General features: G+C 64.0%; 52 protein-coding genes and 1 pseudogene (1 of these 53 running past the window's edge). 33 read left to right on the forward strand and 20 right to left on the reverse strand.

Going from position 1 to position 56,981, the window contains the following annotated elements:
• The coding region (locus tag BLU39_RS09405; protein ID WP_139178213.1) for a carbohydrate porin at window positions 1–542 on the reverse strand (542 nt) is incomplete at its 3' end.
• Window positions 543–852: 310 nt separating this feature from the next.
• On the opposite strand from BLU39_RS09405, the gene BLU39_RS09410 reads away from it, so the two are divergent.
• The 9 genes from BLU39_RS09410 to BLU39_RS09445 all read left to right on the forward strand — a co-directional run bounded on the left by BLU39_RS09410 (window position 853) and on the right by BLU39_RS09445 (window position 10,186).
• The gene (locus BLU39_RS09410) at window positions 853–2,163 is read left to right on the forward strand and encodes an ABC transporter substrate-binding protein (protein WP_092712279.1); all 1,311 of its coding nucleotides are present in this window, start codon (window positions 853–855) and stop codon (window positions 2,161–2,163) included.
• Window positions 2,164–2,277: 114 nt separating this feature from the next.
• Entirely contained in the window at window positions 2,278–3,138 is an 861-nt protein-coding gene (locus BLU39_RS09415; protein WP_092712282.1) for a carbohydrate ABC transporter permease, read from the forward strand.
• 10 nt (window positions 3,139–3,148) lie between these two features.
• Window positions 3,149–3,967, forward strand: a complete 819-nt coding sequence (locus BLU39_RS09420; RefSeq protein WP_092712284.1) for a carbohydrate ABC transporter permease — start codon at window positions 3,149–3,151, stop codon at window positions 3,965–3,967.
• Window positions 3,968–3,989: 22 nt separating this feature from the next.
• Window positions 3,990–5,036 carry an ABC transporter ATP-binding protein gene (locus BLU39_RS09425; RefSeq protein ID WP_092712286.1) on the forward strand — a complete coding sequence of 349 codons (1,047 nt, stop codon included), beginning with the start codon at window positions 3,990–3,992 and terminating at the stop codon, window positions 5,034–5,036.
• Window position 5,037: 1 nt separating this feature from the next.
• The gene (locus BLU39_RS09430; RefSeq protein WP_092712289.1) at window positions 5,038–6,513 is read left to right on the forward strand and encodes a mannitol dehydrogenase family protein; all 1,476 of its coding nucleotides are present in this window, start codon (window positions 5,038–5,040) and stop codon (window positions 6,511–6,513) included.
• A gap of 15 nt (window positions 6,514–6,528) precedes the next feature.
• On the forward strand, window positions 6,529–6,741 hold the full coding sequence (locus tag BLU39_RS28900) for a hypothetical protein (RefSeq protein WP_254788942.1): 213 nt from the start codon (window positions 6,529–6,531) through the stop codon (window positions 6,739–6,741).
• The gene (locus BLU39_RS09435) at window positions 6,653–7,081 is read left to right on the forward strand and encodes a helix-turn-helix domain-containing protein (RefSeq protein WP_254788943.1); all 429 of its coding nucleotides are present in this window, start codon (window positions 6,653–6,655) and stop codon (window positions 7,079–7,081) included. Before BLU39_RS28900 ends, BLU39_RS09435 begins: the two co-directional genes overlap by 89 nt.
• A gap of 55 nt (window positions 7,082–7,136) precedes the next feature.
• Window positions 7,137–8,063: a helix-turn-helix domain-containing protein gene (locus BLU39_RS09440; protein ID WP_092712291.1), complete on the forward strand. Its 927-nt coding sequence runs from the start codon at window positions 7,137–7,139 to the stop codon at window positions 8,061–8,063.
• Window positions 8,064–8,134: 71 nt separating this feature from the next.
• Window positions 8,135–10,186, forward strand: a complete 2,052-nt coding sequence (locus BLU39_RS09445) for an esterase-like activity of phytase family protein (protein WP_092712293.1) — start codon at window positions 8,135–8,137, stop codon at window positions 10,184–10,186.
• Between the two features lie 173 nt (window positions 10,187–10,359).
• On the opposite strand, the gene BLU39_RS09450 is transcribed toward BLU39_RS09445, so the two are convergent.
• Both BLU39_RS09450 and BLU39_RS09455 read right to left on the reverse strand, forming a co-directional pair.
• Entirely contained in the window at window positions 10,360–12,402 is a 2,043-nt protein-coding gene (locus BLU39_RS09450) for a S9 family peptidase (protein ID WP_175539269.1), read from the reverse strand.
• A gap of 160 nt (window positions 12,403–12,562) precedes the next feature.
• On the reverse strand, window positions 12,563–13,270 hold the full coding sequence (locus BLU39_RS09455; RefSeq protein ID WP_092712297.1) for a glutathione S-transferase family protein: 708 nt from the start codon (window positions 13,268–13,270) through the stop codon (window positions 12,563–12,565).
• A gap of 114 nt (window positions 13,271–13,384) precedes the next feature.
• Between BLU39_RS09455 and BLU39_RS09460 the strand changes: the two genes are divergently transcribed.
• The 4 genes from BLU39_RS09460 (at window position 13,385) to BLU39_RS09475 (ending at window position 17,770) form a co-directional block, all read left to right on the forward strand.
• A complete protein-coding gene (locus BLU39_RS09460; RefSeq protein ID WP_092712299.1) occupies window positions 13,385–13,738 on the forward strand; it encodes a winged helix-turn-helix transcriptional regulator in 354 nt (117 codons plus the stop codon).
• Between the two features lie 73 nt (window positions 13,739–13,811).
• Window positions 13,812–14,402: a hypothetical protein gene (locus BLU39_RS09465; protein WP_092712301.1), complete on the forward strand. Its 591-nt coding sequence runs from the start codon at window positions 13,812–13,814 to the stop codon at window positions 14,400–14,402.
• A gap of 335 nt (window positions 14,403–14,737) precedes the next feature.
• On the forward strand, window positions 14,738–15,979 hold the full coding sequence (locus BLU39_RS09470; protein WP_092712304.1) for an HD-GYP domain-containing protein: 1,242 nt from the start codon (window positions 14,738–14,740) through the stop codon (window positions 15,977–15,979).
• A gap of 144 nt (window positions 15,980–16,123) precedes the next feature.
• Window positions 16,124–17,770, forward strand: a complete 1,647-nt coding sequence (locus BLU39_RS09475) for a methyl-accepting chemotaxis protein (protein ID WP_092712306.1) — start codon at window positions 16,124–16,126, stop codon at window positions 17,768–17,770.
• Here BLU39_RS09475 and BLU39_RS09480 read toward each other — a convergent pair.
• The 3 genes from BLU39_RS09480 to BLU39_RS09490 all read right to left on the reverse strand — a co-directional run bounded on the left by BLU39_RS09480 (window position 17,742) and on the right by BLU39_RS09490 (window position 20,589).
• Window positions 17,742–18,590 (reverse strand): DUF2071 domain-containing protein, encoded by an 849-nt coding sequence (locus BLU39_RS09480; RefSeq protein WP_092712308.1) that lies wholly within the window; start codon window positions 18,588–18,590, stop codon window positions 17,742–17,744. The genes BLU39_RS09475 and BLU39_RS09480 overlap by 29 nt on opposite strands.
• Window positions 18,591–18,652: 62 nt before the next feature.
• Window positions 18,653–19,435, reverse strand: a complete 783-nt coding sequence (locus BLU39_RS09485; RefSeq protein ID WP_092712310.1) for a 3-hydroxybutyrate dehydrogenase — start codon at window positions 19,433–19,435, stop codon at window positions 18,653–18,655.
• 92 nt (window positions 19,436–19,527) lie between these two features.
• Window positions 19,528–20,589, reverse strand: coding sequence for an AraC family transcriptional regulator (locus tag BLU39_RS09490; protein ID WP_092712311.1), 1,062 nt, complete (start codon window positions 20,587–20,589; stop codon window positions 19,528–19,530).
• 139 nt (window positions 20,590–20,728) lie between these two features.
• Here BLU39_RS09490 and BLU39_RS09495 point away from each other — a divergent pair, with 139 nt between their 5' ends.
• From BLU39_RS09495 to BLU39_RS09515, 5 genes are all read left to right on the forward strand, one after another.
• The gene (locus tag BLU39_RS09495; RefSeq protein ID WP_092712313.1) at window positions 20,729–22,339 is read left to right on the forward strand and encodes an FAD-binding oxidoreductase; all 1,611 of its coding nucleotides are present in this window, start codon (window positions 20,729–20,731) and stop codon (window positions 22,337–22,339) included.
• Window positions 22,336–23,904 carry a glycerol-3-phosphate dehydrogenase/oxidase gene (locus BLU39_RS09500; protein ID WP_092712315.1) on the forward strand — a complete coding sequence of 523 codons (1,569 nt, stop codon included), beginning with the start codon at window positions 22,336–22,338 and terminating at the stop codon, window positions 23,902–23,904. The genes BLU39_RS09495 and BLU39_RS09500 overlap by 4 nt, the downstream gene beginning before the upstream one ends.
• Window positions 23,828–24,247 (forward strand): hypothetical protein, encoded by a 420-nt coding sequence (locus BLU39_RS09505; RefSeq protein ID WP_092712317.1) that lies wholly within the window; start codon window positions 23,828–23,830, stop codon window positions 24,245–24,247. The genes BLU39_RS09500 and BLU39_RS09505 overlap by 77 nt, the downstream gene beginning before the upstream one ends.
• Window positions 24,248–24,250: 3 nt before the next feature.
• A complete protein-coding gene (locus BLU39_RS09510; protein ID WP_092712319.1) occupies window positions 24,251–25,828 on the forward strand; it encodes an FGGY-family carbohydrate kinase in 1,578 nt (525 codons plus the stop codon).
• 249 nt (window positions 25,829–26,077) lie between these two features.
• Window positions 26,078–28,351, forward strand: a complete 2,274-nt coding sequence (locus BLU39_RS09515) for a TonB-dependent hemoglobin/transferrin/lactoferrin family receptor (protein WP_175539254.1) — start codon at window positions 26,078–26,080, stop codon at window positions 28,349–28,351.
• A gap of 202 nt (window positions 28,352–28,553) precedes the next feature.
• On the opposite strand, the gene BLU39_RS09520 is transcribed toward BLU39_RS09515, so the two are convergent.
• From BLU39_RS09520 to BLU39_RS09530, 3 genes are all read right to left on the reverse strand, one after another.
• Window positions 28,554–29,912: a diguanylate cyclase gene (locus tag BLU39_RS09520; protein ID WP_092712323.1), complete on the reverse strand. Its 1,359-nt coding sequence runs from the start codon at window positions 29,910–29,912 to the stop codon at window positions 28,554–28,556.
• A gap of 288 nt (window positions 29,913–30,200) precedes the next feature.
• Window positions 30,201–31,394 (reverse strand): aminotransferase-like domain-containing protein, encoded by a 1,194-nt coding sequence (locus BLU39_RS09525; RefSeq protein WP_092712325.1) that lies wholly within the window; start codon window positions 31,392–31,394, stop codon window positions 30,201–30,203.
• Between the two features lie 176 nt (window positions 31,395–31,570).
• Window positions 31,571–32,482: a DMT family transporter gene (locus BLU39_RS09530; protein ID WP_092712327.1), complete on the reverse strand. Its 912-nt coding sequence runs from the start codon at window positions 32,480–32,482 to the stop codon at window positions 31,571–31,573.
• A 137-nt stretch (window positions 32,483–32,619) separates the two neighbouring features.
• Here BLU39_RS09530 and BLU39_RS09535 point away from each other — a divergent pair, with 137 nt between their 5' ends.
• The 3 genes from BLU39_RS09535 (at window position 32,620) to BLU39_RS09545 (ending at window position 36,854) form a co-directional block, all read left to right on the forward strand.
• Window positions 32,620–34,053, forward strand: coding sequence for an aminotransferase-like domain-containing protein (locus BLU39_RS09535; protein WP_092712329.1), 1,434 nt, complete (start codon window positions 32,620–32,622; stop codon window positions 34,051–34,053).
• Between the two features lie 88 nt (window positions 34,054–34,141).
• The gene (htpG, locus tag BLU39_RS09540) at window positions 34,142–36,061 is read left to right on the forward strand and encodes a molecular chaperone HtpG (protein ID WP_092712331.1); all 1,920 of its coding nucleotides are present in this window, start codon (window positions 34,142–34,144) and stop codon (window positions 36,059–36,061) included.
• A 229-nt stretch (window positions 36,062–36,290) separates the two neighbouring features.
• Window positions 36,291–36,854, forward strand: a complete 564-nt coding sequence (locus BLU39_RS09545) for a TetR/AcrR family transcriptional regulator (protein ID WP_092712989.1) — start codon at window positions 36,291–36,293, stop codon at window positions 36,852–36,854.
• Window positions 36,855–36,869: 15 nt separating this feature from the next.
• Here BLU39_RS09545 and BLU39_RS09550 read toward each other — a convergent pair whose 3' ends face one another.
• Window positions 36,870–37,286, reverse strand: coding sequence for a hypothetical protein (locus tag BLU39_RS09550; protein WP_092712333.1), 417 nt, complete (start codon window positions 37,284–37,286; stop codon window positions 36,870–36,872).
• A gap of 80 nt (window positions 37,287–37,366) precedes the next feature.
• Here BLU39_RS09550 and BLU39_RS09555 point away from each other — a divergent pair, with 80 nt between their 5' ends.
• On the forward strand, window positions 37,367–37,996 hold the full coding sequence (locus BLU39_RS09555; protein WP_092712335.1) for a TetR/AcrR family transcriptional regulator: 630 nt from the start codon (window positions 37,367–37,369) through the stop codon (window positions 37,994–37,996).
• Here the strand turns inward: BLU39_RS09555 and BLU39_RS09560 are convergent.
• The 4 genes and pseudogenes from BLU39_RS09560 to BLU39_RS09570 form a co-directional block, all read right to left on the reverse strand.
• On the reverse strand, window positions 37,993–38,694 hold the full coding sequence (locus tag BLU39_RS09560; protein WP_092712337.1) for a DsbA family oxidoreductase: 702 nt from the start codon (window positions 38,692–38,694) through the stop codon (window positions 37,993–37,995). The two genes, BLU39_RS09555 and BLU39_RS09560, sit on opposite strands and share 4 nt — an antisense overlap.
• Before the next feature lie 61 nt (window positions 38,695–38,755).
• Entirely contained in the window at window positions 38,756–39,088 is a 333-nt protein-coding gene (locus tag BLU39_RS09565; protein ID WP_092712339.1) for a carboxymuconolactone decarboxylase family protein, read from the reverse strand.
• Between the two features lie 57 nt (window positions 39,089–39,145).
• Window positions 39,146–39,691, reverse strand: coding sequence for an OsmC family protein (locus BLU39_RS29160; protein ID WP_175539270.1), 546 nt, complete (start codon window positions 39,689–39,691; stop codon window positions 39,146–39,148).
• Window positions 39,692–39,712: 21 nt separating this feature from the next.
• A pseudogene (locus BLU39_RS09570) lies at window positions 39,713–40,807 on the reverse strand (alkene reductase); the annotation flags it as partial.
• Window positions 40,808–40,973: 166 nt separating this feature from the next.
• On the opposite strand from BLU39_RS09570, the gene BLU39_RS09575 reads away from it, so the two are divergent.
• On the forward strand, window positions 40,974–41,339 hold the full coding sequence (locus tag BLU39_RS09575; RefSeq protein ID WP_092712343.1) for a hypothetical protein: 366 nt from the start codon (window positions 40,974–40,976) through the stop codon (window positions 41,337–41,339).
• Here the strand turns inward: BLU39_RS09575 and BLU39_RS09580 are convergent.
• On the reverse strand, window positions 41,316–42,047 hold the full coding sequence (locus tag BLU39_RS09580) for an alpha/beta fold hydrolase (protein ID WP_092712345.1): 732 nt from the start codon (window positions 42,045–42,047) through the stop codon (window positions 41,316–41,318). The two genes, BLU39_RS09575 and BLU39_RS09580, sit on opposite strands and share 24 nt — an antisense overlap.
• Before the next feature lie 134 nt (window positions 42,048–42,181).
• Here BLU39_RS09580 and BLU39_RS09585 point away from each other — a divergent pair, with 134 nt between their 5' ends.
• Window positions 42,182–43,219, forward strand: a complete 1,038-nt coding sequence (locus BLU39_RS09585; RefSeq protein WP_092712347.1) for a hypothetical protein — start codon at window positions 42,182–42,184, stop codon at window positions 43,217–43,219.
• A 2-nt stretch (window positions 43,220–43,221) separates the two neighbouring features.
• Here BLU39_RS09585 and BLU39_RS09590 read toward each other — a convergent pair whose 3' ends face one another.
• The 5 genes from BLU39_RS09590 to kynU form a co-directional block, all read right to left on the reverse strand.
• A complete protein-coding gene (locus tag BLU39_RS09590; RefSeq protein ID WP_092712349.1) occupies window positions 43,222–44,247 on the reverse strand; it encodes a hypothetical protein in 1,026 nt (341 codons plus the stop codon).
• A gap of 2 nt (window positions 44,248–44,249) precedes the next feature.
• Complete coding sequence (locus BLU39_RS09595; protein WP_139178215.1) at window positions 44,250–46,304, reverse strand: toxin-antitoxin system YwqK family antitoxin; 2,055 nt, start codon at window positions 46,302–46,304, stop codon at window positions 44,250–44,252.
• Window positions 46,305–46,412: 108 nt separating this feature from the next.
• The gene (locus BLU39_RS09600; RefSeq protein ID WP_092712354.1) at window positions 46,413–46,958 is read right to left on the reverse strand and encodes an RBBP9/YdeN family alpha/beta hydrolase; all 546 of its coding nucleotides are present in this window, start codon (window positions 46,956–46,958) and stop codon (window positions 46,413–46,415) included.
• Between the two features lie 17 nt (window positions 46,959–46,975).
• On the reverse strand, window positions 46,976–47,863 hold the full coding sequence (gene kynA, locus BLU39_RS09605) for a tryptophan 2,3-dioxygenase (RefSeq protein WP_092712356.1): 888 nt from the start codon (window positions 47,861–47,863) through the stop codon (window positions 46,976–46,978).
• Window positions 47,864–47,871: 8 nt separating this feature from the next.
• Entirely contained in the window at window positions 47,872–49,131 is a 1,260-nt protein-coding gene (kynU, locus tag BLU39_RS09610) for a kynureninase (RefSeq protein WP_092712358.1), read from the reverse strand.
• A 606-nt stretch (window positions 49,132–49,737) separates the two neighbouring features.
• On the opposite strand from kynU, the gene flhD reads away from it, so the two are divergent.
• The 9 genes from flhD to BLU39_RS09655 all read left to right on the forward strand — a co-directional run.
• Complete coding sequence (gene flhD / locus BLU39_RS09615; protein ID WP_010396649.1) at window positions 49,738–50,055, forward strand: flagellar transcriptional regulator FlhD; 318 nt, start codon at window positions 49,738–49,740, stop codon at window positions 50,053–50,055.
• A 39-nt stretch (window positions 50,056–50,094) separates the two neighbouring features.
• Window positions 50,095–50,655 (forward strand): flagellar transcriptional regulator FlhC, encoded by a 561-nt coding sequence (gene flhC / locus BLU39_RS09620; protein ID WP_092712360.1) that lies wholly within the window; start codon window positions 50,095–50,097, stop codon window positions 50,653–50,655.
• 105 nt (window positions 50,656–50,760) lie between these two features.
• Window positions 50,761–51,522, forward strand: a complete 762-nt coding sequence (locus BLU39_RS09625) for a class I SAM-dependent methyltransferase (RefSeq protein WP_092712363.1) — start codon at window positions 50,761–50,763, stop codon at window positions 51,520–51,522.
• Between the two features lie 219 nt (window positions 51,523–51,741).
• On the forward strand, window positions 51,742–52,602 hold the full coding sequence (motA, locus tag BLU39_RS09630) for a flagellar motor stator protein MotA (RefSeq protein ID WP_077401985.1): 861 nt from the start codon (window positions 51,742–51,744) through the stop codon (window positions 52,600–52,602).
• 58 nt (window positions 52,603–52,660) lie between these two features.
• Window positions 52,661–53,638 (forward strand): flagellar motor protein MotB, encoded by a 978-nt coding sequence (gene motB / locus BLU39_RS09635; protein ID WP_092712366.1) that lies wholly within the window; start codon window positions 52,661–52,663, stop codon window positions 53,636–53,638.
• A 45-nt stretch (window positions 53,639–53,683) separates the two neighbouring features.
• Window positions 53,684–54,232 (forward strand): chemotaxis protein, encoded by a 549-nt coding sequence (locus BLU39_RS09640; RefSeq protein ID WP_092712368.1) that lies wholly within the window; start codon window positions 53,684–53,686, stop codon window positions 54,230–54,232.
• Window positions 54,233–54,315: 83 nt separating this feature from the next.
• A complete protein-coding gene (locus tag BLU39_RS09645; RefSeq protein ID WP_034758362.1) occupies window positions 54,316–54,681 on the forward strand; it encodes a response regulator in 366 nt (121 codons plus the stop codon).
• 43 nt (window positions 54,682–54,724) lie between these two features.
• On the forward strand, window positions 54,725–56,926 hold the full coding sequence (cheA, locus tag BLU39_RS09650) for a chemotaxis protein CheA (protein ID WP_092712370.1): 2,202 nt from the start codon (window positions 54,725–54,727) through the stop codon (window positions 56,924–56,926).
• Between the two features lie 30 nt (window positions 56,927–56,956).
• Window positions 56,957–56,981, forward strand: partial view of a chemotaxis protein CheW gene (locus BLU39_RS09655; RefSeq protein WP_034758356.1) — the beginning only. Its footprint extends 482 nt past the window's final position; 25 of the gene's 507 nt are visible here — the first part of the coding sequence; it begins with the start codon at window positions 56,957–56,959; its stop codon lies beyond the right edge, outside the window.

A 56,981-nucleotide genomic window follows, 5' to 3' on the forward strand; every position in this document is an offset into this window, starting at 1 on the left:
TTGATGTCGTTGTCCTTGAAGAAGGCGTACGAGAATTTACCCGGGCCCGCAGGAATGCGGTCCAGACCGGCACCCGTGCCGTTCATGTTGATGTATTGCAAGTCCAGCATGTGGATGTCAGGACGGTAGTAGAAACGCTTGCCGATCCAGGCCGTGCCGCCGTTCAGGAAGTCGAGTCCCTGCGCTTCGACATAGGCTTTGACGATGCCCAGCTTGTTGTCGCCGAAATCGGAGTTGGGCGCGTAAGCGTTGACCCAGACCGTGGCCAGGTAGTTCACGCCGCCGGAATTGGCGATCGACTTGGTGTAGCCGAATTCCGTGTAGGCATCGCACTCATTGCCCAGACGATATTTCATGGTATTGCCGCCCAGGCCGAAGCAGCCTTGCGAACCGCCGTCGCCCGAGGTATTGCTGCCGGCGCCAGCGCGCAGGTAGCCGTGGAAGCCTTCGGAGTCGGATGGGTACATGGGGTCGGCCATGGCGGAAGCGCTGGCGATGGCCAGGAGCAGGGCAGGTAAAGTTTTCAATGCAGTGCGATTCATGCGGTCTCCAGAAGAATGTTGGTGGCAGCGGTGACGCCCCGGAAGGTGGCCACCGCACACGGTCTAATGCCGAAAACCAAGTCTAGCAGCGCTTTTTTAACCACCCTGATACAAAACGTGCAAGTACTGATACTTTCTTTCAGAGTGTTGTTTTTGCCACATATCGATACTCTTGCGCATGGCGGGCTTGCAAAAGAGTATCGAATTGCGGTTTTGGAGTATCAGAAAGTATCAAAGGCCGGTGCTACATTGTGGTCGCGGTGCCAAGTAATCGGGCATCGCCAACGACAAAAAACACTGGAGACACACAATGAAACGTTCCGCCATTGCCGCGCTGTGCGCCGGCGCTTTCTGCTTCGCTACGTCCGCTTTCGCCGCCACCGATCTGGTCATCGCCACCGTCAACAACGGCCACATGATCGAAATGCAAAAACTCGGCAAGTTCTTCGAACAAGCCAATCCCGACATCAAACTCAAGTGGGTGACCCTGGAAGAGGGCGTCTTGCGCCAGCGCATGACCACCGATATCGCCACCAAGGGCGGCCAGTTCGACGTGATGACCATCGGCCTGTATGAAACGCCCATCTGGGGCAAGAAAAACTGGCTGATCCCCATCAAGCCGGACGCCAAGTACGATATCGACGATCTGCTGCCCGCCATCCGCGAAGGCCTGTCCGGCGACGGCAAGCTGTACGCGTCGCCGTTCTATGGCGAAAGCTCGATGATCATGTACCGCAGCGACCTCGTCAAAAAAGCGGGCATGATGATCGACGACCGTCCAAGCTGGAACCAGCTGCGCGACGTGGCCGCCAAGATCCACGATCCGGCCAATGGCGTGTACGGCATCTGCCTGCGCGGCAAGCCGGGCTGGGGCGACAACATGGCCCTGATCACCACCATGGCCAATTCCTACGGCGGCCAGCTGTTCGACATGCAATGGAAGCCGCAATTTACCAGCAAGCCGTGGAAGGACGCGGTCAACATGTACGTCGACCTGATGAAGAAATACGGTCCGCCGGGCGCGGCCGCCAACAGCTTCAATGAAAACCTGGCGCTGTTCAACCAGGGCAAGTGCGGCATCTGGATCGACGCGACGATTGCCGCGTCCTTCATCACGGACCCCAAGCAAAGCAAGGTGGCCGACAAGGTGGCGTTTGCCCAGTCGCCCGTGGGCGTGACGGAGCGGGGCGCCAACTGGCTGTGGATCTGGTCGCTGGCGATACCATCGAGTTCCAGGCACCCGAACGAGGCGCAGCGCTTCATCAACTGGGCCACGTCGCCCGATTACGTGAAACTGGTAGCCAAGGAAACGAGCTGGGCCAACGTGCCGACGGGTACGCGCAAGTCGACGTATGCGAGCCCCGAGTTCCAGAAAGTGGCGAAATTTGCCGCCGCCGAAGGCAAGGCCCTGGCCACCACGCGCGCCGTGCAAAGCACCTTGCCGCCATCGCCGTACGTGGGCGTGCAGTTCGCATCGATTCCCGAATTCCAGGTGATCGGCGTGGCGGCCGGCCAGCAGATGGCGGCAGCATTGCTGGGCAAGGTGACGGTGGACCAGGCGCTGGAGTTGTCGCAGCAGACGGCGGAAAGAGAAATGCGCAAAGGTGGGTACTACAAGTAGGCCTGTTGCATTGTTTGCGTACCCCAACGGCGTAATCTGGGGTCGGACCATGAGGGGCCGACCCCGGCACTTTAGCTTTGCGGGTTATCGGTTCACCTGCCCCAAGAGAACACTATGAAACGCATTATCCCCCGGACTTTGCTGACGCCGGCCGTGGTCGCCGTCTCCGTCATTTCCGTGATCCCGCTGCTGATCACCCTGTATTACGCGTTCGTGCGCTATTCCATGCTCGATCCGAGCGGCCATCCTTTTCATGGCCTGGCCAATTTCCACTTCTTCTTTACCGATGCCTCTTTCCTGCCGGCATTGCAAAATACGTTCACCCTGCTGTTTTCCGTCATGCTGGTCACGGTGGTGCTGGGTACGGCGCTGGGACTGCTGATCAATGAAGCGTTCCCGGGGCGCGCCGTCGTGCGCGTGTTGCTGATTTCGCCGTTTCTCGTCATGCCGGCCGTGAATGCCCTGATGTGGAAGAACATGCTGCTCAACCCGATCTACGGCCTGTTCGCGCAGATCAGCATCTTCTTTGGCGCCACGCCCGTCGACTGGCTGTCGGCCCACCCTTTGTTTTCCATCATCATGATGGTCTCGTGGCAATGGCTGCCGTTTGCCTGCCTGATCTTCATGACGGCCCTGCAATCGATGGACCGGGAACAGCTGGAAGCGGCGCGCATGGATGGCGCGACCTATCTGCAGCAGTTGCGCTACCTCTATATTCCCCACCTGGGCCGCGCCGTCTCGGTGGTGCTGATGATCGAGATGATCTTTTTGCTGTCGATCTTCGCGGAAATCTTTACCACGACGGGCGGCGGTCCCGGCTTTGACACGACCACCATCACCTTCATGATCTACCAGCAGGCACTGCTGTCGTACGACGTGGGAGCGGCCTCGGCCGGCGCCCTGTTCGCCGTGCTCATCGCCAACATCGCCGCCTTCTTCCTGATGCGCGTCATCGGCAAGAATCTGTCGAAATAAGGAGACCATCATGCATGGCAAATTCAATCTGTATGGCCGCACGGCCGCCGCCTGGCTGTGCGCGCTGCTGCTGTTCTTCCCCATCTTCTGGCTGGGCCTGATGGCCTTCAAGACGGAAGGGCAAGCCATTTCCACGCCGCCGCTGCTGTTCTTCACGCCCACGCTCGACAGCTTCCGCGAAGTGCTGGCGCGCGACAATTACTTCGGCTACGCGTGGAACTCGCTGTTTACCAGCGTGCTCTCCACCGCCATCGGCCTGGTGATCGCCATCCCGGCCGCGTATTCGATGGCGTTTTTCCCGACGGGCGGCACCATCGGCTTGCTGAAATTCATGCTCAGCTCGCGCTACATGCCCGGCGTGGGCGCCCTGATGCCGATCTATATCTGCTACCAGTACTTCGGCCTGCTCGACACCCGCATCGGCCTGACCATCATGTTCATGCTGATGAATTTGCCCATCATGATCTGGCTGCTGTACACGAGCATGAAAGAGCTGCCGCGCGAAATCCTCGAAGCGTCGCGCATGGATGGCGCCACCGTGTGGGATGAATTCCGCCACGTCGTGCTGCCCTTGTCCGTGGGCGGCATCGCCTCCACGGCGCTGGTCTGCATGGTGTGGTCGTGGAATGAATCGTTCTGGTCGCTGAACCTGGGCGCGTCCAACGCGGGCACCCTGGCCTGGCTCATCGCCTCGTATTCCAGTCCGGAAGGCCTGTTCTGGGCCAAATTGTCGGCCGCGTCGCTGATGGCGATTGCGCCCATCATGGCGCTGGGCTGGTTCTGCCAGAAGCAACTCGTGCAGGGCATGACCTTTGGCGCAGTCAAATAAACCACAGAATAGAGACACAATCATGGCTTACCTTCAACTGAGCAATATCGAGAAATTCTTTGGCGAGCACCGCGCCATCAAGGGCATCGACCTGGAAATCCGGCAGGGCGAGTTCGTCGTCTTCGTCGGGCCGTCCGGCTGCGGAAAATCCACCTTGCTGCGCCTGATCGCGGGCCTGGAGCCGATCGACGGCGGCAAGCTGTCGCTGGACGGGCGCGACATCACGGCCCTGCCATCGTCCAAGCGCGACCTGGCGATGGTGTTCCAGTCGTATGCGCTGTACCCGCACATGACGGTGTTCCAGAACATGTCGTTCGCGCTGAAACTGGCCGGCGTCGATCCCGCCATCATCCGCGAGAAGGTCGACAAGGCGGCCGCCATCCTCGACCTGGGGAAATACCTGGAGCGCACGCCGAAGGAGCTGTCGGGCGGCCAGCGCCAGCGGGTGGCCATCGGCCGCGCCATCGTGCGCGACCCGAAGGTGTTCCTGTTCGACGAACCGCTGTCGAACCTGGACGCGGCACTGCGCGTGCAGACGCGCATCGAGATCGCCAAGCTGCACCGCGAACTGGGCGCCACCACGATCTACGTCACGCATGACCAGGTGGAAGCGATGACCCTGGCCGACCGGGTCGTCGTGCTGCGCGACGGGCAGATCGAGCAGCATGGCTCGCCATTGGAACTGTATGACCGTCCCGCCAACCGCTTTGTCGCGCAATTCATCGGCACGCCCAGCATGAACGTGGTGCCGGCCGACGCGGCGCCGCAGCTGCTGGCGCAGGCGGGCAGCGCGGCGCAGGCGGACGGCTTTGTCGGCATCCGCCCCGAACATGTGCACCTGGGCGCGGCGCAGCCGGGCAGCGTGCCCGTCACCGTCGACCTGGTGGAATCCTTGGGCGTGGAAACCCTGACCTATGTGCGCTTGCCGAACAATGTGCAGGTGGTCTCGCGCGGCGCCGAGCGCAGCAGCCTGCAGCCGGGCCAGCAGACGCATTTGACGTTCGAGCCGGGCTTCGTCCATTATTTTGACCGCGCCGGCAAGACCTATGCCGCCGCCAAGGGAGTTTGAAATGAGCGCCATTGAACTGAAACAGGCCAACCTGGCCAAGCTGCCGGCCACCGTGACCGTGCCCGCGTACGCGCGCAAGACACTCGTGCCCAGCATCGTGCATATCGGCGTGGGCGGCTTTTTCCGCGCCCACCAGGCCGTCTACCTCGACGATTTGCTGGCCTTGCCCGGCAACGCGGAATGGGGATACTGCGGCGTGGGCTTGCTGGCGCACGATGCGGCCATGCGCGACGCCATGCGGGCGCAGGATGGCTTGTACATGGTGGTCGAGCGCAGCGCGGCGGGCGACTCTGCGCGCATCATCGGCTGCGTGGGCGACTACCTGTATGCGCCCGACGACCCGCAAGCCGTGCTGGAAAAGCTGGCCGATCCTGGCACGCGCATCGTCGCGCTGACCATCACCGAGGGCGGCTATTATGTGAACCAGGGCACGGGCGAATTTGACGCGCAACACCCCGACATCGTGCATGAACTGGCGCACCCGCAGGCGCCGCGCTGCTCGTTCGGCTACCTGGCCGCCGCGCTGGCCCTGCGCCGCGAGCGGGGCCTGGCGCCGTTTACCATCATGTCCTGCGATAACCTGCAAAACAATGGCGATGTGACGCGCAAGATGCTGCTGGCCTTTGTGGCCCTGCGCGACCTTGAGCTGGCGCGCTGGCTGGCCACCGATGGCAGCTTCCCCAACAGCATGGTCGACCGCATCACGCCGGCCACCACCGACGAACACCGGGCGCTCGTGCGCGACAGCTTCGGCATCATCGACGCCTGGCCCGTCGTGTGCGAGCCGTTCCGCCAATGGGTCATCGAAGACGCATTCCCGCAGGGCCGGCCGGCCTGGGAAAAGGTGGGCGCGCAGATGACGCACGACGTGCTGCCGTATGAAAAGATGAAGCTGCGCCTGCTGAACGCCAGCCACCAGGCCCTGTGCTACATCGGCATGCAGCTCGGTTACACGTTCGCGCACGAAGCGATGAACGATCCTGGCATCCGCGCGCTCGTGCGGCGCATGATGGATGACGAGGTGACGCCGCTGCTGGACGAAGTGGAAGGCATAGCCCTGGACAGCTATAAAGATACCCTGATCGAGCGCTTCTCCAATCCGGCCGTGCGCGACCAGCTGGCGCGCATCGGCACGGAGGGTTCCGCGCGCATCCCGAAATTCGTGCTGCCGTCCGTGCGCGAAGCGCTGGCGCAGGGCGGCGCCATCAAGCTGCTGGCCTTTACCGTGGCGTGCTGGTTCCGCTACCTGGAAGGCCACGACGAAGCTGGGCGCGAACTGCCTTTGAACGACCCGTACGCGGCGCGCCTGCGCGCGCTGGCGCTGCAGGGCGGGGCGGATGCCACGACGCTGCTGTCCCTGCGCGAACTGTTTGGCGACCTCTCCGACGCACCAGCATTCACGCAGGCGGTGGGCGAGGCGCTGGCCAGCCTGTATGGGCTGGGCGCGCGGGCGGCGCTGGAACAGATCGTCGCTTGAGGGGGAGGGCGGATCATGCCACGCAAAGCCGATGCTTGCCTGCCGCAGATGGAACTGGAACAGCAGCGCGACGCCACGCCCGGCTTCGAGCCGAAAGGCAGTTTCGGCTTCATCCGCTACCTCGAGCATGGCTTTCCGAATGCGCTGGTGCGCTGGCAGGCCGCTGCTGGCGCAGACCAGCGACTACCAGTTGCTGTCGACGGTGCCCATGCAGTCGAGCGACGATGACGCGGCGCTGGCGCGCATCAGTTCGGCCATCAACATCATCGTGCATAATTACAGCAGCCAGTTCTCGCTGAAGCAGCTGGCCGAGCAGGTGGACATGCCCGAGCGGACGTTTTCGCGCTTCTTCCGCCACGCCACGGGCAACAGCTTCACGGACTTCGTCAACCGCCTGCGCATCAACAAGGCCTGCCAGCTGCTGATGGAGACGGAGCGTTACGTCAGCAACATCTGCTACGAGGCGGGATTCAATAACGTGGCCAATTTCAACCGGCGCTTCCTGGAATTGACGGGCATGACGCCGAAGGAATTTCGCCAGCAGGCGCTGGGCCGCTTTGGCGAGTGACGCTTTTTGAGGTACATTGGATGGCACAGGCGGGGACAGCCTGGGAGAGACGAGCATGGAATACCGATGGCAGAAGGACGGCGAGCGCAAGGCGCCCGAACTGGAACGCGAAAGCTACGACGGCATCATCAATTACCTGGAACATGGCTATCCCAGCTCGCGCGTGCGCTGGCACTGCCATGAAGAGTACGAGCTGCACCTGATCGTCGCCACCAGCGGGCGCTTGTTCGTGGGCGACTATATCGGCGAGTTCTCGCCGGGCCACCTGGTGCTGACGGGGCCGCGCCTGCCGCACAACTGGATATCCAACGTCATGCCGGAAGGGGGCGTGGCCCTGCGCGACATGATCGTGCAATTCGCCCACGCGCCGCTGGCCGGCGCCGCGCGCGTGATCCCCGAATTGCGCGAGCTGCTGCCGCTGCTCGAACGCTCCAGCTATGGCGTGGAGTTTTTCGACATGGGCTACGAGGCCGAGCAGCACCTGGCGCGCATCCGCGCCACGCACGGCGCCGAGCGCTTCGCCGAATTCGTGCAATTAATGAGCAAGCTGGCGCGCACGGCCAACTACCGGCTGCTGTCGAGCGCCTCCCTGCGTTCCTACGACGATGACGCCACCCTGGCCAAGGTCAATGCCGTCCTCAACTACATCACGGACAATTACCGCGAGCCGATTTCGGCGGAAATGCTGGCCGAGCAGGTGGGCATGTCGCTGAGTAAATTCTCGCGCTTCTTCCGCAAGGCGACGGGCAACAGCTTCACGGATTTCATGAACCGCCTGCGCATCAACAAGGCTTGCCAGCTGCTGATGGATACGGATCAATATGTATCGAATGTCTGCTACGACGTGGGATTCCAGAACGTGGCCAATTTCAACCGCCGCTTTTTGCAGGTGAAGGGCGTCACGCCGAAGGAATTCCGGCGCCAGGCCGATGGACGCTTTGGCGGCATCGGCGGGCCTGTTGCGGATACGCCACCGCCGTGATGCCTGTCATGGGCTTGTCACTTTGAACAGTTATCCTCCACGGCTTCAATCCCACCCTAGCCGAGGAATGCATGAAGACTGCCGTAACGTCCACCCCGAAACTGACCTTGCTGGCCATCGCCGCCGGCCTGGCCCTGGCCGCCTGTGGCGGCAGCGACAGCCACAATGAACCGGCCAAGCCCGTGGCGCAGACGGGCGTGTTCCTCGACGGCGCGGTGGAAGGACTCGATTACGTGGCCGGCAGCGCGGCCAAGGCCAGCACCAATGCCAAGGGCGAATTCATTTGCAACCCGGGCGACACGGTCGCCTTCAGCGTGGGCGGCCTGGCCCTGGGCTCGGCCCCGTGCGGCCCCGTCGTCACGCCGCTGGCGCTGGCCGCCAGCACCAACGTGGCGGACGACAAGGTCGTCAACCGCCTGCTGGCGCTGCAATTGCTGGACGAGGACAGCGATCCGTCGAACGGCATCAAGCTGACGGCGGAAGTGAAGGCCGCGCTGGCCGGCAAGACGCTCGATTTCGCCACCGCACCGGCCGTCTTCAACGCGGCCCTGTCCGCGCATCTGGCGGCCGTGGGCGCGAAATTCGCCGGCCGCACGGTCGATGCGGAGCGCCGCGCCCTCGTGCGCGAGCATTTTGAAGACACCCTCGCCTCGAAAGCGGGCGCGCCCGTCAACGAGGCACTGACGCAAGCCAATCCGGTCGGCGAAGTGAAAGTGACCGTGACGCGCTACCAGATCCAGGCGGACAGCAAGTTCTACGTGCCGTACGAAGGCGCCAACGCCAAGATCAAGGGCGAATTCCCGAACGGCTTTTTGCCATCGTACGGTTCGGGCCTGGCCTACAAGGGCAAGAACGCTGCGGGCGACCTGGAATTCTATGGCTTGACGGATCGCGGCCCGAACGGCGACGGCCCATTGCTCCCCGATCCATCGGGCAAGGGTACGATCGGCAGCAAGATCTTCCCGTCGCCGAGCTTCACGCCTTCGTTCGGCGTGCTCACGGTGGGCAAGAACGGCGCCGTGTTGACATCGAGCACGCCGATCAAGGTATCGGCTACCGTCAACAGTTCGGGCTTGCCCGTGCCCGTGGGCGCCGTCGGCAATTCGGCCGAGATTCCCGTCATGGATGCGATGAAGTTCGACGCAAGCGGCAAGGCCGTCTTCAACGCGGGCGGTCTCGATTCGGAAGCCATCGTCGTCGATGCCAAGCGCAATGCGCTGTGGGTGTCCGATGAATACGGCCCGTTCATCGTCAAGATCGATGCGGCCACGGGCATCATCCAGGCCAGGTACGAGCCGGGCAAGGGCTTGCCGGCGCTGTTCGCCAAGCGCCGCGCCAACCGCGGCATGGAAGGCATGACCCTGGACACGAGCAACGACAAGCTGTACGCCTTCCTGCAAAGCCCCCTGTCCGACGGCACGGCGCCGTATTCGGTGACGAAGAAGAATGAACAGGTCGAGCGCTTCGCCCGCTTCACGCGCTGGATCGAATTCGATCCGACGACGGGCACCAGCGGCAAGATGTTTGCGTACCCGCTCAATGCGGCCGACTACCAGGATGGCCGCACGGGCAACGCCAAGCTGGGCGACATGGTGGCGCTGGGCGGCGGCAAGTTCCTCGTCATCGAGCAGGGCGCCGCGCCGTCGGGCAAGGTGTTCAACAAACTGATGCTGGTCGAATTGAAGGGTGCCACCGATATTGCGGCCGCCGCCTTCAACGCGACCACGTCGGACCTGGAAAAAAGCAGCATGGGCGGCGCGGCCGTCAATGGCGCCGACTGGGCCGCCGTCACGCCGCTGAAGAAAACCCTGCTGCTGGACTTGAACGCCATCGGCTGGGCGGCGGAAAAAGCGGAAGGCCTGACCCTGATCGACGACTCGACCATCGCGCTGGCCAACGACAATGACTTCGGCCTGAAAACCAAGGTCTTTGACGCGAATGGCGTGGAAGTCGATGGCGCCGACGTGACCAAGTGCACGGTCGACGCCAACGGCACCATCGTCACGAGCAGCACCGCCGGCTGCAACGCCGCCAACACCATCCGCGTGGCGCGCGGCGACGACCGCGAACGTCCAAGCCGCTTGTGGATCGTGAAGTTTGCCAAGGCGCTTAATACGTATTGATGTGCTGCTGTGTCGGATTACGCGGCGCTGCGCGCCGCTAATCCGACCTACCATCCACTTGCACGATAAAAAGCCGCGCGGTGCATCTCTGCACCGCGCGGCTTTTTTAACCCCTGAAGGCGAAATACCGGGGTCGGACCCTGAGGGTCCGACCCCAGCCCTTTCGCTTGGGTTTACTTCTTCGTGTAGGTATTCAACCAATCCAAAACGGTGTGATGCCACAGCAGCGAATTGGCCGGTTTCAGCACCCAGTGGTTTTCGTCCGGGAAGACCAGCAGCTTGCTCGGGATGCCCTGGCGCTGCAGCGCCGTGAAGGTGCCCAGGCCTTGTGCTGTGGGGATGCGGAAATCGAGGTCGCCCTGGACCACCAGCATCGGCGTCTTCCAGTTTTTCACGTAGTTGACGGGGTTGAACTGCTCGTGCTTGGCCGGCGCGTCGTAGTAGGTGCCGCCATTTTCCCATTCCGTGAACCACAGTTCTTCCGTCGCGTAAGCCATGCCGCGGTTGTCGAACACGCCGTCGTGGTTGACCAGGCATTTGAAGCCGTCCGGCCAGTTACCGGCGATCCAGTTCATCATGTAGCCGCCGTACGACGCGCCCAGCGCGCAGCTGCGTTCGCGGTCCAGCCATGGGAACTTCTTGGTGGCCGCTTCCAGGCCCTTCTGCAAGTCGACCAGCGGCTTGCCGCCCCAGTCGCCGCTGATGGAGTCCGTGAACTTCTGGCCATAGCCGGTCGAGCCGTGGAAGTCGATGAAGACGGTGGCGTAGCCGGCGCCCGCATACACTTGCGGATTCCAGCGGTAGCTCCAGCTGTTGCCGAAGCTGCCTTGCGGGCCGCCATGCACCAAAAAGGCGATTGGATATTTTTCGCCGGCCTTGGCATTCCACGGCTTCATGACGTGGCCGTAGACGGTTTCGCCATTCGCGCCGGCGAACGAGAACTGTTCATATTCGCCGAAGCGCACGTCGGCCAGGGCTGCCGCATTCTGTTTCGTCAGCTGCACCATCGGCGCATTTTCCGACTTCGCGTCGAGTTTGCGCGTGTACAGCTGCGCGCCCGATGCCAGGTTGGCTTGCGCCAGCACGATGGTATTGCCGCGCACGTCGAAGTCGCCCACGGCGCCCTTGCCCGTCAGCGCAGCGACCTTGCCGCTGGCCGCGTCGATGTGGAACAGACGATGCTGGCCCACGTCATCGGCGGTGACGAGGAAGGCCTTGCCATCCGGCGTCCAGCGGAAGTCAGCCACGGAACGGTCCCAGTCGTCGGCCACGGTGCGTTTCTTGCCCGTGGCGACATCCATCAGCACCAGGTGAAAACGGTCCGCTTCGAAGCCCGGCTTGGTCATGGCGATATAGGCCAGGGTGCGGCCATCGGGCGAGTAGGTCGCTTTCGCGTCCCAGGCCGGGTTGTCGGCCGTGAGATTGCGCGGCGCCTGGCCGCCGGTGGCGGGAATCGTGTAGACGTCGAAGTTGGTCGACCACGATTCCGTGCGGCCGGCCACGCGCACGGAGAAGGCCACGGTCTTGCCATCCGGGCTGAAGTGGTATTCGCCGTTGTCGCCGAACGGTTTCGATGGCGCGTCGCCGTCGAGGGTGCCGCTCAGGCTGACGGGCGCGGCGCTGACCTTGCCGGTGGCGTCGATCGGCGCCGAGTACAGTGCGTTGCGGCGGCCGTCGGCCCAGGTATCCCAGTGGCGCACGAACATCTGGTCGTAGACCATGCCGCTCGCCTTGTTTTTCGTTTTTTCATCGAGGCGCTTTTTCGTGCAGGCGAGGTCCGCGCAATCGAGGAAGACGCCCATGCTGAAGGCCAGGCGGTCGCCCTGCGGCGACAGACGGTAGGTGTCGACGTCCAGCGCCAGGTCGGTGACCTTGGCCGCTTCGCCGCCATTCAGGGGCAGCTGCCACACTTGCGAGGAACCGGAGCGGCCGGACAGGAAGTAGATGGCGTCGCCGTTCGGCGACCATTGCGGGTCGCTTGCGCTGGCATCGCCGCGCGTGAGCTGGCGCGGCGCCGCATTCGGCGCGCGCAGGTCGATCATCCACAGCTGCGTGTTGCCACGGTTCTTGTCCAGGTTGGTGGTGCGCACCGTGTAGACGACGCGCGTGGCGTCCGGCGACAGCACGGGGCTGCCCACACGTTCCATGGCCACCATGTCTTCCACGGTGAAACCGCGCGGCGCGGCCAAGGCCGGCACGGCGGCAGTGGTGGCCATGGCGGCACTGAATGCTCCCAAGAGCAGCAGACGTAAACTCATTCAAACTCCCGTTTTATATTGCGACGTTATCGATATGGTATTGACGTGGCCGGCTGTACCGCCGGCAGCCCGACATCATAGCAATAAAGATGCACCTGCTGCGGGAGTTGACCGCCGGTTAGCCGGCGTTTTGCGCCAGTTGGTCGAGCGCCACGTGGCCGAGGAAACCGCCCCGGCTGGCGGCCGGCACGCCGTCTTCGATGGCGTGGGCAAAGCGGATGCCGGGGTCTAGTTCCAGCGCCGCCAGCACGCGCGCCGTGTTCGGATAATCGGCCAGGCTGGCCAGCTGCAGCGGTTCGGCCCAGCGCGCCGTGGCGGCCAGGTAGGCGTTGGCGATGGTCGGTGCCGTGTCCGATACGAGCCAGGCGCGGCCAGCAAGCAGGCGCTCCAAGTGGGCCAGGCTTTTGTTCACTTTCTCGACGGCCATCTCGCGCCAGACGCCCGCGCGCGCATCTTCCGGCACCGCGCGCGCGGCCTGGAAGGCGGGCATGAAGGCCGCGTGAAACGTCGTGTGCAAAAAGGACAGCACGCTGTTGAGGCGATCATATTCCGGCGTGCCTTGCGCAAAACCCAGGTTGCTGCCTGGTGCGCGGGCGGCCAGGTGCAGCAGGATCGCCATGCTTTCCAGCAGCGGCGCACCGGTGTGCGTGAGCAGGGCCGGCGTCTGGCTCAGGGGATTGATGGCGAGAAAGGCCGGATGCCGCTTGCTGGCCGGGTCGCGCGCTTCCACGCGGGCCAAACGATACGGCAAGCCGCTCCATTCGAGGGCGGCGATGGCGGCAAACGAGCAGCCGAACGGCACGCTGTAGATCAGGGTGGTTTCCAAGTCGAAACTCCATTGAGGTGAGGGAAGGGCAGTCTAATCGTGATGGTTACTATTTGGAAGAAGGCAGAATAATGTGGTATAGGTACATTTTTTATACCAGGTTGGAAGCGAACAATGAAAGACAATGTCTCCGGCTGCGCCGTGGAAGAGGCGATGCGCTTGCTGGGCGGGCGCTGGCGAGTGGTGTTGCTCAGCTATCTGATGGCGGGGCCGAAGCGCTTCAGTGAAATTCGCCGCGCCGTGCCGAATATCTCGCAGCGCATGCTGACCCTGGACTTGCGCGCGCTGGAAGAAGCGGGCTTGCTGACGCGTACGATCTACGCGGAAGTGCCCGTCAAGGTGGAATACCAGCTGACGGACGAAGGCCTGCGCTTGCGCGAACTGGTCAAGATGCTGCGCGCCATCGGCTTGCGCCTGCGCGGACAGGCGGACGCGGGCGGCGCCTTCCTCGCGCCCGATGCCGGCTAGATGTCTCTACAGAAACAACTGTTTTTATGCGAAGTGCTAGACTGCCCGCCTTTGATCACTACTCCCGATACCCATGCGCCTGACCTCTTTCGCCCTGACCGCCGCCGCCCTGTTCGCCGCCCTGCCGGCCCAGGCGGCCACCATGCCGACACTCGAACAAATCCAGGCCGCCGTGCAGGCGGGCGTGGCCAAGACACAAGCGAAGACGCAGTCGAGCATGCCGTTCGTCATCAAGGTCACCAGCCTGGCCGGTTGCCAGGAGTCGCAGGAAGTGCCGGGCGAAGTGGTGTGCCTGGTGGGCATGAGCGCCGGCATGCGCGATGCCTTTAATGTACTGCCCCTGCGTAACGAGGGCGATACCTGGGTCGGCGTCGAACGCAAGAACGCCAAGTTCGCTGGACCGTCGCCGGCCGAGGCGCAAGCGATGATACGCGCGTGGGCCAAGGAAGAAGTGGCGCGCAATCCGGAAGCGGCCAAGGACGTGCAGATGCAGGAAGCGCAGAGCACCATGCAGGTCAAGGCCGTCAACGAGTGCGACGTCAAGCGCAAGACGGGTTACCTCGTATGCGATACGGAATTGAGCGTGCCGAGCCGCCCGGAAGCCATCAAGACGGAACTGACCTTCATGCTCGAGAACGGCGGCTGGCGCTACGTGCCCCGCTAAGCCGGCGGCCGCCAGGCCGCTCGCGCATCCACCGATACTCCTTCACAGCACCCCTCCCGCGCATCAAGCCTGTGCGGCGGCCCACATGGCCGCCGGCAGGCAGGCACACCCTCATCCGCAGTAGGCAGACCAGCCAAGCCAGTCAATATGGTTGAATTGATATATTTGTCAATTCTCATTCAATTTTCGTTAAATTGATAGAATTGGTGAGTTTCTTTGCATTTGTTGCGATTTTGCCATATAAACTGATTTATTTATTTTAATCGTTATTTTTGAGCGTATTATATTGATAATGCGCAAGTAAATGCCGCGATCTGACTGTCTGGAGAACCGTCGTGCTGAAAAAAATAACGAGTAGCGAACTGGTACTGGGAATGTATGTCGAGCGTTTGGGCCGTTCCTGGCTCGATAACCCGTTCTGGACGCGCTCCTTCCTGCTCAAGTCGCCGGCCGACCTGGAACGTATCCGTACGGCACGTCTTTGCGAGGTGTGGATCGACACGTCGCGCGGGCTGGCGCAGGCGCAAGCGGCTCCGGCATGCGCATCATCCGCTGCCGTGGCGCCGCCAGCCGCCGATGTCACGCCCGCGCCCGTTGCCGTCGCTGAGGCTCGCCCGTCTCTCTCGCGCGACGAGGAAGTGGCGCACGCCCGGCGTGTGCTGGAACGTTCGCGCGAGGCCGTGCGGACCATGTTTGACGAGGTGCGCATGGGCAAGGCCTTGTCCGTGGGGCAGGCTTACGAACTGGTCGACGATATCGCGGCCACGGTGCTGCGCGGCGGCAGTGTGCTGCTGGGTCTGGCGCGCCTGAAAACCGCCGACAACTACACGTATATGCATTCGGTGGCCGTGTGTGCGCTGATGACGGCGCTGGCCGCGGAAGCGGGCCTGGCGCCCGGGCAGGTGCGCTCGGCCGGCCTGGCCGGCTTGCTGCACGATATAGGCAAGATGGCCGTGCCGTCCGCCATCCTCAACAAGCCGGGCAGCTTGAGCGAAGAGGAATTTTCCTCCGTGCGCGCCCATCCGGCGGCCGGCCACCGGATGTTACAAGAGGTGGGCGAGATCGATCCGGTGGTGCTCGACGTGTGCCGGCACCACCATGAAAAACTCGATGGCAGCGGCTATCCCGAGGGTTTGTGCGGCGAGGAAATCAGCGTGTATGCGCGCATGGGCGCGATTTGCGATGTGTACGACGCGATCACGTCGAACCGACCGTACAAGCAGGGCTGGTGCCCGGCCGAGTCGCTGCGCCGCATGGCCGCCTGGCGTGGCGGGCATCTGGACGCACAATTGTTCGCCGCCTTCGTCAAATGCCTGGGCATCTATCCGCAGGGCACCCTCGTGCGGCTGCGGTCGGAACGCCTGGCCGTGGTGGTGGGGCAGACGCCGGGCAAGCCGCTGACCTTGCCCACCGTGCGCGTCTTTTTTTCCATCCGCGCCGGAACCTGCATCGCCCCGACCGACATCGACCTGGCCGCCCCGGCTTGCCTGGAACGCATTATTTCCACGGAAAGCGCTGCCCAGTGGCGCCTGCAGGACGTCGACCGTTACTGGGCCGGTGAAGCCGCGATGGCTTGACGGTGTACAGGTCGTAATAAGTTGCAGTTTATTAATAATAAAATATTAAAATAATGGTGCCAGTGCCGTGCCCGCTTTTCTGACTGGCAGCCGTTCCTTGTCCGCATACCCGTCACCGTACGGGCTACTTCTGAGGATGTCACCATGCGACTCAATCTTCCCGTCAGCGATACCGAAATCAACCTGAGCGATACCGAGACGATCGTCTCGACTACCGACTTGCAAGGCAATATCACCTATGCCAACCCGTATTTCATCGCCGTCAGCGGTTACAGCGCGGAAGAATTGATCGGTGCGCCGCAAAACATCCTCCGTCATCCGGACATGCCGGTCGAAGCGTTCGCCGATTTCTGGGCCACCATCCGCTCGGGGCGTTCGTGGAGCGGCATGGTGAAAAACCGCTGCAAGAATGGCGATTATTACTGGGTGCTGGCGAACGTCACGCCCGTGGTGGAGGACGGCGTGGCCGTCGGCTACATGTCCGTGCGCACCAAGCCCACGCGCCAGCAGGTGGCGCAGGCGTCCGCCCTGTACGCGCGCATCAAGGCGGGGCAGGCGGACGGCATCGTCATCAGCCAGGGCGCGGCCGTGCGCACGGGCTTGCTGGCCAGGCTGGCGAGCTTGCGCGACCTGCCGCTGGGCAAGCGCATCGGCTGGAACCTGGGCTTGTTGAGCCTGGTATTGCTGCTGCAACTGGCGTGGAATGCTGGCGTGCTGCCGGTTGCGGCCCAGGGCTGGCTGACGGGCTTGTCCGTGCTGGCCTTGTGCGCGACCCTGTATTTCTGGCACAGCTTGCACCGCGCCGTGCTGCAACCGTTGCAACGGGCGCGCCAGGCCTGCGACGTGATGGCGGGCGGCGACCTGACGGGCGAACTCGACACGACGCGGCGCGACGAGATGGGCCAGCTGCTGCGCTCCCTGCGCCAGTTGCGCGTGAACTTGCACTCCATCGTCGGCGATGTGCGCGGCAATTTCCTGCGTATCAGCATGGCCAGCCAGGAAATTGCCGCCGGCAATATGGACTTGTCGGGCCGCACGGAAGCGCAGGCGTCGGCCCTGCAGCAGACGGCGTCGAGCATGGAGCAACTGGCGGCCACGGTGCAGCAAAACAGCGGCAACGCCGTGCAGGCCAGCGACATGGCGGGCAAGGTCCACGGCCTGGCCGGGCGCGGCGGCGAACTCGTCGGCCAGATGGTGACGATGATGGCGGACATTAACGCCTCGTCGAAGAAGATCGGCGACATTACGGGCATTATCGAAGGCATCGCCTTCCAGACGAATATCCTCGCCCTGAACGCGGCCGTGGAAGCGGCGCGGGCGGGCGACCAGGGACGCGGTTTTGCCGTGGTGGCGGGAGAAGTGCGCAGCCTGGCGCACCGCAGCGCGGCGGCCGCCACGGAAATCAAGCAATTGATCACGGCGTCGTTGACGCAGGTGGAGGCGGGCGCGAAGCTGGCGCAGCAGGCGGGCGCCAGCAGCGCCGAGATGCTGGGCGCCGTGCAGGGCGTGCACGGCATCATGGAAGAGATCGCCTCGGCTTCGCGCGAGCAAAGCCACGGCATCGGCCAGGTGAACATGGCCGTCACGCAAATGGATGAAGTGACGCAGCAGAACGCGGCGCTCGTGGAAGAATCGGCGGCCGCGTCCGCTTCGCTGCAAGACCAGACTCTGCAGTTGGAGCAGGCGATGGCGCTGTTCAAGCTGGAACGGCGGCGCGGCGGCCCGGCCACGCCCCTGCGCGCGCCACCCGAGCGCCGCCGCGCTACAGCAGGCGCTCTGACAGCGCCTTGAAGGCAACCTCGGGCACGAGAAAGGCGAACGGCGTAGAGACGGGCGGCAGTTGCGCCAGCAAGCCGCAGTCGGCGCGCAAGGCCGTCAGCGCTTGCACTTGACCCACATCAACGGGCAAGTCGATTTCGCCAAAGACCAGCTTGCCGTTTCGCGGCACGTGGGCGATGGCCGCATCCTGGCAGGCGAGGAAGGCGACGGCGTCTTTCCAGTTGCCGAACAGTTGCTGCCAGTCGGCATCGAGGCCACGCTCCGCCGCGATGTCCGCCTGCACGTCCAGCGGCGGGGCGCTGCCGGCGCCGCTGGCAATGCTGCAACCGGCTTGCGTGGCCGTCACCTCATGCGTCATACCGGCGGCCAGGTGGGTCGGCAGGATGTCGCTGAACAGCCGCGTGCCCAGCGCATGGGGCAGGCTGTCCATGATGTTTTTCAAGAAATACACGCAGGGTACGGCCGGTGCGCCCGGCGGCGCGTGGTCCACGTACAAGCGCCAGTTGCTTTGCAGCGGAGACGGCAGCAGCTTGCGTAAGGGACCGAGCAGGGCCGGGCCGAAATGCCCGTGGCGGTAGGTCAGCACGGTAAATGGCGTCTTGCCGCCGCGCTGCCACAGGGGCACGCCCGCAGGCAGCAGCCGCTGCGCGGCCTCGGCATCGACCAGCCAGCTCACGTAGACGACGTCGCGCACGTCGCTGTGCAGTGTCAGGAAGGGCAGGCGCGACATGACGGCCTGGCGCACCTTGGCAAAACGCGTGCAATTGGCGAACGCGGCAAACAATCGCCCCTGCCAGCCCGCGCGCGGGTGGCGGTAAGTGTTGTCTTGCAATTGGGAACTTTCAGATGCGGTGATGCAGGCGGACGGCGCCGCCTGCCGGATGCGTTACCTGTTTATTGCATGTGCCAGCCGTGGCTGACGACGATGGACTGGCCGCTCAGTGCCGTCGACGGGAATGCCGCCAGGAAGATGGCCGTTTGCGCCACGTCCTGCGTGGTGGTGAATTCGCCGTCAATCGTGTCTTTCAGCATCACTTTCTTGATCACGTCTTCTTCGCTGATCTTCAGTTGTGCCGCCTGTTCGGGAATTTGCTTGTCGACCAGCGGCGTGCGCACGAAGCCGGGGCAGATGACGTTGGCGCGGATGCCGTCCTTCGCGCCTTCCTTGGCCACGACCTTGGCCAGGCCCAGCAAGCCGTGCTTGGCGGCCACGTAGGCGCTCTTGAACGGCGAGCCTTCGTGCGAGTGCACGGAACCCATGTAGATGATGGCACCGCCGCGGCCGGCCTTGATCATTTCGCGCATGCAGGCGCGCGTGGTGAGGAAGGCGCCGTCCATGTGAATGGCCAGCATCTTTTTCCATTGCTCGAACGGGTAGTCGACGACGGGGCTGATGATCTGGATGCCCGCGTTGCTGATCAGGACGTCGATGCCGCCGAAGTGGGCCACGGCATCGGCCACGCCCTTGTCGACTTGCTCTTCGCTGGAGACATCCATGGCGACGGCAAACGCCTGGCCGCCCGATTGCTTGATTTCCTCGGCCGCCTTGCTGGCCGCTTCCAGGGCCAGGTCGGCGATGACGACCTTGGCGCCCTGTTTCGCGTATTCAATAGCCATTTCCTTGCCGATACCACTGGCGGCGCCGGTAATCAGTGCGACTTTGTCTTTGAGTTGCATATTAATCCTTTGCATTGCGGGTTGGAGTGATCGTGGAAAACCTGACTATGCCAGTATAGCGAGAAAACGGCTCGCGCATGCCCCGCGCACCTCTATGGGGTTTGCTGCCGCTCAAGGATTTCCTGTAGCCGCCAGGCGCCGGGATTGGTGCCCGCCCAAGTGCGAAACGCGTGGTTGAACGCGCTTTGCTCCTGGTAGCCGAGCAGGAAGGCGATGTCGACCAACGACAAATCCGGCTCGCGCAGATAATCGCGCGCCAGGCCGTACCGGGCCTGGTCCAGCAGGGCCTGGAAGCTCGTGCCCGCGTCGGCCAGCTTGCGCTGCAAGGTGCGCGGCGTCATCGCCAGCGCGGCGGCAACGGTCGCCAGCCGCGCCGAACCCTGGCGCAAGCCCGCCACGATGGCCGCGTGCACTTGCGCGTCGATGGCGTCGCCCGTCGGCATTGCCGCCTCGCGCTGTGCCAGCAATTGTTCCGCATGCTGGCACAGCACGGGGTACAGGCTGACGTCGGCGTTCGGCACGGGCCAGTCCAGCAATTGCGCGTTGAAGGTGGCCGTGTTGGCGGAGGCGTTGAAGGCGGGCAGGCTGCCCAGCACGCGCACGTATTCGTCGCGGTGGGCCGCGTGGCGCAGCAGCTCGCCGCCGCCATCGTGGGTAAATGCCAGCCGGGCCGGCGGCAGCGGCATGCCGGCCAGCCAGTCGCCGCTGACTTTGACGCCGGCAAAGACGCTGTCGACCAAGTGCCGGCTGGCGCCCGGGTAGTTGCTGGTCCAGCGGTAATGCGCGACGGCGCCATCGCGCTGCAGGGCCGACTGACCCAGGTCGTGCGCCAGCCGTTCATAGCGGGCCGTCTGTTCCAGCACCTGGCCCACGTTGCTGCAACTGAGCAGTATCAAGCCGTACGCGCTGTACGTGCCCATGCGCACCCGCTGGCCCACGTGCAGGCCGAAATGCGCGTCGCCCGCCAGCAGCGCGCCCGCATCGAGCAGGCGCACGTAGTCGCGCGCGGCCAGGCCGGGCGTGGACGCTTCCAGGCTGTGCGGCGCCACGCCGGCCGCTTGCGCCAGGGTGACGCCATCGATGCCGTGCGCGCCGGCCGCTTCCAGCAGCGGCAGCAGATAGGCGCCGGCGACCCGGCCTTCAGTGCTTGTCATGATGGAACAATGCGATTGTCATGAAAAACCAATACCCTTCGTCTGTGGCGGCATATGCTATTGATCTAGCAAGAAAATCAGGCAGGAACAGTATAGCAAGCCGCCGTGGCGCGCAACTGGCCGGACACAGGGGATATCGATGCAACGCTGGAATGGCTGGGGAGATGACGGCATCACGTATGCGCTGAGCGGGGACGCGCTGGCGTTTCTGCGCGAGCGCCTGGGGCCGGGCAGCGGCGTCGTCGATGCCACCTTCGACGACGCCTGCGCGCAGGTGCCCGCCTCGCGCCTGGCGCCGCATCCGCTGATCGACACCACGCCCGCCACGCGCGTGCGCCATGCGCTCGGCCAAAGCCTGCCCGACTGGTTCAAATTGCGCCATGGCCGCATCGGCGCGGTGCCCGATGGCGTGGCCTTTCCCGACAGCGCGCTGCAGGTGCGCCAGCTGCTTGCATATGCGCGCCAGGCCTGCGTGGCCGTCATCCCGCACGGCGGCGGCACCAGCGTGGCCGGGCATTTGACGGTGGCGGCGGGGCCGCGTCCCGTGCTGTCGGTCAGCCTCGTACGCTTGTGCGCGCTGGGTCACCTGGACCGCGAAGCGCAGCTGGCCACGTTCGGCGCGGGCGTATATGGCCCCGACCTGGAAGCGCAACTGCGCGCACACGGCTACACCCTGGGCCATTATCCGCAGTCGTTCGAGTATTCGACCCTGGGCGGCTGGATCGCCACGCGCTCGTCGGGCCAGCAATCGTTGCGTTATGGCCGCATCGAGCAGCTGTTCGCGGGCGGCGAGGTGGAAACGCCGGCCGGCACCTTGCGCATCCCCACGTTTCCCGCGTCGGCGGCCGGCATCGACCTGCGTGAAATGGTGCTCGGCTCCGAAGGGCGGCTGGGCATCCTGACGCAGGCGACGGTGCGCGTCTCGCCGCTGCCGCCCTATGAAGCATTCCACGCCGTGTTCTTTGCGCACTGGGGCCAGGCGCAGGCGGCCGTGCGGGCGCTGGCCCAGTCGCGCCTGCCCCTGTGCATGCTGCGCCTGTCGAACGCGGTCGAAACGCAAACCATGCTGACCCTGGCAGGGCACAAAAAACTGGTGGGATTGCTGGAGCGCTATTTGTCGTTGCGTGGCTGCGGCGACGGCAAGTGCATGCTGATGCTGGGCGTCAGCGGAGAAGAAAAACCGGCCCGCGCGGCCCTGCGCGGCGCCCTGGCGCTGGCGCGGCGGCACGGCGGCGTGCACGTGGGACGCCACATGGGCGATAAATGGAAGCAGGGGCGCTTTCGCAACGTCTACCTGCGCAATGGCGCGTGGGAACACGGCTACGTGATCGACACGGTGGAAACGGCCGTCGACTGGCCCCGCGTGGCACCGATGATGGCGGCGCTCGAGCAGGCGGGCGCCAATGCGCTGGCCGCGCATGGCGAGCAGGTGCACGCGTACACGCATCTGTCGCACGTGTATGCGCAGGGCGCCAGCGTCTACACGACCTATGTCTACCGGCTGGCGTCCACGTACGAGGACAACATGGCGCGCTGGCGTACCTTGAAACGCGCGGCCGGCGCCGCCATCGTCGCCAACGGCGGCACCATCAGCCACCAGCATGGCGTGGGCACGGACCACGCGCCGTGGCTGGTGGCCGAAAAGGGAGAACTGGGCATCGCCGCCATGCGCGCGCTGGTGCGCCAGTTCGACCCGCAGGGCATGATGAACCCGGGCAAACTGCTGCCTGACGCGGGAATCGGATTGTGAACAGGGCGGATTTGCCCGGCATCCTGGCGCGCGAGTGGGACGTGCTGGTCGTCGGCGGCGGCATCACGGGCGCCGGCATCCTGCTCGAAGCGGCGCGGCGCGGCTTGACGGCCCTGCTGGTGGAGCAGCGCGATTTCGCCTGGGGCACGTCGAGCCGCTCATCGAAGCTCGTGCACGGCGGCTTGCGCTACCTGAAGCAGGGCCAGTTCGGCATGACGCGCGAATCGGTGCATGAGCGGCAAGCCTTGCTGACGGATGCAGCCGGGCTGGTCGAGCCGCAAGGCTTTGCCTTTGGCGATTACCTTGGCAGGAAGCCGGGGCGGCGCCAGTTCATGCTGGGGCTGGCCATCTACGACGTGATGGCGGGCCGGCGCGCGCGCCGCTATGTCGATGCGTCTGACTTTGCCATGCTGGCGCCGCACATCCGGCGCGACGGCCTGCAGGGCGGCATGCTGTACCAGGACGCGAAGACGGACGATGCGCGTCTGGTGCTGCGCGTGCTGCAGGAAGCGCGCCGCCATGGCGGCGTGGCCGTCAATTACCTGGGCGTGGCGTCCTTGCTGCGCGACGGTGGCAAGGTCGCCGGCGCCACCTTGAACGATGCGCTCGATGGCACGGCATTCACCGTGCGCGCGCGCCTGGTGATCAGCGCCACGGGCGCCTGGGCCGACGCCTTGCGGGGGCAAGTGGGAGAAACGCCGAAACTGCGGCCCCTGCGCGGCAGCCATCTGCTGCTGCCCGCCTGGCGGCTGCCGCTGGCGCAAGCCGTCAGCCTGATGCACCCGAGCGATGGCCGCCCCGTGTTTGCGTATCCGTGGGAAGGCGTGACCCTCGTGGGCACCACCGATGTCGACCATGGCGCCAGCCTGGACGTGGAGCCGGCCATCACGCGCGGCGAACTCGCTTATCTGCTGGCCGCCTTGCGGTGGCAGTTCCCGCAGCTGGCGCTGGGCGAAGGCGATGTGCTGGCCACGTTTGCCGGCGTGCGTCCCGTGATCGGCAGCGGCCAGCTTGACCCGTCGAAGGAAGCGCGCGAACATGCGCTATGGCTGGAAAACGGCTTGCTGACGGTGGCGGGCGGCAAGCTGACGACGTTTCGCGTGATCGCCCTCGACGCATTGCGCCGCGCCGCGCCGCTGCTGCCGGGCTGGCAGGCGGATCTGCGGCCCTTGCCGATTTTCGACACGACGCCGCCCTTGTCCGGCAAGGCCCTGGCGCTCGATGCCGAACAGCGCGAACGGCTACTGGGCCGTCATGGCGCGGGGGCGCAGGCGCTGTGCGATGCGGCGCAGGACGGCGAACTGGCGCCGATTCCCGGCACGCAGACCCTGTGGGCGCAGCTGCGCTGGGGCGCGCGCATGGAAGACGTGCAACACCTGGACGACTTGCTGCTGCGGCGCACGCGCCTCGGTTTGCAGCTGGCAGGCGGTGGGCTTGCTATCATGCCGCGCCTGCGCGCCATCTGCCAGCGTGAACTGGGCTGGGACGATGCGCGCTGGGAAGAAGAACAGCAGCGCTACCTGGCCCTGTGGCGTCGCCATTACAGCGTGCCGCAGGGCGATTGAAAATCATAAAAATAAGGAGAGCATCATCGAGACCATCCTGTTTGGCCACCCCCTGGAGCTGGGCGACGCGCGCATCACCTACGACAGCCTGTCGCCGCTGGACTTGCGCCAGAGCGTGGACGTCCTCGTCGACGACCTGGGCGAAGACCTGCTGCAAATCACGTGCGCGAATGGCGACATCGTCGACGTGGGCTGGTATCCGGCCTGGGATGAACAGGGACGCTTGCGCGTGGTGGCCGTGCGGGGGCAGGACTGGGAAGCGCCCGTCTTCAGCGCCCGGCCGGAAAAAGATCCGCAGGCGCTGCTGGCCGCGCTGCGCGCCGCGCTGGCCAGCCTGGCATAAGCCATGGCCTCCTTGGCGGGCGACGGCCCGTATATCCTTGCCATCGACAATGGCACGCAAAGCGTGCGCGCGCTGCTGTTCGACCGCGATGGCAATCTGGCGGCGAAGGCGCAAGTGTTCCTCGAAGCATACTATTCCGATCACCCCGGCTGGGCCGAGCATGACGCCGACGGCTACTGGCAAGCCGTGTGCGCAGCGTGCCAGCAGCTGTGGCGCGGCACGGACATCAGTAAATCCTCGGTGGCAGGCGTGGCCGTGACGACGCAGCGCGGCACGGTCGTCAACGTGGATGAACATGGCGCACCGTTGCGGCCCGCGATCACCTGGCTGGACCAGCGCAGCACGCGCGACATCCCTCCGTTGGCGCCATGGTGGCGCGCCGCCTTCCGCGCCACGCGCCTCGATGGCACGATTAGGTACTTCCGCCGCGAGGCCGAGATCAACTGGATCAGCGCGCACCAGCCCGACATCTGGCGCCGCACGCATAAATTCCTGCTGCTGTCGGGCTTTTTGAACCACCGCCTCTGCGGAAAATACATCGATTCGACGGGCTCGCAAGTGGCGTACATCCCGTTCGACTACAAGCGCCATGCGTGGGCCGGGCGCTTCGACTGGAAGTGGCAGGCGCTGGCGATCAAGCCGTCCATGCTGCCCGAGCTGGTAACGCCGGGCACGCGCATGGGCGCCATCACGGCATCGGCCGCCGCCGCGACGGGCATTCTGGAAGGCACGCCCCTGCTGGCGGCGGCCGCCGACAAGGCGTGCGAAGTGCTGGGCGCCGGCTGCGTCGAACCGCACGTGGCGTGCCTGAGCTACGGCACCACGGCCACCATCAACACCACCAACCGCAAGTACGTGGAAGTGACGCGCTTCATTCCGCCGTATCCGGCCGCCATGCCGGGGGCCTACAGCACGGAAGTGCAGATCTTTCGCGGCTACTGGATGGTCAACTGGTTCAAGGAGCAGTTCGGCGACCGCGAACGGGCGGCGGCGGCCGAAGATGGCACGGGCCTGTCCGCCGAAGCGCTGTTCGACCGGCTGGTCGACGCCGTGCCGCCCGGTTCCATGGGCCTGATGCTGCAGCCGTACTGGAGCCCCGGCATCAAGGTGCCTGGCCCGGAAGCGAAGGGCGCCATGATCGGTTTTGGCGACGTGCATACGCGCGCCCACATCTACCGCGCCATCCTCGAAGGCCTCGCGTATGCGCTGCGCGAAGGCAAGGAGCGCATCGAACGGCGCAGCGGCATTGCCATCACGGAGCTGCGCATCGCGGGCGGCGGTTCGCAAAGCGACGCCGCCATGCAGCTGACGGCCGACATCTTCGGCTTGCCGGCCGCGCGCGCCCACGTGTATGAAAGTTCGGGCCTGGGCGCGGCCATCGCCGCCAGCGTGGGTCTGGGCTGGCACGCGGATTTCCCCGCCGCCGTGCAGGCGATGACGCGCAAGGGCAAGGTATTCCATCCGCATCCCGAGCACCGCAAGATCTACGAGCAGCTGTACCGGCGCGTGTACCAGAAGATGTATGCGCGGCTGCAGCCCCTGTACCGCGAGATCGCCGACATCACCGGCTATCCGGAATAGCTGCTTATTAAATCGTATTGCGAATCATTCGCATCCGATATATGATGTGTTCCGCATTTCACTAAGGCAACTTATCCCGGTGACTGCAGTGCGCCGCCGGCCATGCGCCGGTGGCGTGTCCGCGCGGGCAGAGTTTCGCCGCAACGCTTCCTTCAACGCCGCCGCTTGATCGTGCACCGCTGTCCTCTGCCCCTGCATTTTTTCATTCCACAAGCATCGAGCAGCAAGCAAACCCAGGCAAGGATAGCGATGAAGAGCAGCAGCAAACATGGATTGACCCCGCTGGCCGCCGCGCTGGCGCTGGCATTGGGTGGCGCGCACGGCCACGCGTGGGCGGCGGCGATAGCCGACAAAACCGACAAGCCCGACGCCATGCAGATGCCAGCCATCAGCGTGTTTGGCGACGCCATCAGCGCCGGCACGGCCGGCCGTTCCTACATCAACAGCGCCGACATCGAACGCCAGCAGGCCGACAATGTCGCGTCCCTGCTCGACACCTTGCCCGGCGTGGACCTGGCCGGTACGGCCCGCCCCAGCGGACAAAGCTTGAATATCTGGGGCTTCAATAAAGTGCAGGACGTGAAAGTCATCCTCGACGGCGTGCCCAAGGGCTTCGAGAAATACCGCCAGGGTTCCATCTTCATCGAGCCGGAACTGATCAAGCAGATCGAAGTGAACAAGGGCGCGCATACGAGCTTGTATGGCAATGGCGGCTTCGGCGGCGTCATCACGGTCGAGACCAAGGATGCGCAGGACTTGCTGGAAGGGGGCGAGAAAGTGGGCGCCATGCTCAAGTATTCGCGCCACTCGAACAATGCAGAAAACGACGCCACCGTGGCCGTCTATGGCCGCACGGAAGATGGCCGCTTCGATGCGATGGCCTTTACCACGCAGCGCAAGTCCGACGATTTGCGCAAGCCCGATGGCAAGCCATTCCGCTTTTCCGCCATCGACGCGCCATCGAGCCTGGCCAAGCTGAATATCCGCTTGACGCCGGAGCAGCTCTTGACCCTGACGGCCATGAAGAGCGGCAGCTCGGGCTGGGGTCCGTTCGCCGCCATGGGCGAGGACGTGCCCACGCCGACCGAGGCGGAAATCAAAAAATACGGACTGGAAGAAGCGTGGCAGCGCAAGGCCGTCTACCGCGACCAGGACGACGACACGTATTCCGTGAAGTGGCAGTACGCGCCGCAGAACAATCCGTGGATCAAGCTGACGGCCAGCGCCGGCTATTCGCACACGGACCAGCATGACAAGCGCCTGCCATCGGCGTCGCTCGGTTCCTACCTGGGCTCCCTGGGCAACGAGAGCTGGGCTTCGTACGTGGACCGCATCGCCGAAGTGCGCAACGAAAGCGTGTTTGCGACGGGTGCCGTGTCGCACGTGCTGCTGACGGGACTGCAATGGCACAAGAACGTGCGCGACACCTTGATGTACTACCCCTCGTCGACGGCGCTGAAGGACCCCAGCTACAACTATGGCTACTTCCAGCCCTACTACATGCCGGCCGGGCGCCAGGAAACCACGGGCCTGTATCTGCAGGATGCGATGACGTATGGCGACGTGACGGTGACGGCGGCCCTGCGCCACGACCGCGTCGTTTTGGAGGGCGTGCCGAACAAGGCGCCACGCTACAACAGCCCGCTGGCGGCGGCCGGCCACGACTTCAGCGAAAAGGCGCACGAAGACTGGTCGCCCCGCCTGGGCCTGTTCTGGAAGGCGTCGAGCACACTGGCCTTGTTCGGCGACTTGAGCCGCAGCTGGCGCGCGCCCACGATCGACGAGATGTATTCGAACGAATACTATGTGTCGTCCAGGCTCGGTTCATCGACGCCGGCCACCAGCCGCGACCTGGCCGTCGAGCGCGTGACGGCCGTGCGCACGGGCGTCATGCTGCACCGGCAGAACGTGTTCATGGAGCGCGACGACGTGCAGCTGCGCCTGACGGCGTACCGGAACCGCGTCAGCGACAATATCGGCCCGCGCCTGGGCATCCTGATCGAAGGCTATGTGCCGGGATCGGGCAAGGTGCCGCCGGCCCTGTCGTCCTACCGCAACCTGGCCGGTTTCCGCACGCAGGGCGTGGAAGTCGAGTCCTATTACAACTCGCCGCGCCTGTTCGCCAGCGCCTCGCTGTCGAAGCAGCGCGGCACGCGCAGCGGTTCCCAGCGCGACCCGTGGGGCCGGGACGAAGCCGTGTCGACCATCGCGCCCGATAAACTGATGGCGGGCCTGGGCTGGCGCATGCCCGAGCTGGGCGCCAGCATCGGCTGGCAGGGCCGCTTCGTGGCGAAGCAGGAGCGCGTGCTGCCGGTGGGGAATGTCTACCGCCTGCCGCCATCGAAAGGCTATGCCTTGCATACCGTGTTCGCGTCGTGGAATGGCCGGCAAGGCATGTGGCGTGGCGTGGAAGTGCGGCTGACGGTCGACAACGTCTTCAACCGCAATTACATGCCCTACCTGAGCGAAGCCGTTACCGGCGTGGGACGTAATGCGAAGTTGAGCGTGTCGCGTAAGTTCTGATCAGTTTTACGAACGGCGGGCCGGAGACGCGGGCCTGCGAAAATGCCGATGGCGGCGTTGCAGCTTCCTTGCCGTACATGCGTACTGTCTGCGTCGCTGCGCCTTGCCCTCGACATTTTTCAGGCCCGCTTGGCCCGGGGTGCCTTTTTTTTTGACGTGGGCCTACTCCCGGTTCGCCGTATCTTGCGTTGTATTTCAGGCCTTAACGTAACACCAGCGCCTTGACCGTTTCCCAGGCCGTGCTGCCCGAGTGGGTGGCGCGGACCTGGTTGCGGCCCGCTTCCTTGGCCACGTACAGGGCGCGGTCGGCGGCGACGAAGAGGGCTTCGCGGTCGTCCAGCTGGTGCGGGCGGATGGTGGCCACGCCGATGCTGACGGTGATCCATGGCGAGGTGCTTGAGCGCGGGTGCGGCAGTTGCAGCGCTTCGATGCCGGCGCGGATGGCTTCGGCCAGGTGCAGGGCGCTGTCGGCATCCGTGTCGGCGAACAGCAGCACGAATTCCTCGCCGCCGTAGCGTGCCGCCAGGTCGCCGGAGCGGCTGGCGTGGGCGGCGATGGCTTGCGCCACCCGCTGCAGGCAGCTGTCGCCGGCCGGGTGGCCCAGGCTGTCGTTGTACAGCTTGAAGTGGTCGACGTCGAGCACCACCAGCGACAGGGCGCCGCCGCCGCGCACGGCGCGCTGCCACTCTTTTTCCAGGAAGCTGTCGAAATGCCGACGGTTGGCGATCTGCGTCAGCGGGTCGAGATAGGCGGCGCGCTGCAGCGCGTCTTCCGACTGCTTGTGGTGCGTGATGTCGTGCAGCAGACCGATATACAGGGGCTGGCGCAGATACATGGGCGTCAGGGTCAGGTCCATGCTCAGCGCCTTGCCGTTGCGGTGGCGGATCGCCACTTCGCGCGTGCCGTGGTTGTGCGCCTTTTCCGGATTGGCCGCATGCATGGCGAAATAATCGAGGTATTCCTGCGTCACGAGGGGGCTGAGCAGCTCGCCGATGAAGCGCCCGGCCAGTTCGTTTTCGCGGTAGCCCAGGTACTGGTCGCAGGCGGGGTTGGTGTACTGGATGCGGCCATCGGCCTCGATGATCAGCAAGCCCTCGGCCATGTTGTTGACGATGGTGCGCAGGCGCTCGGCCTGTTCCTGCTGGGTTTCATTGTTGCTGCGGATTTTCAGCTGGGCGCGCACGCGCGCGCATACTTCCGCCATGCGCAAGGGCTTGCTGATGTAATCGACGGCGCCGCAGTCGAAGCCGGCCACCACGTCTTCCGTTTCCGTCTTGGCGCTCATGAAGATGACGGGGATACGCTGCGTCAGCGGGTGCTGCTTGAGGCGGCGGCACGTTTCGATGCCGTCCATGTCCGGCATCAGCACGTCGAGCAGGATCAGGTCGGGCTGGGCGCGCTGGGCGATCGCCAGGGCCCGTTCGCCGGACGTGGCGACATAGGTTTGATAACCCTGTTCGCTCATCAGCTTGCGCAGCAGCTCAAGGTTGGCCGGCGCATCATCGACAATCAAAATGGCGGCTTCGTGCCGCTGGGAATACCCTACACTGCCTGAACTCATTGCTCCCGGCCTTCTCGATGTACTCTGCGCTGCCTGCGTTTGCTGCACTTTCGGTGATGCTGACCGGATTCAAATCTGATACAGCCGTCAAATCATACCGCCTCGCCATTTTTTTGGGTGAAAAATCGATGTTGCGCGAGCAATGAAAGTATTATTTTTGTGATATCTTTAAAAATAAATACACGCAATTGCTGTCATGAAAGCGGTTTTTGGGCGGAAAAGACGCGTGCCCTTCGCGCAGGGGCAGCAGAGACACGCCCCGCGGCAGGCGGGGCGTGGAGAGGCGAGTTACATTTTTGCGGCGATCAGTTTGCCGAGGATGGCGATACCCTCGCGGATGCGTTCCGGCGGCACCGTCACGAACGACAGGCGCAGGGTGTGCGTGTCCGGCGTGTTGGCGTAGAACGGCGCGCCCGGCACGAAGGCGACCTTGTTGGCGATGGCTTCATCGAGCAGTTTCATCGCGTCGATATGTTTCGGCAGGGTGACCCAGATGAACATGCCGCCTTCCGGCTTCGTCCACGTGACGCCGGCCGGGAAGTGCTCTTCCAGCGCCGACAGCATGGCCTGGCACTGGTTGCCGTACAGGCTGCGGATGCTGGGGATATGGCGGTCCAGGAAGCCATCCTTGATCACTTCATGCACGACCATCTGCGTCAGCTGCGACGTATGCAGGTCGGCCGCCTGCTTGGCCAGTTCCAGGCGGCGCACGAGCGGCATCGGCGCCACCACGTAGCCGAGACGGATGCCGGGCGTGAGCACTTTCGAGAACGAGCCCATGTAGATGACGCCGTCCGGATTCATGTTGATCATCTTCGGATACGGCTCGCCGCTGTAGCTGAGGGCGCCGTACGGATCATCCTCGATCAGCGGCAGGCCGTGGCGGGCGCAGGTTTCCACCAGTTCCACGCGGCGCGCCACGGACAGGCTGCGGCCCGTCGGATTCTGGAAGTTCGGCAGCGCGTACAGCAGGCGCGCGCCATCGGCGACGGGGTTGATCGACGACGGCACCAGGCCTTCGTCATCGGTATCGACGGAAACGAATTCGGGACGGTAGACGGAAAACGCCTGCAGGGCGCCCAAGTAGCTGGGGGTTTCCACCAGGACCTTGCTGCCTTCGTCGATCAGGACCTTGCCCAGCAAGTCCAGCGCCTGCTGCGAGCCGGACGTCATCAGCACCTGTTCCGGCAGGATGGTGCTGCCATTGCCGGAGAGCGAGTCGGCGATCCACTGGCGCAGCGGCAGGTAGCCGTCGGTCGGGCCGTATTGCAGGGCCACCCTGCCATTGTTCGACAGGACCTTGTCGAAGGCGGTCTTCATTTCTTCCACGGGGAAGGTGGCGGGCGAGGGCAGGCCGCCGGCAAACGAGATGATCTCGGGACGCTGCGTGATCTTCAGGATTTCGCGGATGAACGAGCTTTGCAGCTGTTCCGCGCGTTCGGCAAAGCGCCATTGGATCGGATTCGGATTTTCAATTTTCATACGAGTCTCACAGAAGATGCCGAGCTGCGCCGGCTGGATTTGTTGGCCCGCTTGTGGCGGTGCGTGCGCAAGCGGCGCCGGATAGGTGCCGCCATGATGCTGCCGTATTGTACGGCTTGCACGCCGCCGTGCCCATGCGCACGCGCAACGGCGTTGCAAATGGGCGTCAGGGCGCCTTATTTCAGCTTGCGTCCTATGCCCACCACGGCGATCACGGCGCCGGCAAACAGCAGGCTTTCGCCCGTCAGGGGCTCGTGCAGCAGCACGGCCGCGCCCAGCAAGGTGAGGAAGGGTTGCAGCAACTGTGTCTGTCCCACGCGCGCCACGCCGCCCAGCGCCATGCCCCGGTACCAGAAAAAGAAGCCGATAAACATGGAAAACACGGAAATGTAGGCAAAGCCCAGCCACGCCGCGCCGCTGGCCTGCGCCATCAATGCGCGCTGGGGCCACGCGCTCCACAGTACCACGGGCAAGACAAAAGGCACGGCCAGCAGCAGCGCCCAGGAAATCACGTGCTGGCCCGGCATGGCTTGCGCCAGGCGTCCGCCTTCCGCATAGCCGAGTGCGGCCAGCAGCACGGCGGCAAAGATCAGCCAGTCGGCCACGTGGAAGCTGCCGCCGCCCTGGCGCAGCGCGAACGCCACCACCAGGGCCGTGCCGAGCAGGGCCATCAGCCAGAAGCCAAGGGAGGGGCGTTCCTTGCCGCGCAGTACGGCAAACACGGCGGTGGCCAGCGGCAAAATGCCCACGAGCACGGCGCCATGCGAGGCGGGCAGGCTGCGCATGGCGATCGACGTCAGCCACGGGAAACCCACCACGCAGCCCAGCGACACCAGGGCCAGCGGCAGCCACTGTTCGCGGCGCGGCAGCGGCGCGCGCTGCCGCCACAGCCACAGGCAGGCCAGGCAGGCGGCCACCAGGGCGCGGCCCAGGGCGACAAAGGTGGGATCGAGTTCGGCCACGGCCAGCCGCGTGAAAGGCAGGGTCAGGCTGAAAAGGGCGACGGCGATCAAGCCCAGCAGCAGGCCTTTGCGGTCGGCGCCGAGGCGGGGGAGGGTGCTGGGGGAGGTGGCGGCGTGCGATGGCATGGCTGTCCTGGTGCGGGTGGTGTGGAATAAAGGCGGGCAGATGTGGATGAATACGCCCGGTACTGCTATCCTAGAGCGCAATAGCAATACAGTACAAATACACTTCTCCGCATAATTTCACATACTGTAATGGTCATATGAGCAATACACCCGCATCACCGTCCCTGCCTTTGCTGTCGCGCGCCTCGGGCGAAACCCTGATCGACCAGATCGCGCGCTCGCTGGCGGCGCGCATCGATGACAAGTTGCTGCGTGGCGGCGCGCGCATGCCGTCGATCCGCCAGTGCGCGGCCGGCCTGGACGTGTCATGCGCCACGGTGGTGGCCAGCTACGACAAGCTGGTGGCGCGCGGCTACCTGGAATCGCGGCGCGGCGCCGGCTTTTTCGTGCGCGAGCGCTCGCCCCTGAACACGCCTGCGCCTCCCGCCGGCGCGCAGGAAGCAGCGGCGCAGCCGATGGACGTCGTGTGGCTGATCCGTAACATGTTCCGCCAGACGCCGGCCATTCCCGCGCCCGGCACCGGCATGCTGCCCGCCGAATGGCTCGATGGCGACCTCGTGGCGCGCGCCTTGCGCGACGTCAGCCGCCAGCCCGGCAGTTTGCTGCTCGGTTACGGCGCGCCGCAGGGTTTCCTGCCGCTGCGCCAGCAATTGCAGCTGAAGCTGGCGGGGCTGGAAATCGCCTGCCCGCCCGAGCAGATCGTCACCACGGTGGGCGTGATGCAGGCGCTGGACCTGGTGGCGCGCGAGTTTGCCCGTCCCGGCGACACCATTTTCGTCGACGACCCCGCGTACTGGCTGATGTTCGGCGCCTTTGCCGCCATGGGCGTGAATGTCATCGGCATCCCGCGCCTCGGTGACGGCCCCGATATCGCCGTGCTGGCCGAGCTGGCGGCCCTGCACCGACCCAAGCTGTACGTGATCAACTCGGTGCTGCATAATCCCAGTTCGACGTCGCTGTCGGCGGCCAAGGCGTTCCAGGTGCTGCGCCTGGCCGAGCAGCACGATTTCCTCGTCGTCGAAGACGATATCTATTGCGACATGCATCCCGGCGGCGAGGTGCAGCCGGCCACGCGCCTGGCCGCGCTGGACCAGCTGCGCCGCGTGATTTACCTGGGCGGCTTTTCCAAGAGCCTGGCGGCGAACCTGCGCGTGGGCTTCATCGCCACATCAAATGAGCGGGCGCAGCGCCTGGCCGACCGCAAGATGCTGGCCACCCTGACCACCAGCGACATCGGCGAAAGGGTTGTTTATAAAATCCTCTCGCAGGGGCTGTACCGCAAGCATGCGGAGCGCCTGCGCGCGCGGCTCGACAAGGTGCGCGACGGTACGTACCGCAAGGTCGAACGGGCGGGCTTGCGCTTCGATCCCGCGCCGGCCGGCATGTTCGTGTGGGCCGATGCGGGCTGCGACACGAATGTCCTGGCCGAGAAGGCGCTGGCCGAGGGGCTGGTGCTGGCGCCGGGCAGCCTGTTTTCCCCGCGCCAGCTGCCGTCGACCCGCATGCGCCTGAACCTGGCCACGGTGCAGGACGAGCGGGTGTGGGCGTTTTTCGCCCGTGCCCTGGGCTAGGCGCGACTTTCGGCGGCCGCTCTTGAAATCGCTGGCACCATCCCCAACTCCGTAGAATCCGTCCCATCCACAAGACTATGAGGTAAAAATGGCTGTCTCCGAAAAGCAAACCCTGGGTTTTCAGACCGAAGTGAAGCAAATGCTGCACCTGATGATCCATTCCCTGTACTCGAACAAGGAAATCTTCCTGCGCGAATTGATCTCGAACGCGTCCGACGCGGCCGACAAATTGCGCTTTGAAGCGATCGATAACGACGCCCTGTACGGCAACGATCACGAATTGAAGATCAAGGTCAGCTTCGACAAGGATGCGCGCACCATCACCATTTCCGACAACGGCATCGGCATGACCCGTGACGAGGCGATCTCGCACCTGGGTACCATCGCCAAGTCGGGCACCAAGGAATTCTTCGGCAAGCTGTCGGGCGACCAGCAGCAGGACGCGGCCCTGATCGGCCAGTTCGGCGTGGGCTTCTATTCGGGCTTCATCGTCGCCGACAAGATCACCGTTGAAACGCGCCGCGCCGGCGCGGACGCCTCCGAGGGCGTGCGGTGGGAGTCGGCCGGCGAAGGCGACTACAGCATCGAGACCATCGACAAACCCTCGCGCGGCACGGACATCATCCTGCACCTGCGCGAAGGCGAAGACGAATTGCTGTCGAGCTGGAAGCTCAAGTCCATCATCCGCAAATACTCGGACCATATCTCGCTGCCGATCGTGATGCAGAAAGAAGAGTGGGACGACGAGAAAAAAGAAACCGTCCTGAAAGACGAATTCGAAACCGTCAACCAGGCCAGCGCCCTGTGGGCCCGCAACAAGGCCGACATCACGCCGGAACAGTACGACGAATTCTACAAGCACGTGTCGCACGACTTCCAGTCGCCGCTCACGCATACGCACAACCGCGTGGAAGGCCGCAGCGAATACACGCAGCTGCTGTACATCCCGGCCAAGGCGCCATTCGACATGTGGGACCGCAACAAGCGCGGCGGCATCAAGCTGTACGTCAAGCGCGTCTTCATCATGGACGATGCCGAGCAGCTGATGCCGACCTATTTGCGCTTCGTGCGCGGGGTGATCGACTCGGCCGACCTGCCGCTGAACGTGTCGCGTGAAATCCTGCAGGAGTCGCGCGACGTCAAGGTGATCCGCGAAGGCTCGACCAAGCGCGTGCTGGGCATGCTGGAAGAACTGGCGAACGCGGACGAGCAGGACAAGAAGGACAAGTACGCCGTCTTCTGGAAGGAATTCGGCCAGGTGCTGAAAGAAGGCATCGGCGAAGATGCGGCCAACAAGGAACGCCTGGCCAAGCTGCTGCGCTTTGCCTCGACGGCCAACGACAGCGACGAACAAATCACCTCGTTCGCCGACTACGTGGCGCGCATGAAGGAAGGCCAGGACAAGATCTATTACGTCACGGCCGACAACTACGCCGCCGCCAAGAACAGCCCGCACCTGGAAATCTTCCGCAAGAAGGGCGCCGAAGTGCTGCTGCTGACGGACCGTGTCGACGAATGGATGCTGTCCTTCCTGCAGGACTTCGAAGGCAAGGAACTGGTCTCCGTCGCCAAGGGCGGCCTGGACCTGGGCGCGCTGGAAGACGAAGCGGAAAAGAAAGAGCACGAAGAAACGGAAACCTCGTACGCCGACCTGGTGGGCAAGATGAAGACCGTGCTGGCCGACAAGGCCAAGGACGTGCGCGTCACGTTCCGTCTGACCGATTCGCCAGCCTGCCTGGTGGCCGATGAAAACGAATTGTCGGGCAATCTGCTGCGCATGTTGAAGGCTGCTGGTCAGAGCGCACCGGAATCGAAGCCGATTTTGGAAATCAACCCGAACCACCCGCTGGTGACGCGCCTGAAATACGAAGACGCGGAAGGCGGCAAGTTCGGCGACTGGGCCAACATCCTGTTCGACCAGGCCATGCTGGCCGAAGGCGGCTCGCTGGCCGACCCTGCCAGTTTCGTGAAACGCCTCAACGAATTGCTGCTCAATTCGGCGAAGTAATTCCTTTGCCGTGGTACGTAGGTCGGATTAGCGTAAGCGTAATCCGACACGGCGGCTGATGCATCCAGGCCGGCCCTTTCCTCGTGAAAGGGCCGGCTTTTTTCATGGCAGATGTTCAGCGCCGCATGCGCGTGCCCCAAGCCCTGGCAGCGGCGACTTCAGGCATAATTGCCCCTTGTTGAATTTAATTCGTCAATGGCCGGCATGGCCGTTGGTGCAGGAGCCAGTCATGTCAGTGAGTACCCGCGACGCCCTATTGAAAAGCGCAGAGATCCACCTGCGTTCGAAAGGCTACGCCGCTTTCAGTTATGCCGATTTGTCGGAGGAGATCGGCATACGCAAGGCCAGCATCCACCATCATTTCCCTACCAAGGAAAACCTTGGCGTGGCCTTGATCACGCAATACATCGAGGTGTTTACGGAAAAGCTGCAAACGATCGATGCGGCGCATGCCGATCCGGTCGCACGCCTGCGCGAGTTCGGCGGGCTGTTCCAGGCCAGCGCCAACGATCATTTGCTGCCGCTGTGCGGCGCGCTCGCGGCCGAAATGGCGGCGCTGCCCGAATCGCTGCAGGCCCTGGGCCGGCAGCTGATGGCGCAGCAGCTGGATTGGATGGAAAACAATCTCGTGCAGGCGGCGCAGCTGCACGGCTGGACCTTGCGGAAAGCGCCGAAGGATTATGCCTTCATGCTGCTCAGCGCCTTGGAGGGCGCCAGCTTTATCGGCTGGGCCCTGGGGCCATCGACCGATCCGCTGGCCGCGTTTCATTACCTGCTCGACAATCTGGCGTAGCGCTGGCCAGCCCGCTCAGGCCAACAGGGCTGGCTTGGCGATCATCAGCGCGCAGATGGTCAAAAACACGGCCAGCTTGATGCACAGCCAGATTCCCAGTCTGGCGCCCGCCTGCGCGTATCCCTGTTCCACCTTCTCTTCCTCCTTGTCCGCCCAAAAATGGTCGATGGCTTGCGCGCCGATAAAAAGCGCGAGGGACAGCCGCATCCAGCCCATCTGCAGCCAGGCCCATTGTTGCTGGTACAGCAGGATCAGCCCGCCGAGAAGCAGCAGCCAGCCTGCGACGCCGATCTGCTGATGGAGTTTGTGTAATGTATCGCGGCCGGCGGGCTCGCGCATCAGGCCGAGCAGGCGCGGCGTCAGCATCATCGGGCCGATGAAGGCGATGGCTGCGACGATGTGCAATATCAGCAGGAATGTATAGGTGTTCATGGCGTTCTCGTATCGGCAAGGACAGTTGTTTGAGGAACGTTTAGAATAAGTTTTACTACCTACTTACGCTACTCGCATTCATGGCAAAAACTGCAGCGCATGCGGAGCCCCGCAAGCGGCCGTCCCAGGCCAGATCGGCCGCCACCGTCGCGGCGATGGTGGAGGCGGCTGCTCGCATTATTGAGGTGCGGGGCTGGGCTGCGTTGACGACGAATCATGTTGCCGAGCTCTCTGGCGTCAGCATCGGCTCCCTGTACCAGTACTTCCCGTCGAAAGAGGCGCTGCTGGCCGAACTGGTGCGCCGCGAACGCGCGATGCTGCTGCACGACGTGGGGCTAGCCATGGCGCTGGACGGAGAATTGCCGTACGCGATACAGCAAGGTGTGATGGCCGGCCTGGCGCACCAGTTCAGGCGCCCGGCGCTTGCGCTTGCGCTGGAATCGGCGCCGTCGTCGCCATCCTTGCAGCGTGAGGACGAGGCCTTGCGGCAGGCGCTTGCCGGCCAGCTCGCGGGGTTGCTGGCGCGTCATGGCGTCGCCGATCCTGATATTGCGGCCGCCGACGTGATGGCGCTATGCCGCGGCATCATCGACGCCGCGGCGCTGCGGGGAGAAACGGATATGGCGTCGCTTGCCCGGCGCCTGGGACGCGCGGTCCACGGCTACCTGGACACGGCGGCACCTGCCAGGGAAGCCGCCGCCAGCGCTTAAGGGAGGATGCAGCCGTCCAGGCCACACATCTCCCCGTCCGATGCGGCCAGGTTCTCTTGGGATTGCGCATGGAGGTTCTCCAGCGCCTGCCTGAAAACTTCTGGCGGCTGCGCGCCGGAAATGTGCGCCCCATTTCCGAAAACGAACAGCGGCACGCCGGAAGCGATGCGCGAGGCGCTGCGCTCATCGTCCTGCACTTGCTGGCGCAATTGCGGTGTCGACCAGGCGCGCTGCACCGCCTCGGCAGGCACGCCCGCCTGTGCCGCGAGCAGGGCGAGAGAATCGCGGTCGAACAGCGACTGGCCGTGCGAAATGCTCTGTGCATACAGCACTTCGGCCAGGCGCTGCTGCAATGCCGCGTCGCCGGCGGCCTTGACCAGCATGTGCGCGTCCATGGTGTCGCCAAACAGCATGCTGTCGAAGCGGTAGTCCAGGCCTTCCGCGGCCCCATGCGACTGCACCGAGTACAGCATGCCCTCGGCGGCCAGCGGATCGCGAAACTTTTTCAGCAAGGCCGCCTTGATCGGTTCCGCCGGATGGCCTGGCGCGATGCGGTAGGCGCGCAGCCTGACCTGCACGGCGTCTTTGTGCGCGAAAGCGGCCAGGGCTTTGTCGAAGCGGCGTTTGGCGATCCAGCACCAGGGGCAGACGAAATCGGACCAGATGTCGACGACCAGCGTTGGTGTGTTGTTTTTCATGGTTGCTCCTTGAATGGCCGGCCCGGCGTGCACGCATGCCAGGCCGGCTGATGCGGCGGTATCAAGCCTTGTCGAACGCGTCCAGCACGTGGGTGCTGTACACAAGGGCGGCGCCCGCATTGAGGTTGATCGCCACGCCGAGCGCCTCGGCAATTTCCTCGGTGGTGACGCCAAGTTTCTTGGCGGCGGCAGCGTGGAAGGCGATGCAGCCGTCGCAGCGCGTCGTGACGGCCACTGCCAGCGCAATCAGTTCCCGCGTTTTCGCATCGAGATGGTTGGTCTTGTCGCCGGCGCCGCCCAGTGCGGCGATGCCTTTCATGGTGTCGGGCGTCAATGCGTTCAATTGCAACGCACGCGTGTTGATGTCTTGCCGAGCTTGTTTCCAGTCTTCCATGTTTTCCTCGCTATGTAGGCGCTTGCGCGCGGGTTGGGTTGATTCCAGGGAGGGGAATCAGGCCTCGATAATTTCCAGGGTGGGCAGCATGCGGATGGCCTTCGAGAAATTGGCCAGGTTGACCGACGTTTTGGTGACGGCCTGGTGCAGCGCCTCGACGCGCTCGCGCGAGGCATCCGTGCGCAGCCGCACCACGTAGCTGACTTCGTCGTAGCCGGGATTGACGTTCTCGTCCAGGCCAAGGAAGCCGCGCAGGTCCAGCTTGCCATCCGTTTCGATTTCCAGGCTGTGCACGGTGATGCCCATGGTCGCCGCATTGGCCGCGTAACCGACTGACAGGCAGGCGTTGAGGGCAGCCATCAGCAGCTCTTGCGGATTGGGCGCCGTGTTTTGGCCCAGCAATTCATGCGGTTCGTCCGAGGCGATCTCGAAATGGCGCGCATGCTTTTCACCACCGAGCACATAGTGGCTGACGGTGGCCACGCTACGCGTCTGGTGTTGCCACCGGGTCTTGACGTTGAAACGCGCCTCGCCCTTGCCGGGATGCTCTGCCACGCCTTGCGCGAATTGCTGCAATGCTTGCACGTTGATGCCATTGAGCATGTTGGCACCGGCCGCCGCGCCATACGCGGGATAGTCGGTATAGCCATGGGACGGAGCGCCGCTGGCGCCGTAATAGGTCGAGCGGTCGCTGTCGGCCAGCGGCCAGTTGTTTTGCATGCGCTCCACCAGATCCGGGTTGGAGATGAACGGCATGCCGAAGGCGATCAGATCGAGGTCGCCCTTTTCCAGCTCGCTGCGCGCCAGTTCCTGCGTGAAGCCGCCCGCGCCGATCAGGGTGCCGTGATAAGCCTGGCGGAATTGCGCGCCAAAGCCGGGCGGCACTTGCGCCGCCGTGATGGTGGGCTGGTAGTTCAGGTGCACATAGGCCAGTTGCCTCGTATCGAGCGCCTGCGCCACGCTGCTCCACACCTGCGCTTCGTCCGCATAGGCGCGCATGTCGTACAGGCGGCCGAACGGCGAGATGCGCACGCCGACCTTGCCGCCGCCGATGGCGGCCGACAGGGCGTCTATGGTCTCGAGCAAAAAGCGCTGGCGGTTGGCGATGCTGCCGCCGTACTGGTCCGTGCGAGTATTGACGGCGCTGCTGAGGAACTGGTCGAACAGGAAGCCGTTGGCGGCCATGATCTCGATCCCGTCAAAGCCGGCTTCGATAGCGACTTTTGCCGCATGCACGAAGTCGGCGGTGACGCGCGCGATCTCGTCGACGGTCAGCGCGCGCGGCACGCTGGGCAGCACCGGTCCCGCCTTGCCCGGTTCGATCCAGGCATAGACGGTGGTGTTTTCCGCCGCCACGTCGCTGGGACCGACGGGCGCCGCGTTGCCAGGCTGGATAGACACATGCGACATGCGGCCCACGTGCCACAGCTGGGCGAAGATCTTGCCGCCCTTGGCATGCACGGCATCGGTGACCTGGCGCCAGCCCTGGCCCTGGGTGCTGCTGTAGATGCCCGGCGTGTACAAATAGCCGCGGCCTTCATCGGAGACGGGCAAGCCTTCGGTGACGATCAGGCCGGCCGAGGCGCGCTGGGCGTAATACAGGGCGGTGAGCGCGTCGGGATTGTTTTCGAGCGTGCGCGTGCGCGTCATCGGCGCCATGACGACGCGGTTGGCCAGGGAAATGCCGGACAGGTCATAGGGAGTGAACAGTTGATGCATGTAATGCCTCGCAAAGGATCGGATGCGCCGTGGCGCGGAAGGATTGCCGGGTGAAATACCGGGTGCGAAATGAGTCTACCATCTAGTAGGTAGGCAAGTCAACCGGCCGCAGCGCCGGCAAAATCGCTATGATGCGGCTTTGCACGGGACGATACGGAGGATGGCAATGAAGAAGCTCCTGATGGCGGGCCTGGGCGCGCATGCGCTGGGCTGCCTGCTGTTTATTGGGTTGAGCTGGCTGGGATTTTTCCTGTATACGCAGCTGTTCGGCAGCCTGGGCTCGCGCGGCGTGGCCGGCGGGCTGGCCCTGCTGCTCGTGTTTTACGTGTACGCGGGCACGAATCTGCTGCTGGCGCTGCTGCCGTCCGGCAGGTGGAAGCCCGTGCTGTGCGCCTTGCTGGGCGCGGCCGTGCTGGCCTATCTGCTGCCCCAGCATCCGCTGCGGGCGATCTACTTCAGCGTGCTGGCGGGTGGCTTGAGCTGGCTGGCCGTGCTGGCCAGCGCGCGTTTAAGCGGATACCTGCGCGGCTGACAGGCCCGTAATAAAAGCGGCGACGGCGACGGCGGCCGCTTCCGGCGCGGCCTGCAGCAGCATGTGCGGCGCGGCGATGTCGATCACTTGCGCGCCCGCTGCCTGCCGCCGTATCTGCGCGGCGTTTGCCGGCGGCACCAGGCGGTCGTGGCGGGCGCGCAGGTACAGAACAGGCAGGCTGCCGCGCGCGAAGGCGTGCGAGGCATCCGTTTCCAGCACGGCGCGCAGGCGCTGGCGCAGCGTTGCCGGCGGCACTTGCGCCAGCGCAGCGGCCAGTTCCGCCTGCAGTTGCGGCGTGGCGTAGGGCGCCAGCAGCGCCTGGCGCAGCGCGAAGCCGGGCAGGGCGCCAAAGGGCACGAGGCCCAGCAGGTGGCGCAGCGGCGCCAGCATGGGGCGCGGATTGCGCACGAATGAACAGCACAGGACCAGGGCGCGCATGCCGGGCGGCGGATCGGCGCGCAAAGCGGCCCCCAGCGGTCCTGAAAACGATTCGGCCAGCAGCACGAAAGGGCGGTCCCGCGGCAAGCGCTCGCGCACGTATGCTTCCAGCGCCGCATAGTCGAGTGGGGCGGCCGGATAGGCGATGGCCAGGGTGTCGATGGCGCCGTGCGCGCGCAAGGCGGCGTCGAAACGGTGGAACAGACTGGCCGTGCCATCCATGCCGGGCAGGAGGACAAGCAGGGGCGAGGCGTGGGTTGATGTCGTCATTGCGGCCATCATAACAGCCGCGCCGGCGCACCCGCCGTCCGCCAGCCGCGCCGCATGGGCGCTGGCGCCATGCTAGAATCGCCGGCGCGCCATGCGTGGCCGCAAGAGCGGCCAAATCCCCGACAGACAGAATCATGCATATCATTTTTTCGAATTACCGCACCCTGGGCGGCGCCTTGCTGGCGGCGGCCTGCATCCTTTCCCAGCCCGCCCGCGCCACTGCGGCGCCCTCGGCGCCAGCCGGGAAAAGCCTGTCCTCCCTGCTGGCAGGCGGTCCCTTGCCGCGCCTGAGCGACGATGCGCAAGTGCGCGCCGCCCTGTTCGATTTCTTCGGTTACGCGCGCGGCAGCTACACGGAAGACGATGAACTGCTGCTGGCGCAGGCGCTCGAAGCGATCAGCGAAAAGCGCGACGCCACGCGCACCGTGCTGGCCGATGGCCGCCAGCTGCTGGCGTCGATGAACGACCGCAAGCAGGGCCGCGAACGCGGTGCCATGCTGCTCGACAAGCGCGGCGCCATCATCGCCTTTGGCCTCGTCAATGGTCATTGCCGCCTGGAGGGCCAGCCGCTGGCGAAAGTCTGTAATCCCGATCCGAACGCCGTGCTGACCGTCTTTCACCGCAAGGGCATGCTGGTCGGCGACGCGGCGCCCTTGCTGGCCTGGGCCCGGCAATTGCCGCCCATGCTGGCGCTGATCGCGGCCGACAAGGAAGCGGGCGCCGGCGGGCAGAAGATCGCCAGCGTCGAATATGTGCTGGCCCAGCCGGCCCTGCCGGGCTGGAACCGCGCCCAGCTGCCGCCCGCGTATCCGCCGGCGCTGCTGCCGCTGCTGCTCGATAAATCGACGGTGCTGACGTCGGCCGGCGCGGGCGTGTTTGCCTATCCGCTCACCTTGAAGGGCAAGAAACAGAACAATGTGCTCGACCATGCGGAAGGCCGCCCGCCGCGCGACCTGGAAGTGGCGCTGCGCAGCTATGCCAGCTTCGACACGGTAGTCGAGCGCTACCGCCAGCTGGCCAAGGGCGCCCGGCTGCAGCGCAACGAGCGCACGGCCTACCTCGATGGCGACATGGGGCAGGGCAGCTACCGCGTCTATATCCGCAACACGGGCGCCGATGGCGTCATGATCGACGTGGCTTTGTGGCAGCGCAAGCTGGCCGCCAGCCGCTGATTTCAACAAGGGCCTGGCTGCTCGTAGCCCAGTTGCACCAGCTGCGCGGCGATGGCGTCGTCGCGGGTTTTGGTGCCCGTGCGCAGGCGCGCATGCGTGAGGGGCGCGGGCAAGCCATGCGCCAGCAAGGCGTCGATGTCGAGCATCGTTTCGGATGCCGACAGCTGGCGCAGGGCGGGCAAGGCGGCGAGGCCGGGCAGGCTGTCGAGCGTCTTGCAGGTGTGCAGGCTAAGGCGTTCGAGCACGGGATTGGGCCCCAGCGCGATCTGCCGCAGCTTGATCTGGTCTTCCACCCATAGCGCCTGCAGCAGCGGGAAACGGCCGATGTCGCCCAGGGTTTCCAGGCCGCGCACGCGTATCACTTCCAGTTTCCGCAACAGGGGCGCCTCGATGTGCGCGAGCGATTCGCGCCCGCCCAGCTGCAACAGCAGCCGGTCCAGGCGGGCCATCGCCGAAATGAAATCGAGCGGCACCTTGTTCTTGATGCGGTACAGCGACAGCTCGTGCAGCACCGGCAGGCCGGCCAGGGTGTCGATATGCTGGCTGTGGCCCTCGATGACCAGGCTGGCCAGCTGCGCGTAGTGGCGCAGCGGCGCCAGGTCGATATTGTTCTTCGCCGACTCGCCCAGGTGCAGGTAGTCGAGGCCGCGCAAATTATCGAGCTGCAGGATGTCGGCCTGCGCCAGCTGGTACACGCCCAGGCTCAGGCGCTTCAGGTGGCGCAGCTCGCCCAGGGTTTCCAGATGGATGGCTTGCCAGTGGCAGTCGATGGACAGGCTGGCCACATGCGGCAGAGCGCGCAGGATGCGGGCATCGAACACCCTCGGGTCGTAACCGTAGATGCGGATGGTCAGCGCCGTGCCGCAGGTGGCGGCCAGGGCGTCGAGGTCGGCCAGCAGCGGCTCCGGCTCGCCCAGGGTATCGAACTGCACCAGCACCTGCTGGCCGCCCGCGATGGCGGCGCGGATCGCCCGGGCGTCGATGCGACCGGGGTTCTGGATGCATAGCGGCTGTGTTGCCTGCGTCATGGTCACAGTCCTATCGGGTAGTCCACCTTTCTGGGGGGAGGGCAGCCTTCCGGCCCCGGAAACGTCTGCTTGCCCGTGTCGTCGTAGCGCTTGCCGCACTCCACGAGCACGCGCTTGCGGAAGGTGTAGATGCTGGCCACCTTGCCGTTCGGGTGGTAGCAGATATTGTCGCCATCGCGGTCGGTCGAAGCGTAGCTGATCATGGTCTCGCCGTTGACCGTGCGCGTGCTGTGGCCGCTGCGCGGCTCCGTGCATTTGAGCTGGCCGCTTTCGTAATAGACGTTCAAGACCGAGGTGTCGGCGGCGCGGTCGACCAGCAGTTCATCCTTGCGCTTGCCGTTCGGGTAGTTCGAATAGCCTTCCTGGCGCTGGCCGTACTGGAAGGCGTAGTAATACTGCGGCTTGCCGTCCGGGTAGTACATGTGGTGGTACTCGCATACGTCGTCGCGCGTGCTGCCGTATTCCTTGAAGGTGCAGCGGTGGATGTCGTTGAGCAGCTGGCCGTCCTCATAGTACTCGCGCAGGTGCGTGAGCAGGCGGCCCTGGTCGATGACGGCCAGGCGCTCCGGCTTGCCGCTCGGGTAGTAGCGCGCGTCCAGGCCCTGCTTCTTGCCCATCTCCCACATGGTATCGAGGCGCAGGATCTTGCCGCTGTCGTCGAACGCCTGTTCGCGCCCATCGAGCTGGCCGTTGCGGTAGGTGGCCGTGTAGACCGCGTATTCCCTGCCGGCCGGGCCCAGATAGCGCGTGCGGCTGCCTTCGAGCACGCCCGCCTGGTAATGGTCGCGCTGGCGCAGCGCGCCTTGCGCATCCGTGTCGATCGCTTCGCCCTGTTTTTTGCCTTTGACGAAAGTGACGCTTTGCGTGGCCTTGTCCTTGAGCTTGAGCTTCCACGGTCCGTCGCGCAAGCCTTCGATGAAGCTGCCGTCGCCGTCTTCCGTGATCCACGCGCCATGGCGCGAGCCGTTCACGTAGTTGCCGCGCGTTTGCAGCTTGCCGCCCATGCTGCGTTCGTGCGGGCCGTTCAGCTGGCCGCCCGCGTAGGTGTCGAAGCCCGTCACTTCCTCTGCATCGGCATAGTTGACGACTGTCCAGCGGCCTTCGCGCTTGCCGGCCCGGTACATGCCGCTCTCGCTCTGTCGGGGGTAATTGAAGTACCACATGCCTTCCTGCAGGCCGTCGACGAAATGGCCCTTTTCGCTGCCTTCGTGCATGCCGTCGCGCACCCACAGGCCCTGGCGCTTGCCTTTCGCGTACTGGCCCCGCTCGACCACCGAGCCGTCGTCCCAGGCCAGGCTGTAGATGACGGAAGGGCCTTCCTGGCTGCCCGTGAACTGCTTCGGCGCCGTTTCCCACGTTAGCTGCCACAGGCGGTAATTGCGCAGGATGCCGGCGCCCGCATCGCTGTACAGGGTGTAGCTGGCGGTGAGAAAACGGTCGCCTTTTTTCTCGAAGGTTTTCTTGTAGATGATGGCGTCCTGGCTGCCAGCCTCCACGGGCTTGCCCTCGTCGCTGTAGTAGCCGACGATGGTGCCCTGCGTATGGTCGATGGCGTCGAAGTCCGCATTGCCGCTCTTGCCGCGCGCGACGCTGTAGTCCATCGGCGCCAGCTTGGCCAGCGCCGCCTTGACCTGGCCCGCGTTGGGCGCGGCGCTTTGCGCCACGATGCGGTTCAATGCCGGCTGCAAGCCGTCGAGGCGCCGGTACTTGCCGGAACTGCGGTGGTAGCGGTAGGCGCGCAAGCCATTCCTGCCGTCCTGGCGGAACAACACCAGCATGGTTTGCACGCTGTCGTCCGACTCCTTGTCCAGCGAGGCATAGAAGACGGAACGGATGACGGCGTTGCCGAACTGGTCGAGCAAAATGGGTTTCGATCTGTCGCTCTTGCACTCGCAGTAATAGCCGTTGACGCCTTCTTTTTCCTTGAGAAAGGCGATGTCGAAGCCGCTGTCCTGCGAGGCGCTGATGGCGGGATGGGCGAGGGTCTTGCCTTCATAGAAGGGCGCGCCGTGGGCGAAGGCGGAGCAGAGCAGCAAGGGCAGAAGCAGACGTTTCATCGTGTGGCTGGCGCCGGGGCGCCGCAATGGAAAGGCCACGATTCTGCCTGCGTTCTTACTTGTGGGCAAATGGGCGCGCGTCTATCGTGTGCGTGTGCGCGCCCCGGGTCAGGGCTGGTGCGCGGCGCAGAAGTCCAGCAGCAGCTGTTCGCCTTCCGGCCAGGGACCGTAGCCGGCGTCGCCGTTGATATGGCCGGCGTCGCCGATCATGGTGAAATCGCTGCCCCAGGCGGCGGCAAACGCGCGCGCCCGCGCGAAGCTGACGTAGGGATCGTCGCCGCTGGCGACCACCAGGCTGGGAAACGGCAAGGCTTGCAGCGGCACCGGCGCAAAGCCCGTCGTGCCTGCGGGATAGGAGGGCGCTTCCACATCGCTGGGGGCGACGAGGACGGCGCCGGCGATCCTGTGCGGCGAGCCGCTGGCCGCCCAATGGGCCACCAGCGTGCAGGCCAGGCTGTGCGCGGCCAGCACGGGCGGGCGCTCGCAGGCGGCGATGGCGCGATCGAGTTCCGCCACCCATTCGTCCTTGTCCGGTGTCTGCCATTCCCGGTGCGGCACGCGCGACCATTGCGGGTGGCGCGCTTCCCAATGGGTTTGCCAATGCTGCGGCCCGGAATTCCACAGGCCGGCCAGGGTCAGGACGAGAGGCGACATCAAATCTCCTTTTGAAATTAGAGCTCCGTGCGTAAGGCAAAGAGCTCCGGGAACAATACCACGTCGAGCATCTTGCGCAAATAGCTGACGCCCGCCGTGCCGCCCGTGCCCGTCTTGAAGCCGATGATGCGCTCGACCGTCGTCACGTGGCGGAAGCGCCAGAAGCGGAAGGCCGTTTCCAGGTCGACCAGCTTTTCGGCCAGCTCATACAGGGCCCAGTGTTTCGACGGGTCGCGGTAGACTTCCAGCCATGCCGCTTTTACCGAAGCGTCGGCGGCGGTCGGCAGGGTCCAGTCGGCGTCCATGCGCTCGGGGGCGATAGGCAGGCCGCTGCGCGCCAGCAGCTTGATCGACTCGTCGTAGACGGACGGCGTGCGCAGGGCGGCGTCGAGCACCTTGTAGGTGTCGGGGGCCGTCGTGTGCACGTTGAGCAGGGCCGCGTTCTTGTTTCCCAGGATGAATTCGATCTCGCGGTACTGGAAGGACTGGAAACCGGACGAGGCGCCCAGGTAGGGACGGATGGCCGTGTATTCGGGCGGCGTCATGGTGGCCAGCACGTCCCAGGCATGGACCAGCTGGTCCATGATGCGCGCCACGCGAGCCAGCATCTTGAAAGCGGGCGCCAGGTCGCCGCTTTGCAGGTTGGCGCGCACGGCGTGCATTTCGTGCAGCATCAGCTTCATCCACAATTCGCTCGTCTGGTGCTGCACGATGAACAGCATCTCGTTGTGGTTCGGCGACAGCGGATGCTGGGCCGTGAGGATGCGGTCCAGCGCCAGGTAATTGCCGTAGCTCATCGATTCGCTGAAATCCATCTGCGCGCCATGCCACTGCGCATCCTGGCCGCCCGCATGCATGGGGCAGCCGCTCGTGTTTTCCTTGTTCATATTTTTTTCGTCGCTCATGGCATGGTTCAGGTGACGGCATCACGCTTGGCGGCGATGTCGTAGGCTAGTGTGTCGAGGATGTCGCGCAGGATTTCCACGGCATCCCACACGTCGGCAAAGCTCGTGTACAGGGGCGTGAAGCCGAAGCGCATGATGGCCGGTTCGCGGTAGTCGCCGATCACGCCGCGCGCGATCAGCGCCTGCATCACGGCATAGCCGTGCGGGTGCGTGAAGCTGACCTGGCTGCCGCGGCGTGCATGCTCGCGCGGCGTGACAAGGCCCAGCGGATGGCTGGCGCAGCGCTGTTCCACCAGCGCGATGAACAAGTCCGTCAGGGCCAGCGACTTGCGGCGGATGGCTTCCATGCTCGTTTGCGCAAAGATATCGAGGCCGCATTCGACGAGGGCCAGCGAAAGTATCGGCTGCGTGCCGCACAGGGCACTGGCGATGCCGTCGGCCGGCGTGTAGCCCGGGTCCATGGCGAACGGCGTGGCGTGGCCCCACCAGCCGGACAAGGGTTGGCGGAAGCGCGCCTGGTGTTTTTCCGGCACCCAGATGAAGGCGGGCGAACCGGGGCCGCCATTCAGGTACTTATAGGTGCAGCCGACGGCCAGGTCGGCGCCGGCGCCGTTCAGGTCCAGCGGCACGGCGCCGGCCGAATGGGCCAGGTCCCACAGGGCCAGGGCGCCCTGCGCATGGCAATGGCTGCTGATGGCGGCCATGTCGTGCTGGTAGCCGGTGCGGTAGTTGACGTGCGTGAGCATGGCGACGGCGCAATCGGCGGTGATGGCTTGATTCAGTTCTTCGGGACTGTCGACCAGGCGCAGCTGGTAGCCGCGGTCGAGCCAGGCGGCCAGGCCTTGTGCCATGTACAGGTCGGTGGGGAAATTGCTGCGTTCACTGACGATGATGCGCCGCGCGGCATGCGCGGCATGCGCGGGATCGCTGGCCTGCATCTGCAGGGCGGCGGCCAGGGCCTTGAACAGGTTGACCGAGGTGGTGTCGGTGATCACCACTTCGCCCGCGCCGGCGCCCAGCAGCGGCGCCAGGCGGTCGCCCAGGCGCTTGGGCAGGTCAAACCAGCCGGCCGTATTCCAGCTGCGGATCAGGTCCGTGCCCCATTCGGCCGTGATCACGTGCTGGGCGCGGGCCAGGGCCGCTGTCGGCCGCGCACCCAGGGAATTGCCGTCGAGGTAAATCACGCCTTGCGGCAGATCGAATTGCTGGCGCAGGGGCGCCAGGGGATCGTCGAGGTCGCGCGCGCTGCAGTCTTGTCGAGAAATCATGGTGGCTTTCATGTTGATACTTGGCTCAATGGCACGATATTACTTGAAGCTTAAAGTATCGTGCGGGAGCAGGCAGTGTAGCAAATTCACGCCGGAAAGAGGAATTTCCGCGCTGGATGCGTCCCGGAAAATGCGTGCCTGCGGGGCGTCAACGAAAAAAATCACGATTTTTAAAAATATTTTCAAATAACCCTAAAGTTTCGCCAGATGCCGCCGTCAACGTTTACATGAACGGTGTCAAACCGGCCGAAAAAGAATGCGGGTCTTTGAAATATTTTTCAAAAAAGCCCTAAAGTTCCTGCCAAGGCAGCCGTTATCTAGGTAGACAGGCTTGATTCCGATCAAGTTGTTGTAAAAAAGTGATATTTTTTACAGGCCAAAAGTCGGCTAAATCCGGCACAGAGCCAACCTCCCACATCCGCGCCGTTGCTGGCGCGCGACCATGATCGAGCAGTGTTTGTCAGACAAACACCTACGATCCAATCCGCCATTCCCCGACCAAAAATACAGCGCTACGCCTCTGTTGCATTTAATGTTGCTCCTGCAGAATGTATCTCACTGGCAACAAACAATGCCAGCAGAATTCAACGGATTGAGGAGATGGAAATGACTGCTAACGACATGATGGCTGAGATTCGCGACGCTAACCTGAGCTACCTGATGCTGGCCCAGCAAATGATTCGTGCAGACAAGGTAACGGCCATCTTCCGTTTGGGCATCGCCGCCGACATCGCCGAACTGATCGAAGGCATGAGCAATGCGCAGATCCTCAAGCTCGCTGGCGGCAACATGATGCTGGCCCGCTTCCGCTTCGACGACAGCGCCATCCTGGGTATGTTGACGAACTACAATAAGGACCGCTCGCTGGCCCAGTCGCACGCCGCCATCTTGATGGCTGGCCAGGGCGTCGAAGAAATCGCCTAAGCTTTTAAATTAGTACTCGTCAGTCGCGGAGCAAGCAGCATGGCCAAGAAAAGTGTCGTATCGGAAGCGCAGGAAATCCAGCTGGCCATCGAATTGATACAGCTGGGCGCGCGTTTGCAACTGCTGGAGACGGAAGTCTCGCTGTCGCGCGAACGCCTGCTGAATCTGTACAAGGAATTGAAGGGCGTCTCGCCGCCCAAGGGCATGCTGCCGTTTTCCACCGACTGGTTCCTCACCTGGCAACCGAATATCCATTCCTCGCTGTTCATCAACATCCACAAATTCCTCGTCGACCACGCCGGCGCCACGGGCATCGAAGCCGTGATGAAGGCGTACAAGCTGTACCTGGAGCAGATGCCGCCCGAAGCGGGCGAAGAGCCGCTGCTGTCGTTGACGCGGGCCTGGACCCTCGTGCGCTTTTTCAGCAGCAAGATGCTGGACATGGCGCCTTGCGGCAAGTGCGGCGGCAAGTTCGTCGTCAATTGCCTCGACCTGAACGCCGATTATGTGTGTGGCCTGTGCCACATGCCTTCGCGTGCCGGCAAGACCAAGAAGGCGCGCGATGAAGCGGCCGCCGTCGCGCCGGGCGTGGTTGCCTGAGCCGTAAATAGACAAGAGAGCAAGCCGGAGCCGGTCGCCTGACCGCACTCCGGCTTTTTCATGCCTGCATCGCTTACACTGGCGTTTTCCTCCTTTGATTACCCCATGCTGCAACAAATCCTGCGCGCGCCCGCGCTCAAGGCCATCCTGATCCAGGTGCTGGCCTTTCCCTTGATGTTGCTATTGGTATATGGCCTGGCGCGTGCCGGCGTGGCCATGTCGCTGCCGGTCGTGGCGCTGGCGCAGGGCGTGTTGGCGGCGCTCATTACCTGGCGGACGGGCCTGGCGCGCTGGTGGTGCGCCATCGGCCTGCTGTTTGCGCCCGCCTTGCTGGCAGCCAGCCTGCTCGATTTGCCGCCGGCCGTGTTCCTCGCGGCCTTTGTTTTCCTGCTGAGCCTGTATTGGTCCACCTTCCGCACGCAAGTGCCGTTTTATCCGTCGGGACCGAAGGTGTGGCAGGCGGTGGCCGAGCTGATCGCGGACCGTCCCGGCGTGCGCCTGATCGATATCGGCAGCGGCCTTGGCGGGCTGGTGCTGGACCTGGCGCGGCGCCGGCCCGACGGACAGTTTTCCGGCATCGAACTGGCGCCGCTGCCGTGGCTGGCAAGCCGCTTGCGGGCGAAGCTGGCGGGCAGTCGCGCGCGCTTCCTGCGCGGCGACTACGACGCGCTCGACTTCGGCCGCTACGATGTGGTGTTTGCCTACCTGTCGCCGGCGGCGATGGCGGCCTTGTGGAGCAAGGCGGAAAACGAGATGTTGCCCGGGAGCATGCTTCTTAGTTACGAATTCCAGATTACGGCACGCAAGCCCGATAAGACCATTGCCGCCACAGAGGGTGGTCCTTTGCTTTACATATGGTGCTTTTAAGCAATTGTCTGCGTTATTTGCTTGCCCGGAGGGCAATCTCACGTTATTGTAGTTCCACAGGGCATTTTCCCGGAATTGCATTGAAAAGCAGCACATTTCAATTAACTTCCGGTTACTTTTTTTGCCGCTGTCCTTGCCGGCGGCGCAGCCGTCAAAAGACGGGAACAGGTTTGAACATGCCGGGCATACAGTCCCGGCCATTATTGGGAGTCAGGGCACTTGTTAGTCATAATCGGATACATCATCGTCTGCGCCTCGGTCTTTGGCGGCTTCGCGCTGGCCGGCGGCCATCTGGCGGCGCTGTTCCAGCCGCTGGAGTTGCTGATGATCGGCGGCGCCGCCCTGGGCGCCTTCCTTGTTGGTAACAATAACAAGGCCATCAAGGCAACGATTGCCGCCTTGCCCAGCCTGTTCAAGGGCTCGCGCTATACCAAAGAGCTGTACATGGAATTGATGTCCCTGCTGTTCGAAGTGCTGAGCAAGGTACGCAAGGAAGGCTTGATGTCGATCGAAGGCGATATCGACAAGCCGGAAGAAAGCCCGCTGTTTTCCAAATATCCGGCCGTGCTGGCCGACCATCACATCGTCGAATTCATGACCGATTACCTGCGCCTGATGGTGTCGGGCAATATGGATGCGTTCCAGATCGAAAACCTGATGGACAATGAAATCGAGACGCACCATCACGAAGGCGCCGTGCCGGCCCACGTGATCGCCAAGGTGGGCGATGGCTTGCCCGCGTTCGGTATCGTCGCCGCCGTGATGGGCGTGGTGCACACGATGGAGTCGGTGGGCATTCCGCCGGCCGAGCTGGGCATGCTGATCGCGCACGCGCTGGTCGGCACCTTCCTCGGCATCTTGCTGGCCTATGGTTTCGTCGGCCCGCTGGCCAGCCTGCTCGAGCAGAAGCTGGAAGAGTCGAGCAAGATGTTCCAGTGCGTGAAAGTGACCCTGCTGGCCAGCCTGAACGGCTACGCGCCGGCGCTGGCCGTGGAGTTCGGCCGCAAGGTGCTGTTCTCGACCGAGCGTCCGACGTTCAACGAGCTGGAAGACCACATCAAGAAATCGAAAACGAAGTAAGCAGTGAATATACGCCTGGACACCATGAGTCATTTGCAGCACACGGAAGGGGGACGCCATGGCCGATGAAGGCATGCGCCCGATTATCGTCAAGCGTATCAAGAAGACGGCTGGCGGGCACCATGGCGGGGCGTGGAAAATCGCCTACGCCGACTTTGTCACGGCCATGATGGCCTTCTTCCTGCTGATGTGGCTGCTGGGCTCCACCTCGAAGGGCGACTTGAACGGCATTTCCGAATTTTTCAAGACACCCTTGAAAGTGGCGATGGCGGGCGGCTCGGGCAGCGGCGAAAGCAATTCCGTGATCCAGGGCGGCGGCCAGGACCTGTCGCGCCAGGATGGGCAAGTGCGCAAGGCGCAGGAAGAGCAGCAGCGCAAATCGTTCGACCTCAATTCCGCCAAGGCCGCGCTCGAACGCGAGGAAGGCAAGCGCCTGCAGGCCCTCAAGGCCCGCATCGAAGCGACCATCGACGCCAATCCCCTGCTGAAAAAATACAAGAACCAGTTGCTGCTCGATATCACCAGTGAAGGCTTGCGCATCCAGATCGTCGACGAGCAGAACCGTCCGATGTTTGCGCTCGCCAATGCGAACCTGCAACCGTACACCAAGGAAATCCTGCACGCGATCGGCTCCGTGCTCAACGAAGTGCCGAACCGCATCGGCCTGTCCGGCCATACGGATTCGACGCCGTACATGAGCGATGCCGGCTACAGCAACTGGGAATTGTCGGCCGACCGCGCGAATGCGTCGCGGCGCGAGCTGGTGATCGGCGGCATGAAGGAAGAAAAAGTCTTGCGCGTGGTGGGCCTGGGTTCGGCCGCCCACCTGGACAAGCTCGATCCTTTCAACCCGATCAACCGGCGCATCAGCATCATCGTCATGAACAAGCGCACGGAAGAAAACGTCCTGCGCGACGGCGCGGCGATCGAATTGCCCGTGACCGATGCCGCTTCCGCCGCTGTCGCTTCAGGGCTGGCGGCCGGTGCGCCGTCCGCGGCGGCGCCAGTTCCTGCTTCGGCCGCGGCGAAAAAATAACACGCAAGGCTGTCACGCGTGATGTATTGAAACAATGAGACCTTTATGACAAGAAAGAAAATACTTGGCTCGCATGTAAAGCGCCTGTTGTCTGGCGTGTCGGACCATGGCCGCAAGCACTTGACGGAGGTGGAAACCGACCTGGTGCAGACCGGCATCTTGCTGGAAGAGGCGATCGAGAAGCTGTCCTTCAATTTCATGGCGATACACGCAGCCGTCGCTGCGCAGCAGGACACCATCGCCCTGTTGCTCGACGGCGGCATTCCGGCCGAGGAGCAGCGGGAAAAACTGCTGGCGCTGCAGGATGAGGTGGGGGGCTACGTGAATGCCGCCATCACCAGCATGCAGTTCCAGGATATGACCAGCCAGCTGATCGAGCGTACCTTGAAGCGCGTGACGGGCTTGCGCGAGTTCCTCGGGACCCTGGGTTCGCATGGCGCGGAGATGTTGCCGGAGAGCGACAATGAAGAAATTGTCGCCTTGCTGGGGCGGGTCAGCATGGCGCTGGCGATTCAAAGCCTGGAGTTGCGCAGCGTGCTGCGCAAGGCTGTCAGTCAACAGCATTTGGAAAGTGGCGACATCGAGCTGTTCTAGCATGCCAGTGCGGAGCGCTTGTGGTTGCATGGATTGATTAATCAAATACTCGGGCAGGATGCCCGGAATAAGTGGGAGCAAAGATGGCCAAAACGATACTTGCAGTGGACGATTCCAGCTCATTGCGCCAGATGGTGGCGTTCAGCCTGAAAGCCGCCGGTTACCAGGTGGTGGAGGCCGTCGACGGCCAGGACGGACTGGAAAAAGCCAAGCTGCAAACCGTGGACCTGGTGTTGACGGACCAGAACATGCCGCGCATGGATGGCCTGGAGCTGATCAAGCTGCTGCGTGAACTGCCGACCTACCAGAAAGTGCCCATCCTGATGCTGACGACGGAGTCGTCGGACGAGATGAAGTCGAAGGGACGTGCCGCCGGTGCCAATGGCTGGCTGGTCAAGCCCTTCGATCCGCAACGCCTGATCGAAGTGGTCAAGAAGGTGATCGGCTGATGCCAGCCGCGCAGTGCAACGATGCAATTGACGGAGTCACCCTATGACCATCGATATTAGCCAGTTTTTTCAGGTCTTTTTCGATGAGGCCGAAGAACTGCTGGCTGAAAAGGAACGGCTGCTGCTGGCCGTCGATATTGCGGCGCCCGACGCCGAAGACCTGAATGCCATTTTCCGCACCGCCCACTCGATCAAGGGCGGCGCTTCGACGTTCGGTCTCTCCGACATGAGCGAGGTGACGCACATCCTCGAGTCGCTGCTCGACCGCATCCGTCAGGGCCAGATGGCCCTGACGGCGGAGCACGTCGACGCCTTCCTGGCGGCCAAGGATATCCTCAAGATGCAGCTCGATGGCCATCGCCTGGGCAGCGCCGTCGACCAGGATGCCGTGGCCAATGTGCGCATGATGCTGCAGTCGTTTTCGCAGGACGTGCCCGTGGCCGCGCTCACGCCCGTCGCGCCGGCCTTCCATACGGCGGAAAAAGCCGCCGTCAGCCATGCCGGCGGCCATCGCATCCGCCTGGAACTGCCAGCCATGGAGCAGCGCGAAGTCGATGCGCTGGCGGCCGAACTGGGCTTGATGGGCGACGTCGCCGTGTCCAGCTTGCCCGACGCGCGCAAGGTGCTGGAAGTGACGACGCATGAAAGCCTGGACGATATCCTGGCCATCTGCTCGTTCGTGCTCAATCCCGACGACATGGTGATCACGCAGGCGCCGCCTTTGGCGCCAGGCGAAGCCGAAGCGGCCCGCGCGGCGCAGGAAAAAGCCCAGGGCTACGGTTTCTTCGATCCGCTGCCGGGCGCGCCTGCCGCACAGGGCGCGGCCGATCCTGGCTATGGCTTCTTCCAGCCGCTCGAGGACATCCGCGCCGCCGCCGGCGTGCAGAGCGACGCCGAACAGGGCTACGGTTTCTTCCAGCCCCTCGAACAGATACGCGCCGACGCGGCCAGGGCGGGCAGCGCCAGCGCTGCCGCCGCGCCTGCCGTGGCCAGCGCCGCGGCCGAAGCGGAACAGGAAAAGAAACCGGCCAAGAAAGAGGGCGACAAGGCCGGCGCCGAATCGTCGTCGATCCGCGTCTCGATCGAAAAAGTCGACCAGCTGATCAACCTGGTGGGTGAACTGGTGATCACGCAGGCGATGATCGAGCAGCGCGCCAGCGCGCTCGACCCGATGCTGCATGAAAAACTGCTCGACAGCGTCAGCCACCTGACGCGCAATACGCGCGACTTGCAGGAAGCGGTGATGTCGATCCGCATGATGCCGATGGATTTCGTCTTCTCGCGCTTCCCGCGCATGGTGCGCGACCTGGCCACGAAACTGGGCAAGAAGGTCGATTTCATCACGAATGGCGCCGCCACGGAACTGGACAAGGGCCTCATCGAGCGCATCGTCGATCCGCTCACGCACCTGGTGCGCAACAGCATCGACCACGGCGTGGAAATGCCGGCCGCCCGCGTGGCCGCCGGCAAGACCGAGGCGGGCCGCCTGTTCCTTTCGGCCAGCCACCAGGGCGGCAACATCATCATCGAAGTATCCGACGATGGCGCGGGCCTGAACCGCGAGCGCATCCTGGCCAAGGCGGCGCAGCAGGGACTGGACGTATCCGAGACGATGAGCGACGCCGACGTGTGGCAGCTGATTTTCGCACCCGGTTTTTCCACCGCCGAAGCCGTCACCGACGTGTCGGGCCGCGGCGTGGGCATGGATGTCGTCAAGCGCAATATCAGCGCCATGGGCGGCGTCGTCGACATCCGCTCGGCCAAGGGTTTCGGCACGACGATTTCCATCTCGCTGCCGCTGACCCTGGCCATCCTCGACGGCATGTCGATCAGGGTCGGCGACGAAGTCTATATTTTGCCGCTGGGCTTTGTCATCGAATCCTTGCAGCCGGCCGTTGAGGATATCAAGGACATCAGTGGCAAGGGGCAGGTGGTGAAAGTGCGCGGCGAATACCTGCCATTGATCCCGCTGTACCAGATGTTCGACATCGCGCCGCGCTTTACCAGCCCGTCGGAAGGCATCTGCGTGATCCTCGAGACGGAAGGGCGCAAGGCGGCCCTGTTTGTCGACGACCTGGTCGGGCAGCAGCAAGTCGTGGTGAAGAACCTCGAATCGAATTACCGCAAGGTGGTGGGCATTTCCGGCGCCACCATCCTGGGCGATGGCGGCGTGTCGCTGATTCTCGATGTCGCCGCCCTGATCCGTTCCTCGCGCCAGCTGGCTGACGAGTCCATTTTTTCGTAGTACCGATAGATAAAGATAGGAAAACGCACCATGTCAGATACTCAACAAACATCCG

The organism is Janthinobacterium sp. OK676 (genome assembly GCF_900103595.1).
GTDB lineage: Bacteria > Pseudomonadota > Gammaproteobacteria > Burkholderiales > Burkholderiaceae_D > Janthinobacterium.

Coding starts and splice junctions, on each gene's coding strand:
- BLU39_RS09595 (WP_139178215.1), bottom strand. CDS start 46,304: ATGAAACGTCTGCTTCTGCCCTTGCTGCTCTGCTCCGCCTTCGCCCAC.
- BLU39_RS09425 (WP_092712286.1), top strand. CDS start 3,990: ATGGCTTACCTTCAACTGAGCAATATCGAGAAATTCTTTGGCGAGCAC.
- kynU (WP_092712358.1), bottom strand. CDS start 49,131: ATGATTTCTCGACAAGACTGCAGCGCGCGCGACCTCGACGATCCCCTG.
- BLU39_RS09475 (WP_092712306.1), top strand. CDS start 16,124: ATGCGACTCAATCTTCCCGTCAGCGATACCGAAATCAACCTGAGCGAT.
- motB (WP_092712366.1), top strand. CDS start 52,661: ATGGCCGATGAAGGCATGCGCCCGATTATCGTCAAGCGTATCAAGAAG.
- BLU39_RS09600 (WP_092712354.1), bottom strand. CDS start 46,958: ATGTCGCCTCTCGTCCTGACCCTGGCCGGCCTGTGGAATTCCGGGCCG.
- flhC (WP_092712360.1), top strand. CDS start 50,095: ATGGCCAAGAAAAGTGTCGTATCGGAAGCGCAGGAAATCCAGCTGGCC.
- BLU39_RS09525 (WP_092712325.1), bottom strand. CDS start 31,394: ATGAAAATTGAAAATCCGAATCCGATCCAATGGCGCTTTGCCGAACGC.
- htpG (WP_092712331.1), top strand. CDS start 34,142: ATGGCTGTCTCCGAAAAGCAAACCCTGGGTTTTCAGACCGAAGTGAAG.
- BLU39_RS09460 (WP_092712299.1), top strand. CDS start 13,385: ATGAAAGACAATGTCTCCGGCTGCGCCGTGGAAGAGGCGATGCGCTTG.
- BLU39_RS09440 (WP_092712291.1), top strand. CDS start 7,137: ATGGAATACCGATGGCAGAAGGACGGCGAGCGCAAGGCGCCCGAACTG.
- BLU39_RS09575 (WP_092712343.1), top strand. CDS start 40,974: ATGAAGAAGCTCCTGATGGCGGGCCTGGGCGCGCATGCGCTGGGCTGC.
- kynA (WP_092712356.1), bottom strand. CDS start 47,863: ATGAGCGACGAAAAAAATATGAACAAGGAAAACACGAGCGGCTGCCCC.
- BLU39_RS09520 (WP_092712323.1), bottom strand. CDS start 29,912: ATGAGTTCAGGCAGTGTAGGGTATTCCCAGCGGCACGAAGCCGCCATT.
- BLU39_RS09535 (WP_092712329.1), top strand. CDS start 32,620: ATGAGCAATACACCCGCATCACCGTCCCTGCCTTTGCTGTCGCGCGCC.
- BLU39_RS09560 (WP_092712337.1), bottom strand. CDS start 38,694: ATGAAAAACAACACACCAACGCTGGTCGTCGACATCTGGTCCGATTTC.
- BLU39_RS09590 (WP_092712349.1), bottom strand. CDS start 44,247: ATGACGCAGGCAACACAGCCGCTATGCATCCAGAACCCCGGTCGCATC.
- BLU39_RS09490 (WP_092712311.1), bottom strand. CDS start 20,589: ATGACAAGCACTGAAGGCCGGGTCGCCGGCGCCTATCTGCTGCCGCTG.
- BLU39_RS29160 (WP_175539270.1), bottom strand. CDS start 39,691: ATGCTCAATGGCATCAACGTGCAAGCATTGCAGCAATTCGCGCAAGGC.
- BLU39_RS09485 (WP_092712310.1), bottom strand. CDS start 19,435: ATGCAACTCAAAGACAAAGTCGCACTGATTACCGGCGCCGCCAGTGGT.
- flhD (WP_010396649.1), top strand. CDS start 49,738: ATGACTGCTAACGACATGATGGCTGAGATTCGCGACGCTAACCTGAGC.
- BLU39_RS09415 (WP_092712282.1), top strand. CDS start 2,278: ATGAAACGCATTATCCCCCGGACTTTGCTGACGCCGGCCGTGGTCGCC.
- BLU39_RS09510 (WP_092712319.1), top strand. CDS start 24,251: ATGGCCTCCTTGGCGGGCGACGGCCCGTATATCCTTGCCATCGACAAT.
- BLU39_RS09585 (WP_092712347.1), top strand. CDS start 42,182: ATGCATATCATTTTTTCGAATTACCGCACCCTGGGCGGCGCCTTGCTG.
- BLU39_RS09420 (WP_092712284.1), top strand. CDS start 3,149: ATGCATGGCAAATTCAATCTGTATGGCCGCACGGCCGCCGCCTGGCTG.
- BLU39_RS09430 (WP_092712289.1), top strand. CDS start 5,038: ATGAGCGCCATTGAACTGAAACAGGCCAACCTGGCCAAGCTGCCGGCC.
- BLU39_RS09410 (WP_092712279.1), top strand. CDS start 853: ATGAAACGTTCCGCCATTGCCGCGCTGTGCGCCGGCGCTTTCTGCTTC.
- BLU39_RS28900 (WP_254788942.1), top strand. CDS start 6,529: ATGCCACGCAAAGCCGATGCTTGCCTGCCGCAGATGGAACTGGAACAG.
- BLU39_RS09640 (WP_092712368.1), top strand. CDS start 53,684: ATGACAAGAAAGAAAATACTTGGCTCGCATGTAAAGCGCCTGTTGTCT.
- cheA (WP_092712370.1), top strand. CDS start 54,725: ATGACCATCGATATTAGCCAGTTTTTTCAGGTCTTTTTCGATGAGGCC.
- BLU39_RS09495 (WP_092712313.1), top strand. CDS start 20,729: ATGCAACGCTGGAATGGCTGGGGAGATGACGGCATCACGTATGCGCTG.
- BLU39_RS09515 (WP_175539254.1), top strand. CDS start 26,078: ATGAAGAGCAGCAGCAAACATGGATTGACCCCGCTGGCCGCCGCGCTG.
- BLU39_RS09550 (WP_092712333.1), bottom strand. CDS start 37,286: ATGAACACCTATACATTCCTGCTGATATTGCACATCGTCGCAGCCATC.
- BLU39_RS09625 (WP_092712363.1), top strand. CDS start 50,761: ATGCTGCAACAAATCCTGCGCGCGCCCGCGCTCAAGGCCATCCTGATC.
- BLU39_RS09645 (WP_034758362.1), top strand. CDS start 54,316: ATGGCCAAAACGATACTTGCAGTGGACGATTCCAGCTCATTGCGCCAG.
- BLU39_RS09505 (WP_092712317.1), top strand. CDS start 23,828: ATGCGCGCTGGGAAGAAGAACAGCAGCGCTACCTGGCCCTGTGGCGTC.
- BLU39_RS09565 (WP_092712339.1), bottom strand. CDS start 39,088: ATGGAAGACTGGAAACAAGCTCGGCAAGACATCAACACGCGTGCGTTG.
- BLU39_RS09445 (WP_092712293.1), top strand. CDS start 8,135: ATGAAGACTGCCGTAACGTCCACCCCGAAACTGACCTTGCTGGCCATC.
- BLU39_RS09435 (WP_254788943.1), top strand. CDS start 6,653: ATGCGCTGGTGCGCTGGCAGGCCGCTGCTGGCGCAGACCAGCGACTAC.
- BLU39_RS09555 (WP_092712335.1), top strand. CDS start 37,367: ATGGCAAAAACTGCAGCGCATGCGGAGCCCCGCAAGCGGCCGTCCCAG.
- BLU39_RS09530 (WP_092712327.1), bottom strand. CDS start 32,482: ATGCCATCGCACGCCGCCACCTCCCCCAGCACCCTCCCCCGCCTCGGC.
- BLU39_RS09465 (WP_092712301.1), top strand. CDS start 13,812: ATGCGCCTGACCTCTTTCGCCCTGACCGCCGCCGCCCTGTTCGCCGCC.
- BLU39_RS09450 (WP_175539269.1), bottom strand. CDS start 12,402: ATGGCCACCACTGCCGCCGTGCCGGCCTTGGCCGCGCCGCGCGGTTTC.
- BLU39_RS09545 (WP_092712989.1), top strand. CDS start 36,291: ATGTCAGTGAGTACCCGCGACGCCCTATTGAAAAGCGCAGAGATCCAC.
- BLU39_RS09580 (WP_092712345.1), bottom strand. CDS start 42,047: ATGACGACATCAACCCACGCCTCGCCCCTGCTTGTCCTCCTGCCCGGC.